The sequence below is a fragment of the Streptomyces sp. M2CJ-2 genome, assembly GCF_016757295.1.
Lineage (GTDB): Bacteria > Actinomycetota > Actinomycetes > Streptomycetales > Streptomycetaceae > Streptomyces.
Window position 1 is genome coordinate 1 of the sequence record NZ_JAESIF010000054.1, and the last position, 47,050, is coordinate 47,050.

General features: G+C 72.5%; 46 protein-coding genes and 5 pseudogenes. 33 read left to right on the plus strand and 18 right to left on the minus strand.

From position 1 onward, the window contains the following. The 5 genes and pseudogenes from JL475_RS40420 to JL475_RS29145 form a co-directional block, all read left to right on the plus strand. Positions 1-118: pseudogene (locus JL475_RS40420) on the plus strand (alpha-glucosidase C-terminal domain-containing protein); the annotation flags it as partial. Between the two features lie 28 nt (positions 119-146). Beyond that, positions 147-1,508, plus strand: a complete 1,362-nt coding sequence (locus tag JL475_RS29130) for a maltokinase (protein WP_202280956.1) — start codon at positions 147-149, stop codon at positions 1,506-1,508. Between the two features lie 4 nt (positions 1,509-1,512). Beyond that, positions 1,513-3,738 carry a 1,4-alpha-glucan branching enzyme gene (glgB, locus tag JL475_RS29135; RefSeq protein ID WP_202280957.1) on the plus strand — a complete coding sequence of 742 codons (2,226 nt, stop codon included), beginning with the start codon at positions 1,513-1,515 and terminating at the stop codon, positions 3,736-3,738. Between the two features lie 379 nt (positions 3,739-4,117). Beyond that, a complete protein-coding gene (locus tag JL475_RS29140) occupies positions 4,118-6,022 on the plus strand; it encodes a long-chain fatty acid--CoA ligase (RefSeq protein WP_202280958.1) in 1,905 nt (634 codons plus the stop codon). 164 nt (positions 6,023-6,186) lie between these two features. Further along, positions 6,187-6,621, plus strand: a complete 435-nt coding sequence (locus JL475_RS29145) for an ATP-binding protein (RefSeq protein WP_202280959.1) — start codon at positions 6,187-6,189, stop codon at positions 6,619-6,621. A gap of 54 nt (positions 6,622-6,675) precedes the next feature. Here JL475_RS29145 and JL475_RS29150 read toward each other — a convergent pair whose 3' ends face one another. Next, the gene (locus tag JL475_RS29150; RefSeq protein WP_202280960.1) at positions 6,676-7,044 is read right to left on the minus strand and encodes a PRC-barrel domain-containing protein; all 369 of its coding nucleotides are present in this window, start codon (positions 7,042-7,044) and stop codon (positions 6,676-6,678) included. 241 nt (positions 7,045-7,285) lie between these two features. On the opposite strand from JL475_RS29150, the gene JL475_RS29155 reads away from it, so the two are divergent. The 8 genes from JL475_RS29155 (at position 7,286) to JL475_RS29190 (ending at position 16,323) form a co-directional block, all read left to right on the plus strand. Further along, complete coding sequence (locus JL475_RS29155) at positions 7,286-7,678, plus strand: STAS domain-containing protein (RefSeq protein ID WP_202280961.1); 393 nt, start codon at positions 7,286-7,288, stop codon at positions 7,676-7,678. Between the two features lie 99 nt (positions 7,679-7,777). Continuing rightward, the gene (locus JL475_RS29160; protein WP_202280962.1) at positions 7,778-8,677 is read left to right on the plus strand and encodes an STAS domain-containing protein; all 900 of its coding nucleotides are present in this window, start codon (positions 7,778-7,780) and stop codon (positions 8,675-8,677) included. Further along, complete coding sequence (locus JL475_RS29165) at positions 8,674-9,093, plus strand: STAS domain-containing protein (protein ID WP_109380966.1); 420 nt, start codon at positions 8,674-8,676, stop codon at positions 9,091-9,093. Before JL475_RS29160 ends, JL475_RS29165 begins: the two co-directional genes overlap by 4 nt. Next, positions 9,090-9,533 carry an anti-sigma regulatory factor gene (locus JL475_RS29170; protein WP_202280963.1) on the plus strand — a complete coding sequence of 148 codons (444 nt, stop codon included), beginning with the start codon at positions 9,090-9,092 and terminating at the stop codon, positions 9,531-9,533. The genes JL475_RS29165 and JL475_RS29170 overlap by 4 nt, the downstream gene beginning before the upstream one ends. Continuing rightward, entirely contained in the window at positions 9,533-10,615 is a 1,083-nt protein-coding gene (locus JL475_RS29175) for an ATP-binding SpoIIE family protein phosphatase (RefSeq protein WP_202280964.1), read from the plus strand. Before JL475_RS29170 ends, JL475_RS29175 begins: the two co-directional genes overlap by 1 nt. Next, positions 10,612-12,327 (plus strand): PP2C family protein-serine/threonine phosphatase, encoded by a 1,716-nt coding sequence (locus tag JL475_RS29180; protein ID WP_202280965.1) that lies wholly within the window; start codon positions 10,612-10,614, stop codon positions 12,325-12,327. Before JL475_RS29175 ends, JL475_RS29180 begins: the two co-directional genes overlap by 4 nt. Before the next feature lie 229 nt (positions 12,328-12,556). Next, a complete protein-coding gene (locus JL475_RS29185; protein WP_202280966.1) occupies positions 12,557-13,930 on the plus strand; it encodes an NAD(P)/FAD-dependent oxidoreductase in 1,374 nt (457 codons plus the stop codon). Between the two features lie 143 nt (positions 13,931-14,073). Continuing rightward, positions 14,074-16,323, plus strand: a complete 2,250-nt coding sequence (locus JL475_RS29190) for an FUSC family protein (RefSeq protein WP_202280967.1) — start codon at positions 14,074-14,076, stop codon at positions 16,321-16,323. 61 nt (positions 16,324-16,384) lie between these two features. On the opposite strand, the gene JL475_RS29195 is transcribed toward JL475_RS29190, so the two are convergent. From JL475_RS29195 to JL475_RS29205, 3 genes are all read right to left on the minus strand, one after another. Then, positions 16,385-16,813: a hypothetical protein gene (locus JL475_RS29195; protein ID WP_202280968.1), complete on the minus strand. Its 429-nt coding sequence runs from the start codon at positions 16,811-16,813 to the stop codon at positions 16,385-16,387. Positions 16,814-16,929: 116 nt separating this feature from the next. Next, positions 16,930-17,847 carry a SigB/SigF/SigG family RNA polymerase sigma factor gene (locus JL475_RS29200; protein ID WP_202280969.1) on the minus strand — a complete coding sequence of 306 codons (918 nt, stop codon included), beginning with the start codon at positions 17,845-17,847 and terminating at the stop codon, positions 16,930-16,932. Positions 17,848-18,049: 202 nt separating this feature from the next. Further along, on the minus strand, positions 18,050-18,499 hold the full coding sequence (locus JL475_RS29205; RefSeq protein ID WP_202280970.1) for an ATP-binding protein: 450 nt from the start codon (positions 18,497-18,499) through the stop codon (positions 18,050-18,052). 125 nt (positions 18,500-18,624) lie between these two features. Here JL475_RS29205 and JL475_RS29210 point away from each other — a divergent pair, with 125 nt between their 5' ends. Beyond that, positions 18,625-18,846: a hypothetical protein gene (locus JL475_RS29210; protein ID WP_202280971.1), complete on the plus strand. Its 222-nt coding sequence runs from the start codon at positions 18,625-18,627 to the stop codon at positions 18,844-18,846. A gap of 289 nt (positions 18,847-19,135) precedes the next feature. Beyond that, the gene (locus tag JL475_RS29215) at positions 19,136-19,591 is read left to right on the plus strand and encodes a cyclic nucleotide-binding domain-containing protein (protein WP_202280972.1); all 456 of its coding nucleotides are present in this window, start codon (positions 19,136-19,138) and stop codon (positions 19,589-19,591) included. 30 nt (positions 19,592-19,621) lie between these two features. Here the strand turns inward: JL475_RS29215 and JL475_RS29220 are convergent, their stop codons facing one another. Then, positions 19,622-20,980, minus strand: coding sequence for an MFS transporter (locus tag JL475_RS29220; RefSeq protein ID WP_202280973.1), 1,359 nt, complete (start codon positions 20,978-20,980; stop codon positions 19,622-19,624). Between the two features lie 77 nt (positions 20,981-21,057). After that, entirely contained in the window at positions 21,058-21,675 is a 618-nt protein-coding gene (locus JL475_RS29225; protein WP_202280974.1) for a LysE/ArgO family amino acid transporter, read from the minus strand. Positions 21,676-21,744: 69 nt separating this feature from the next. Here JL475_RS29225 and JL475_RS29230 point away from each other — a divergent pair, with 69 nt between their 5' ends. From JL475_RS29230 to JL475_RS29240, 3 genes are all read left to right on the plus strand, one after another. Continuing rightward, a complete protein-coding gene (locus JL475_RS29230; RefSeq protein ID WP_202280998.1) occupies positions 21,745-22,641 on the plus strand; it encodes a LysR family transcriptional regulator ArgP in 897 nt (298 codons plus the stop codon). A gap of 154 nt (positions 22,642-22,795) precedes the next feature. Beyond that, positions 22,796-23,041, plus strand: a complete 246-nt coding sequence (locus tag JL475_RS29235; RefSeq protein WP_202280975.1) for a WhiB family transcriptional regulator — start codon at positions 22,796-22,798, stop codon at positions 23,039-23,041. Between the two features lie 106 nt (positions 23,042-23,147). Beyond that, positions 23,148-23,498: a DUF488 domain-containing protein gene (locus JL475_RS29240; RefSeq protein ID WP_202280976.1), complete on the plus strand. Its 351-nt coding sequence runs from the start codon at positions 23,148-23,150 to the stop codon at positions 23,496-23,498. A 29-nt stretch (positions 23,499-23,527) separates the two neighbouring features. Here the strand turns inward: JL475_RS29240 and JL475_RS29245 are convergent, their stop codons facing one another. Both JL475_RS29245 and JL475_RS29250 read right to left on the minus strand, forming a co-directional pair. Continuing rightward, positions 23,528-25,201 carry an FAD-binding dehydrogenase gene (locus JL475_RS29245; protein ID WP_202280977.1) on the minus strand — a complete coding sequence of 558 codons (1,674 nt, stop codon included), beginning with the start codon at positions 25,199-25,201 and terminating at the stop codon, positions 23,528-23,530. Positions 25,202-25,218: 17 nt separating this feature from the next. Further along, positions 25,219-25,878, minus strand: a complete 660-nt coding sequence (locus JL475_RS29250) for a TetR/AcrR family transcriptional regulator (RefSeq protein WP_202280978.1) — start codon at positions 25,876-25,878, stop codon at positions 25,219-25,221. 174 nt (positions 25,879-26,052) lie between these two features. Here JL475_RS29250 and JL475_RS29255 point away from each other — a divergent pair. Further along, positions 26,053-26,244: pseudogene (locus JL475_RS29255) on the plus strand (RNA-guided endonuclease TnpB family protein); the annotation flags it as partial. Between the two features lie 38 nt (positions 26,245-26,282). Next, positions 26,283-26,417: pseudogene (locus tag JL475_RS29260) on the plus strand (DUF4032 domain-containing protein); the annotation flags it as partial. A 1-nt stretch (position 26,418) separates the two neighbouring features. Here JL475_RS29260 and JL475_RS29265 read toward each other — a convergent pair. After that, on the minus strand, positions 26,419-27,291 hold the full coding sequence (locus JL475_RS29265; RefSeq protein ID WP_202280979.1) for a universal stress protein: 873 nt from the start codon (positions 27,289-27,291) through the stop codon (positions 26,419-26,421). Positions 27,292-27,559: 268 nt separating this feature from the next. On the opposite strand from JL475_RS29265, the gene JL475_RS29270 reads away from it, so the two are divergent. From JL475_RS29270 to JL475_RS29280, 3 genes are read left to right on the plus strand one after another with little or no spacing between them, the layout of a single operon-like run. Beyond that, a complete protein-coding gene (locus tag JL475_RS29270; RefSeq protein ID WP_202280980.1) occupies positions 27,560-28,351 on the plus strand; it encodes a VOC family protein in 792 nt (263 codons plus the stop codon). A 37-nt stretch (positions 28,352-28,388) separates the two neighbouring features. Further along, positions 28,389-29,099 carry a ribonuclease H gene (locus JL475_RS29275; RefSeq protein WP_202280981.1) on the plus strand — a complete coding sequence of 237 codons (711 nt, stop codon included), beginning with the start codon at positions 28,389-28,391 and terminating at the stop codon, positions 29,097-29,099. 57 nt (positions 29,100-29,156) lie between these two features. Beyond that, on the plus strand, positions 29,157-30,140 hold the full coding sequence (locus tag JL475_RS29280) for an aldo/keto reductase (protein WP_109380933.1): 984 nt from the start codon (positions 29,157-29,159) through the stop codon (positions 30,138-30,140). Positions 30,141-30,191: 51 nt separating this feature from the next. Here JL475_RS29280 and JL475_RS29285 read toward each other — a convergent pair whose 3' ends face one another. Further along, the gene (locus JL475_RS29285) at positions 30,192-30,524 is read right to left on the minus strand and encodes a hypothetical protein (RefSeq protein WP_202280982.1); all 333 of its coding nucleotides are present in this window, start codon (positions 30,522-30,524) and stop codon (positions 30,192-30,194) included. A gap of 148 nt (positions 30,525-30,672) precedes the next feature. On the opposite strand from JL475_RS29285, the gene JL475_RS29290 reads away from it, so the two are divergent. Continuing rightward, positions 30,673-31,170: a DUF6328 family protein gene (locus JL475_RS29290; protein ID WP_202280983.1), complete on the plus strand. Its 498-nt coding sequence runs from the start codon at positions 30,673-30,675 to the stop codon at positions 31,168-31,170. A 57-nt stretch (positions 31,171-31,227) separates the two neighbouring features. Here JL475_RS29290 and JL475_RS29295 read toward each other — a convergent pair whose 3' ends face one another. From JL475_RS29295 to JL475_RS29305, 3 genes and pseudogenes are all read right to left on the minus strand, one after another. Continuing rightward, on the minus strand, positions 31,228-31,653 hold the full coding sequence (locus JL475_RS29295; protein ID WP_202280984.1) for an SsgA family sporulation/cell division regulator: 426 nt from the start codon (positions 31,651-31,653) through the stop codon (positions 31,228-31,230). Positions 31,654-31,773: 120 nt separating this feature from the next. After that, a pseudogene (locus JL475_RS29300) lies at positions 31,774-32,756 on the minus strand (LLM class F420-dependent oxidoreductase). A 119-nt stretch (positions 32,757-32,875) separates the two neighbouring features. Further along, on the minus strand, positions 32,876-33,529 hold the full coding sequence (locus JL475_RS29305; RefSeq protein ID WP_202280985.1) for a GntR family transcriptional regulator: 654 nt from the start codon (positions 33,527-33,529) through the stop codon (positions 32,876-32,878). A 649-nt stretch (positions 33,530-34,178) separates the two neighbouring features. On the opposite strand from JL475_RS29305, the gene JL475_RS29310 reads away from it, so the two are divergent. From JL475_RS29310 to ssuE, 6 genes are all read left to right on the plus strand, one after another. Then, on the plus strand, positions 34,179-35,084 hold the full coding sequence (locus JL475_RS29310) for an ABC transporter permease (protein WP_202280986.1): 906 nt from the start codon (positions 34,179-34,181) through the stop codon (positions 35,082-35,084). Further along, positions 35,081-35,824, plus strand: coding sequence for an ABC transporter ATP-binding protein (locus tag JL475_RS29315; protein ID WP_202280987.1), 744 nt, complete (start codon positions 35,081-35,083; stop codon positions 35,822-35,824). The genes JL475_RS29310 and JL475_RS29315 overlap by 4 nt, the downstream gene beginning before the upstream one ends. Positions 35,825-35,905: 81 nt before the next feature. Beyond that, on the plus strand, positions 35,906-37,027 hold the full coding sequence (locus JL475_RS29320) for an NrtA/SsuA/CpmA family ABC transporter substrate-binding protein (RefSeq protein WP_202280988.1): 1,122 nt from the start codon (positions 35,906-35,908) through the stop codon (positions 37,025-37,027). Between the two features lie 64 nt (positions 37,028-37,091). After that, positions 37,092-38,459, plus strand: a complete 1,368-nt coding sequence (locus JL475_RS29325; RefSeq protein ID WP_307825191.1) for an LLM class flavin-dependent oxidoreductase — start codon at positions 37,092-37,094, stop codon at positions 38,457-38,459. Positions 38,460-38,515: 56 nt separating this feature from the next. Then, positions 38,516-38,950 carry an OsmC family protein gene (locus tag JL475_RS29330; RefSeq protein WP_202280989.1) on the plus strand — a complete coding sequence of 145 codons (435 nt, stop codon included), beginning with the start codon at positions 38,516-38,518 and terminating at the stop codon, positions 38,948-38,950. A gap of 147 nt (positions 38,951-39,097) precedes the next feature. After that, the gene (ssuE, locus tag JL475_RS29335) at positions 39,098-39,649 is read left to right on the plus strand and encodes an NADPH-dependent FMN reductase (protein WP_202280990.1); all 552 of its coding nucleotides are present in this window, start codon (positions 39,098-39,100) and stop codon (positions 39,647-39,649) included. 35 nt (positions 39,650-39,684) lie between these two features. On the opposite strand, the gene JL475_RS29340 is transcribed toward ssuE, so the two are convergent. The 3 genes from JL475_RS29340 to JL475_RS29350 all read right to left on the minus strand — a co-directional run bounded on the left by JL475_RS29340 (position 39,685) and on the right by JL475_RS29350 (position 43,155). After that, on the minus strand, positions 39,685-41,298 hold the full coding sequence (locus tag JL475_RS29340; protein ID WP_202280991.1) for a serine/threonine protein kinase: 1,614 nt from the start codon (positions 41,296-41,298) through the stop codon (positions 39,685-39,687). A gap of 122 nt (positions 41,299-41,420) precedes the next feature. Further along, a complete protein-coding gene (locus JL475_RS29345) occupies positions 41,421-42,380 on the minus strand; it encodes a threonine/serine dehydratase (RefSeq protein ID WP_202280992.1) in 960 nt (319 codons plus the stop codon). A 97-nt stretch (positions 42,381-42,477) separates the two neighbouring features. Further along, positions 42,478-43,155 carry an AIM24 family protein gene (locus tag JL475_RS29350; RefSeq protein ID WP_202280993.1) on the minus strand — a complete coding sequence of 226 codons (678 nt, stop codon included), beginning with the start codon at positions 43,153-43,155 and terminating at the stop codon, positions 42,478-42,480. A gap of 298 nt (positions 43,156-43,453) precedes the next feature. On the opposite strand from JL475_RS29350, the gene JL475_RS29355 reads away from it, so the two are divergent. Next, positions 43,454-44,410, plus strand: coding sequence for an SGNH/GDSL hydrolase family protein (locus JL475_RS29355; protein WP_202280994.1), 957 nt, complete (start codon positions 43,454-43,456; stop codon positions 44,408-44,410). Positions 44,411-44,613: 203 nt separating this feature from the next. Here JL475_RS29355 and JL475_RS29360 read toward each other — a convergent pair whose 3' ends face one another. Next, on the minus strand, positions 44,614-45,096 hold the full coding sequence (locus tag JL475_RS29360; RefSeq protein WP_202280995.1) for a VOC family protein: 483 nt from the start codon (positions 45,094-45,096) through the stop codon (positions 44,614-44,616). 225 nt (positions 45,097-45,321) lie between these two features. Between JL475_RS29360 and JL475_RS29365 the strand changes: the two genes are divergently transcribed. After that, a complete protein-coding gene (locus JL475_RS29365) occupies positions 45,322-45,975 on the plus strand; it encodes an ATP-dependent Clp protease proteolytic subunit (RefSeq protein ID WP_202280996.1) in 654 nt (217 codons plus the stop codon). A 2-nt stretch (positions 45,976-45,977) separates the two neighbouring features. Continuing rightward, entirely contained in the window at positions 45,978-46,580 is a 603-nt protein-coding gene (locus JL475_RS29370; protein ID WP_202280997.1) for a ClpP family protease, read from the plus strand. Between the two features lie 24 nt (positions 46,581-46,604). Here JL475_RS29370 and JL475_RS29375 read toward each other — a convergent pair. After that, a pseudogene (locus tag JL475_RS29375) lies at positions 46,605-46,931 on the minus strand (helix-turn-helix domain-containing protein); the annotation flags it as partial. Positions 46,932-47,050 lie beyond the last annotated feature (119 nt).

Consider the following 47,050-nt stretch of genomic DNA (forward strand, 5'->3'; position numbering starts at 1 on the left):
GGTGCGCTTCCCCGCCATCGGCGAACTGCCGTATCTGCTGACCCTGGGGGGCCACGGCTTCTACTGGTTCCGGCTCGCCCGGACCGCATCCCGAGCCCGCATCGGCCGACGACAGTGAGCGTGCGCCGACGAGAGGAGGCGTCACCATGACGAAGACCGCATTCCTGCGCCCGCGCAGCACACCCGCCGAGTCCATGGAGTCGTTCACCGGGCTGCTGCGCGAGTGGCTGCCGGGGCAGCGCTGGTTCGCCGGCAAGGACCGCCCCGTCACCGACCTCCATGTGTTGTCGATGACGGAGCTGTTCCCGGGTTGTCTGCACCTGCTGGTCCACGCAGGCCACGGCGGCGTGCCCTCCCCCGGCAACACTCCCCCGGCCGGTGACTGCTACCAGCTCCTCCTCGGCGTGCGGGAGCACCCGGCGCCACGCCTCGGCCGGGCACTCATCGGCAGGGTGCAGAACGGGCCACTGGCCGGACGGACGGTCTACGACGCCCTCCACGACCCCCGTTCGGCCCGGCTGCTCCTGGAACGGCTGCGTTATCCCGGCACGACCGGCCCCCTGCACTTCGAGCGCGACGCGGGCCGGCCGGGGCCCGGCGCCGGGCTGGTACCGCGCCTGCTGGACGCCGAGCAGTCCAACTCCTCGCTGGTGTACGGCGAGGAGTTCATCCTGAAGGTCTTCCGGCGGATCCAGCCCGGAGTCAACCCGGATCTGGAGGTACCGGGCGCGCTGTCCCGGCAGGGCTGCCACCGGGTCCCCGCTCCGGTGGCCTGGTTGCGTACCACGCATCCGTTCAAGGCGACGCTCGGTGTCCTCCAGCCGTTCCTGCGGAACGCCTCCGACGGCTGGACGCTGGCCCTGGACGCATTGGCCGCCGGGGACGACTTCACCTCCCAGTCGCACGCCCTCGGCCGGGCCACGGCGGACGTGCACCTGGCGCTGGCCTCGGCCTTCCCCGTCGGTGGACCCGAGGAGAACGGACTGACGGCGGCGGCGATGACCGAGCGGCTGACGGCCGCCGCGCACTCCGTTCCCGTCCTCCAGCCGTTCGTGCCCGGCCTGAAGGCCGCGTTCGCCGCGCTCGCGGTCTGCGACCCCGGCCCGGCCGCCCAGCGCATCCATGGTGACCTGCACCTCGGGCAGGTGCTGCGGGCCGGACGCGACTGGTTCGTCATCGACTTCGAGGGCGAGCCGTCCCGGCCGCTCTCCGAACGGCGCAGCGCCCACTCCCCCCTGCGGGACATCGCCGGGATGCTGCGTTCCTTCGACTACGCCGCCCGCCAGCGGCGCCCCTGGCGCCCGGAGTGGGCGCGCCGCTGCCGCGAGGCCTACTGCGCGGGCTACGCGGCGCGCTCCGGCTGGGACCCGCGAAAGAAGCACGGCCTGCTCCGCGCCTACGAGACGGACCGTGCCGTGTACGAGGTGCTGTACGAGGCCCGGCACCGACCCGACTGGCTGCCCGTACCCATGGCGGCGATCGAGCGCCTCGCCGTGAGAGGAGACTGAAGCCGTGGCCCTGCATGACACCCCGCTTCCCGAGTCGGCCGGGCCCACCCCGTCCGCTCCGGCGGCGTACGGGACCGCTCCCGCCCTCGATCCCACCGACCGGGGGCGCCTGCTGGCGGGCGCCCACCACGATCCGCACGCGCTGCTCGGCGCGCACCCGGTGCCGGGCGGCATCGCCTTCCGGGCGCTGCGCCCCTTCGCGCGGGCGGTGAGCGTGGTCACCGGCGGCGAGTGCGTCCCGCTCACCTCGGAGGGCGACGGCCTGTTCTCCGTGGTCCTGCCGCTGGACGCGATCCCCGCGTACACCCTGGCGGTGGCGTACGGGGACGAGGACGCCGTGGAGGTGCACGACCCGTACCGGATGCCACCCGCGCTGGGCGAGTTCGACCTGCATCTGATCGGCGAGGGGCGGCACGAGGAGCTGTGGACCGCGCTCGGCGCGCACCCCATGACCCACCAGGGCGTGAGCGGCACCCGCTTCACCGTGTGGGCGCCGAACGCCCAGGGGGTGCGGGTCACCGGGGACTTCACCTGCTGGGACGGCACGGCGTTCCCGATGCGCTCGCTCGGTGCCTCCGGGGTGTGGGAGCTGTTCCTGCCGGGGATCGGTGAGGGCACCCGCTACAAGTTCGAGGTGCACTCCCGGTACGGTCACCTGGCCCTCAAGGCGGACCCGATGGCGCGCCTCGCGGAGGAACCGCCGAACACGGCGTCGATCGTGACGTCCTCGCACCACGCGTGGGGCGACGCCGAGTGGCTGGAGCGGCGGGCCGACGTGCCCGTGCACGAGGCGCCGTTCTCGGTGTACGAGGTGCATCTGCCGTCCTGGAGACCTGGCCTGACGTACCGTCAACTGGCCGATCAGCTCCCCGCGTACGTGAAGGACCTCGGGTTCACCCATGTCGAGCTGATGCCGGTCGCCGAGCATCCCTACGGTCCGTCCTGGGGCTACCAGGTCACCGGGTTCTACGCGCCGACCTCGCGGCTCGGCTCGCCCGACGACTTCAAGTACCTGATCGACGCCCTGCACCGGGCCGGGATCGGCGTGATCATGGACTGGGTGCCGGCCCACTTCCCGAAGGACGACTGGGCGCTGGCCCGGTTCGACGGGGACCCGCTGTACGAGCCGGGGGACGCCCGGCGGGCTGAGCACCCGGACTGGGGGACGTACACGTTCGACTTCGCCCGGACCGAGGTGCGCAACTTCCTGGTCGCCAACGCCGTGTACTGGTGTCAGGAGTTCCACATCGACGGGCTGCGCGTGGACGCCGTCGCCTCCATGCTCTACCTGGACTACTCACGGGACTCCGGTCAGTGGGAGGCCAATGTGCACGGCGGCCGGGAGGACCTGGCCGCGGTGGCGTTCCTGCAGGAGATGAACGCGACCGTGTACCGGCGCTGCCCCGGCGTGGTGACGATCGCGGAGGAGTCGACCGCCTGGGGCGGGGTGACCCGGTCCACCGACACCGGCGGGCTGGGGTTCGGCCTGAAGTGGAACATGGGCTGGATGCACGACTCACTCGAGTACGTCTCCCACGAGCCGGTCCACCGCAAGTACCACCACCACGAGATGACGTTCTCGATGGTGTACGCCTACAGCGAGAACTACATCCTGCCGATCTCGCACGACGAGGTCGTGCACGGCAAGCAGGCCCTGGTGTCGAAGATGCCCGGCGACTGGTGGCAGCGCCGGGCGAACACCCGGGCCTATCTCGGCTTCATGTGGGCCCACCCGGGCAAGCAACTGCTGTTCATGGGACAGGAGTTCGCGCAGGGCGCCGAATGGTCCGAGCGGCACGGCCCCGAGTGGTGGCTGCTGGACGACGCGTACCACTCGGCGGGCGACCACCGCGGGGTACAGGACCTGGTGCGTGACCTCAACACCCTTTACCGCGCGACGAGGGCACTGTGGCAGCGGGACACCGACCCGGCGGGCTTCCACTGGGTCTCGGTGGACGCGGCCGAGGACAACGTGTTCGCGTTCCTGCGGTTCGACGCCGAGGGGCGTCCGCTGCTCTCGGTGTCGAACTTCTCCCCGGTCGTCCGGCACGGGTACCGGCTCGGCGTGCCCGACGACGTGAGCGCCTGGCAGGAGGTCCTCAACACGGACGCGGCCCGGTACGGCGGCGGTGACGTCACCCATCCGGACCCGGTCAAGCCCGAGGACGGCTGCCTCCGGATCACGCTCCCGCCCCTCGCGACGGTGTGGCTGGCGCCCGACGTCCCGTGAAGCCCGGCGGCACCCCGCCCTGTACCCACGCCGGACGGCAACCGGCGTGGGTACAGCGCGTCCTGACGAGCCGTAAGAGAGGGCCCGGGGATGCCCCGACCGGCCGTGTGCGGTATACACGGGCGTGGTGATCATCACCATCGGCTCCGCCCGGGGTCACGTGTGCGCCCTGTCCGGAGCCATGCGTACGCCCCGGTCCGGGGCCGCCGAACCGTGCGGCTCACGTCCGGTCCGGGGGCACGGGAAGCTCCGAGATCATCGGTGTGGCCACACTTCCCGCGATCCCGGCCCCGGAACGCCCCGGCTCGGCTACATTCAGGCACCGCCGATGACTCTGCCCGTCGGCCGAGTCACAGCCCGTACATGTCAGGAGCAGTGCATGCGCGACCCCGCTCTCGCTCCCTGGGCCGCCTCGCCCCTGACGGGCGGCCTCGCGGACAGTCTCTTCGAGACGGCCGCCGAGAGCCCCACCCTGCCGATGCTCGCCCGCCGCACCGGCCCGGCCTCCACGACCTGGGAGGAGGTCACCGCGCTGGAGTTCCGCGACCAGGTCGTCGACCTGGCCAAGGGGCTGGTCGCCTCGGGGCTGTCCCCGGGCGACCGCGTGGCGATCATGGCGCGCACCCGCTACGAGTGGACGGTCCTGTGCTACGCGCTGTGGACCGTGGGCGCCGAGGTCGTCCCCGTCTATCCGTCCTCCTCACGCGACCAGGTGGAGTGGATCCTCCGGGAATCCGGCTGCGTGGCCGTGATGGTCGAGGACGAGCAGGGGGTGATGACCGTCGGGTCCGTGTGCGCCGCGCTGCCGCTGCTGCGGCACGTCTGGCAGCTGGACTCGGGGGCGCTGGACCAGTTGGTGGCGCGCGGCGAGTACATACCGGCGGCCATGGTCGACTCGCTGCGCCGGATCGTGCTGCCGGACTCCACGGCCGTGGTCGCCTACACCTCCGGCGCCTCGGGGCACGCGATGGGGTGCGCCCTGAGCCACCGCAACCTGGCCGCCTCCTGCGACACCCTGCTGGAGGGCTGGGTCCACACGGCGGCCCCGCCGGGAGAGCAGCCCGTGCTCCTCGCCTACCTGCCGTTCTCCCATGTGTACGGGCTGATGGTCCAGGGCCTGTGCGTGCGCGGCGGCCTGTTGATGGGGCACGAACCCGACATCAGCACGGAGTCCCTCTCCTCGGCCCTGCGCACTCTGCGGCCCACCTATCTGCACGCGGTCCCCTCCCTGCTGGAGAAGATCTACAAGAACTTCCTGCGCGCCTCCCAACAGGCCGGGCGCGGAGCGCTGTTCGAGCGGGCCGCCGGCACGGCCCGCGACTTCGCCGCCGCCGTGGAGCGGCAGCGGCTGGACCGGGGCCCGGGACCCGGCCTCGACCTGCGACTGCAGCACTCCCTGTACGAGCGCACGGTCTACCGCAAGCTGCGGGCCGCACTGGGCGGACGAGTACGCAGGACCGCCTCGGGCGGCTCGACCCTCAGCCGCGATCTGTCCCTCTTCTACGAGGGCATCGGCATCTCCGTCCACGACGGCTACGGTCTCACCGAGACCGGGGGCGGTGTGACCATGCAGCCGCTCGGCAGGGAGAAGTCCGGCACCGTCGGACGGGCGCTGCCGGGCAGCGAGATCAGGGTGGCCGACGACGGGGAGATCCTGGTGCGCGGGCCGTCGGTGTTCCAGGGCTACCTGGGCGACGAGGCCGCCACCCTGACCGCGCTGGCGGGCGGCTGGCTGGCCACGGGTGACCTCGGCCGGGTGGACTCGGAGGGCTATCTGACGATCACCGGCCGCAAGAAGGACATCATCATCACCAGCAGCGGCAAGAGTGTCGCGCCGGCGGCCCTGGAGCAGCGGCTGCGGATGCACCCTCTCGTCCACCAGGCCGTCGTCGTGGGCGACGACCGGCCCTGTGTGGGGGCGCTGATCACCCTGGACCCGGAGTTCCTGACGCACTGGCGGGCGGCTCTCTCCCTGCCGGGCGACGCGCCGACCCGGGAGGCCAGGGAGGAGAACGCGCTGCATGAGGAGATCGCGCGGGCGGTCGCCGCGGCGAACAGCAGTGTGTCGCGTTCGGAGTCGATCCGGGTGTTCCGGGTGCTTGCGGAGCCCTTCGACGTGACCAACGGACTGCTGACGCCGTCGATGAAGCTGCGCCGGGACGAGATCGTGCGACGCCACGCGCTGGAGATCGACGCGATGTACCACTCGCGTTCGCGTCCGAAACGGGCCCCGGCACCGGAGGAGCCGTCGGTCTGGGACGACTCGGACAACGTCTTCCGCTGACCGCGCGGCACGTGCCGCCGAAGTGACGCGGGGGTCACCCACCGCGCACGGACATACGGGCGCGTAGGCTTCGCCGGCCCGGGAACCCACAGATCAGGGAGACGAAGGAAAAGGAACGAGTCATATGAACGGCTGCCCGTCGAATCCGGGGCAGGGAAGGCGACATGGCATCCGAGCCGCGTAGGGACAAGTCACTGGCCGCCGAGGAGATCACGGACCGCGTCGCCGGCTTCCACGGGGAGCTGCACGACGTCACCGACGCACGCCTGGTGGCGGAGGAGTTCCTCTTCGACCTGGCCCGCGTGTCCGCGCCGACGGCTCCGGAGCACTGGGACGACATCCTTCTGGTGGTCACGGAACTGGCCGCCAACGCGGTCCAGTACGCGCCGGGCCCCTTCGAGATGCGGTTGCGCCGGACGTTCGACGGGGTGCACGTGGTGATGCACGACACGAGCACCACCGCGCCCGCGCCCCGGCCCTTCCGGCCCAGCCACGGCGGGGGCGGGATCGGCTGGCACCTGATCCACACGCTGTGCGACCAGGTCAGCGTGGTCGGCACCGACCACGGCAAGGACATCCATGTGTTCCTGCCCTGGTGACGGCCGCGGACGGCGACCGACGGGCGGCCGCCGCGCGGGTTCGCCCGGCGGCGGTCAGCAGACCGGGTCGATCAGCCCCCGGTAGTACTCGCCGACCTCCGTGAGGTACTCGGGGTCCATGGTCTCGCTGTCGGTCCTGAACCGGGGCGCCGCCTTCACCTCCGCCCTCGTGCAGGACACCGTTATCCTCCGCTCGCCGGTGTCGACGGCGGTGATGACGCCGACCGGCACGAGAAGGCTCCGGCCGAACACCCAGACGCCGGTGTCGACGACCAGGTGCCGCATGGAGTGGTGGTCGGCCTGCCGGTCCACATGGCCGATGGTGCCGTCGCTCGCGACGACGGTGTATCCCGTCAGGTCCAGATCCTGCCCCTGGGCTGGACCCAGCTCCGGCGCGTATGACCAGATGCTGTCGATGGACACGCTGCTCCTTGCCTCCCCGGTGGACGACGCTCCCGGAGCGGGCGGGTCCGTCGTCGGCCCGACCGTCTCCACAGCAGCCCACTACCCGGCTGGAGCCGGTGCATTCGGCGGGCGCCGCCGCAAAACCGGCCCCGGGCGGCGGCCGGGCCGGTATGCGGAGCACCGCATGACACGGCGATGTGGGGGTAGGCGGCCGCACGTGCGGCCGTCCCCGGTCGCCGGCTCGTCTGGGAGGTAATTCGTGTCCATGGTTCCGAACCCGCTGTCCGTCGAGGTGACCGTGCCCCGGGAGGACACCGTCCTGCTGACGGTTCAGGGGTACCTGGACGCCGACACCGCGAAGGAGTTCCAGCATCATCTGGCCAACCAGTTCCACCACGGGCGCCGGCACTTCCTGCTGGACCTGTCGGCGGTCCCCTTCATGGACTCGTCCGGCATGAACATCGTCCTGCGTGTCTATCAGGAGGCCCGTGACCTGCCGGGAAGCGTGCACATCGTCTCCCCTCTCCCCGCGGTGCGCCGCGTCCTGGACCTGACCGGCGTGAGCATCACGGTCCCGTTGTCCGAGAGCGTCGAGGAGGCGCTGGAGCGCGTCGACTCCCTGTCCGGCGCACCGCGGGAGCCCGGTTCCTGAGAGGCCCGGGGCGTCGTTAGAGTGGTCGCCCGGCAAGGTCACAGCACCGTCTCGGCACCTTCCCGGGCTCGGTGCGGCAACGACGACGAGGAGACACAGGTGCCTGAGCGCGAAGCGGGCGAACCGCTCGGAACGCCGACGCTCGAGGTCAGGGACTTCCTGCGGCAAAGGCGTGAGCAGATCGCCCAGCGGTGGGCGGACGAGCCCCTGTTCCGCGCGGTGTTCACCCTCTCGCGCGACGAGGCGGTGGAAGCAGGCAAGGCAGTCGTCGACGCCCTGGCCCAGGTCGCCGACGCGCGGCGGGTCGAGGACTCCGACGCCGCCGGGTTCACCGGTGTCCGTGAGCAGCTGGCGCGGATGACCGAGGCCCGCAGCCGCGCGGGGCTGTCCGCCACGCAGGTGTCGAACGAGCTGGCCGCCCTGTGGCCGCCGATCGAGAATCTCCTCGCCGCCGACCTGGACCAGGCCGCGCCCGAGGAGCTGCGGGCGTGCACGACCACGTTGAGCGTGCTCATGGGCACCCTGCGCGTGGTGGCCATGCAGACGGCCCTGAGCGAGGTGCAGGCGCTCATCGACCGGCAGCGTCTGCAGCTGCTGGAGGTGGCGACGCCGGTCATCAGGCTCTGGGACGGGATCGTCGCGGTCCCGCTGATCGGGACGCTCGACAGTGCCCGCAGCCAGGTCGTGATGGAGACGCTGCTGAACGCGGTGGTCGACCAGCACGCCCGGTTCGCGATCCTCGACATCACCGGAGTGCCGACGGTCGACTCGCTGGTGGCGCAGCATCTGATGAAGACGGTCGCGGCGGCCCGGCTGATGGGCGCGGAGTGCATCGTCTCCGGTATCCGTCCGGCGATCGCGCAGACCATGGTCCACCTGGGTCTCGACCTCGGCTCGGTGCTCACCCGGGCGAGCCTCGCCGACGCGCTGGGCTACTGCATGCACGAGCTGGGGGTCGACGTCGTGAGCACGACGGCCGGCAGCGCGGTCCGCCGGTGAGCGAGGCGTTCTCCCGCCCGGTCGCGGGACATGTGCCGGTACTGAGACTCGGCGACGTGCTTCTGGTGACTCTCCAGGGAGACCTGCACGACAGCACGGCCCAGCAGCTCCAGCAGGACCTGTCGGAGACCATCGCGAGCAGCGGGGTCACGGGGGTGGTGATCGACATCTCCGGCGTGGAGATCGTCGACTCCTTCCTGGGACGGGTGCTCGCCGAGATCGCGGCACAGTCGTCGCTGCTGGCCGCGCGGACCGTCGTGGCCGGGATGCGACCGGCGGTCGCCATCACCCTGGTGGAGCTGGGGCTGACGCTGCCGGGGCTGCGCACCGCGCTCGACACCCAGGCGGCGATGGCACTGCTCGAGCAGCCCGTCGTGCTGTCCCGCGCGGGTGGTGCGCGCCGGGAGCACCGATGACGCCCACCGCCTCGGGGGTCGAGGCCTGCCTGCCCATCCGGTCGGACATGGACTTGATGTGGGTGCGCCAGCATGTGCGTCAGGCCGCCGCCGTGCTCGGCTTCGGACTGGTGGACCAGACGAAGCTGGTCACCGCCGCCAGCGAGCTGGCACGCAACACCCTGGTGCACGGCGGGGGCGGGCAGATGGACGTCTCCCGGGTGTCCGCCGGGTGCGGTGGCGGGCTGCGGCTGACGTTCACCGACTCCGGGCCGGGCATCCCCGACCTCGAGCGGGCGCTCAGTGACGGTTACACCTCCGGCGGCGGGCTGGGGATGGGGCTGGGCGGCGCGCGGCGCCTGGTGCACGATTTCGAGGTCGAGAGCACAGTGGGATCGGGAACCACGGTGCGGGTGACCTCGTGGGTGAACCGGCCGCCCCATGCGCGGGAGGAGAGCTGATGCCACGCCTCTGGGACGTACCGGTGCGGGACTCCACCCGGGTACGGGACGCCCGGGTCGCCGCCGAGGAAGCGGCGGCCCTGGCCGGTCTCGACGAGCGGAGCACCGCCGCCGTGTCGCTGGTCGCGACGGAGCTCGCCACCAATCTCCTCAAGCACGCGCGGGACGGCGAGGTGCTCATCGACGTCGTGCAGCCGTCCGTGCTCCGCGAGGGCGACCGGGCGCGGGCCGTGCAGATCGCCGCGGTCGACCACGGGCCGGGCATCGCCGATGTGGCCGACGCGCTGCGGGACGGGTTCAGCACGACCCGCTCACTGGGAGCGGGCCTCGGCACCTGCCGGCGGCTCTCGGACGAGTTCGGTCTGCACAGCGTGCTCGGTCGGGGCACGGTCGCGGTGGCCCGTGTCGGTGGCGGCGTCCCTCCGTCGCCCGGCGGAGACGGCCCGCGCGGGGACGGTGGGCCGTCGGTGCCCGTGATCCGGGCCGGCGGGGTCAATGTCCCCTACGCCAGGGCCGACCACTCGGGGGACGCCTGGGTCTGGGTCAGGTCCGGGGACCGGTACACCCTGATGCTGGCCGACGGGCTGGGCCACGGCCCCGAGGCGGCACGCGCCTCCACCGCCGCCGTGGAGGCGGTGCTCCACCGGCCCCATCTCACCCCCGCCGAGGCACTGCGCCGGCTGCACGAGGAGCTGGGCGCCACCCGGGGCGCGGCCGTGGTGGTGGCCCAGCTCGACACCCGGACCGAGCGGCTGCGGTTCGCTGGGATCGGCAACATCGGGGCCCGGCTGCGCGAGGGCGACCGGTGGCGTGCCCTGCTCTCCCGGCCCGGCATCGTCGGTCACCACCGGCCCGGCACCGTGCGCGAGGACGATCTCGCGTGGTCCGCCGGGAGTGTGCTCATCCTGCACACCGACGGTCTGCCCAGCTCCTGGGCCCCGCCGTCGGACCCCTGTCTCACGGCGGCCGACCCGGCCGTGACGGCCGCGGTGACGATCCGCGACGCGGGCAGTGCCGCCCGCCCCGTGCGGGACGACACCGCGGTGGCCGTCCTGACCTCCGCACCACCGGGCCGGCCATGACGCGCGTATGGCAGATCAGCGGCGTGAGCGACGCGGCACGCGCGCGTGTCTCGCTGGTGCGGCTGGCCGCCCGCCACGGGGTGCCAGCCGTCGAGCGGGCCCGGCTGGCGGCGGCGTTCGGCATCCGGTTGCGGCAGTGCCTGACCAAGGGCGGTACCTGGCGGCTCACCGTGGGCACACCCGGCTCGGACGACGGGGAGGGCGTGCTGCACGCCGTGCTGTTCCCCCCGCCGGACGCGAGCGCCGCCGGGGAGACTCCGTGGGAGGTGACGGTCCCCTGCCCGGAGGCGGGCCGGCCGGACGGCGGAGGCACGGTGACGGACGATCCGGCCGATCTGGCCCAGGCGCTGCTGAGCACCGACGAGGACACGGCCCAGGTGCTGGACCGGCTCGCCGAGCAGGAGGCGCTGGTCGCCTTTCACCGGGAGGAGCTGCACCAGACCAACCAGGGCGTCCTGGCCCTGCACGCCGAGCTGGACGCGGCGGGACGCGCCCAGCGGGAGGCGTTCGCCGCCGAGCACCGGGCGCGCAACGAGGCGGAGAACGCCCGCCGCAGACTGACCTTCCTGGCGGACGCCAGCGCGGTGCTCAACGCCTCGCTGAACCACGGCGAGATCGTGCGCAGGCTGCCCGAACTGCTGGTGCCGCGGTACGCGGCCCGGGTCGACATATGGCTGTTCGACGAGGACGACGATCCGCACCACCCCCCGACCCGTCCGGCCGCCGCGGTGCGCGCGGCCCGCACCGGGCGGCCGCAGTACGCCGCCGACCACCCCGGTGGGCTGCGCGGCGTGGACGACCGGCCGCCCTCCCTGCTCGATCCCGACAGGCCGCTGCTGTGCGTGCCGCTGCTGACGCGCCAGGCGCCGCTGGGCGTACTCACCCTGTCGCCGCCCGGTGAGCGCTGGGATCCGGACGACGCGGTGATGCTGCTCGAGCTCGCCCGCAGGGCCAGTATCGCCATCGGCAACGCCCGCCGCTTCGAGCACAACCGGGACATCGCCGAGACGCTGCAGCGCGCCCTGCTCACCGAACTGCCCACGACCCCGGGGCTGAGCCTGGCCGCCCGGTATCTGCCGGCCACGCACGGCATGAACATCGGCGGCGACTGGTACGACGCCTTCCACCGGCCGGACGGGAGTCTGATCACGGTCATCGGCGACGTGACCGGGCACGGGCTGCACGCGGCGGTCATGATGAGCCAGTTGCGCACCGCGCTGCGCGCCTACGCCGTCGACGTCGGCAGTCCGGGCCGGCTGCTGACCCGGCTGCACAGGTTCCTGCACCAGCTCCAGCCGCATCTGTACGCCACTGCCGTCATCGCCCGGTTCCACCCGGACGGATCCACACTGACGTGGGCCGCCGCAGGGCATCCGCCGCCGGTGCTGCGGCTGCCCGACGGGCGGGTGCGCGCCCTGGACGCCAAGCCGGGCGCGATGCTCGGGATCCCGCTGGAGCAGAAGATCGCCGACCACACCGAACAGGTGGCGCCGGGTTCGACGCTGGCGCTCTACACGGACGGGCTGGTCGAGCGGCGCGCCCAGGGCATCGATCCGGGCATCGGGCGGCTCGCGGCGGCGCTCGGCTCGTTCGCCCCCGCGGAGCTGGACACGGACCTGGAGGGCTCGGCGGACCGCCTGCTGCAGCCGATGCTCAGCGATTCCGAGCGCGACGACGACGTCTGTCTGCTGCTCTGCCACCTGCACGGCTGAGCCCCGCGCCCGCCGGGCGGCGGACGGCCGGCCCGCACGTGTCCCGGGCTTCCCGGTGCGTTCCGCCGCCGGTGCGGGCATCGTGGTGCTGAAGGTTCTCGCGTGCCGGGCCCCCTCGAAGTCGATGTGACGCGTCGCGCGCCGCGATCGAGGAGGTGCAGGGCGGCGTTCCCTGGGAACGCGAAGGGCGTCGACGTTCGAGTCAGACCGTGTGGAGCCGCAGGAAGGGATGAGCACCGTGACACGACCCAGGATCCTGGTGGTGGGCGGAGGCTTCGCCGGCGTGGCGTGCGTTCGCCGGCTGGAGCGGAAGCTCTCCCCGTGGGCAGCAGACATCACCCTGGTGACACCGACCTCCTATCAGCTCTACATGCCGCTGCTCCCCCACGTCGCCTCCGGTGTGCTGTCACCGCAGTCGGTCGCCCTCTCCCTGCGCCGCAGTACGAAGTACCGCACCCGGATCATCCCGGGCGGGGCCGTCGGAGTGGACCTGAGGTCCAAGGTCTGCGTCATCCGCATGATCACGGGCCGGACCGTCGCCGAACCCTACGACTACATCGTGCTGGCCCCCGGCAGCATCACCCGCACCTTCGACATCCCCGGACTCACCGATCACGCCTACGGCATGAAGACGCTGGCCGAGGCCGCCTACATCCGCGACCACGTGATCGCCCAGCTCGACCTCGCCGACGCCAGCGAGGACCCGGCCGAACGGGCCGCGCGGCTGCAGTTCGTGGTGGTCGGCGGCGGCTACGCGGGCACCGAGACCGCCGCCTGTCTGCAGCGGCTGACCCACGCCGCCGTCGAGCGCTACCCGCGTCTGGACCCGGGCCTGATCAAGTGGCACCTGATCGACATCGCGCCGAAGCTCATGCCCGAGCTGGGCGAGAAGCTCGGGCGCAGCGCGCAGGAGATCCTCACCCGGCGCGGCATCGAGATCTCGCTCGGTGTCTCCATCGCGAAGGCGGGCCCCGAGGAGGTCACCTTCACCGACGGCCGGGTGGTCCCCACCCACACCCTCATCTGGACGGCCGGCGTCGTCGCCAGCCCGCTGATCGCCACGCTCGGCGCGGAGACGGTCCGGGGGCGGCTCGCCGTCAACGCGGACATGTGTCTGCCCGGCCACGACGGGGTGTTCGCCCTGGGGGACTCCGCCGCGGTGCCCGACCTCGCCAAGGGCGAGGGCGCGGTGTGCCCGCCGACCGCGCAGCACGCCCTGCGGCAGGGCAAGCAGGTCGCCGACAACGTCATCGCGACGCTGACCGGCCGGCCGTTGCAGCCGTACCACCACAAGGACCTCGGGCTGGTCGTGGACCTGGGCGGCACCGACGCCGTGTCCAAGCCGCTCGGTGTGGAACTGCGGGGCCTGCCCGCCCAGGTGGCGGCCCGCGGGTACCACTGGTCGGCGCTGCGTACCAACGTCGCCAAGACACGGGTCATGACGAGCTGGCTGCTCAACTCGATCGCCGGGGACGATTTCGTGCGTACCGGCTTCCAGTCCCGCCAGCGCGCCAAGCTGGGGGACTTCGAGTACACACACGCCTACCTGACGCCTGAACAGGTGCGGGCGCACGTCGAGGAGGCGGGCCGACGGGTGCGGTGACCCCGTCCCTGCGGCTTCTCCGCCCGTTCGGTGCCCCGCCGTCCCGGTGATCCTGCCGGTGGGGGGCCCTTGGCGGGTGCTGTCCGGGCACATGCCATGCTGGCATTCCGATCAACGCGAGCGACAGGAGCGTGTGCGGCGGCGTGAAAGCGGCGGGGCACTCGGTGCGGACACGACTGCGGGACCGCCTGGCGGCGTCGGATCCCGGGCTGCTGCGGCTGACGGCCGGACTGCGGACGGTGGGCGCCATCGCGCTGACGCTGGCCGTGCTCGCCCTCGTGGGGGCGGGCGTCACCCAGCTGGTGGCGGGCGCGATGACCGCGACGGTCGCCACCTTCGCCGTCCGGGAGAAGCAGCGCGGTGCCCAGGCCGTCACGCTCGCCCTCGGTCTGCCGGTGGCGCTCGTGGCCGTGTCGCTCGGCGCGGTGCTGAGTGAGCGGGTCGTCGTCGGTGACGTCTTCTTCACCGTCCTCATCTTCTGCGCGGTCTACGCCCGCCGGTTCGGCGACCGCGGGACCGCCCTGGGGCTGATCGGTTTCCAGGTCTACTTCGTGTCCCTGTTCATCGGCGCCTCCCCCGGGAAGCTGCCCGGGATGTGGGCCGCCCTGGCCGCCGCGTTCGTGTGCAGTGCCGTCATGCGGTTCGCCGTCGTCCCCGTGACCCCGGCCGGGCTCCTCGCGCGGCTCCGGGAGGCCTTCCGCGCCCGGCTGGCCCAGCTCGTGACGGCGCAACTGGCGCTGCTCGACGCCGCGCCGGACGAGGTCGACAAGGCACTGGAGGACGTCCGCGCGGGTACCGCCCGGCTGCACGAGACGGCCCTGATGATCCAGACGCGGTTGGAGCAGGGAACCCCCGACGAGTCGTCGGCGCGGCTGGTGCAGCGCCGGATCGCGGACGCCGAGATCGCCGCCGAGCGGCTGGGCCTGCTGCTGCTGTCCGCCCGCAGCGCCGAACGCGCGGACACACTGACCCTGCACCTTCCGGGCGCGCCCGCCCCCGAGGCGGGCCGGACGGCGGCACCGGACGAGGCCACCGCCGGACTGCGCCGCGACCTGCTCGCGCTGCGTACGCTGGTCCTGCTCGCCGGGCCCGGGGTGCCGGGGACGGCGCTCGCGCACGTGCGCAACCGCCTGCTCGCCTACCGGGACGAGGAGAACCTGCCGGCGTGTTCTCCGGCCCTCCAGGACGTGTTCCGGGCCGTCGGCGAGTCGGCCCGTGCGGTGATGGGCCTGCGGATCGCCCTGGACGGTCCGCAGGACGAGTCGGACGACACCCCTGCCACGGCCCGCTCCCGGGAGGAGCTGGACGCCGAGGACGCCTCCATCGACGCCGGGAAGGAGGAGCGGGCGGCCGAGGAGGACACGGGGCTGCGACGGCCCACCACCCGGGCCGCCGTACAGGTCACCGTGGGCTCGTCGCTGGCCATCGCCGGCGGTGAGCTGCTGTCCTCCGAGCGCTGGTACTGGGCGGTCCTGACGTGCTGGATCGTCTTCATCAACACCTCGTCGACGGGCGAGATCCTGGTCAAGGGCTACCGGCGGCTGCTGGGCACGGTCCTCGGCGTGGTCGCCGGCATCGCGCTGGCCGCGGTGGTGGGCGGGCACACCTGGACGACGTTCGGCCTGATCCTGGTGCTGATCTTCGCGATGTCCTACACGGCGCCGCTCTCGTACACGCTGATGTCGTTCTTCGTGACGGCGATGGTGGGACTGCTGTACACGCTGCTGCACACCTACAGCTGGGAGGTGCTGCTGCTGCGTGTGGAGGAGACCGCGCTGGGTGCCGCCTGCGGGGTGGTCGCCGCGGCCCTGGTCCTGCCGGTGCGCACGGACCGGCGCACGAACGAGCTGCTGGGCACCGTGCTGGAGCGGCTCACCGAGGTCACCGAGGCCGCCGTCGACCAGCTCAGCGGCGGACCCGCCGTCGATCTGCTGGACCGGGCGCGGGAGCTGGACCAGGCGCTGGGCGATCTGCGCTCCGCCACCCAGCCGCTCACCCATCCGGTCACTCCGCTGCGGGGCCGACGGGACACCGCGCGGTACGTCGTGGCGCTCCTGGAGACCTGTGCGTACCACGCTCGCTCGCTGGCGGCGACGGCCGAACTGCTGCAGACCCACCCCTCGATCGCGGCGGATCCACGGCTGCGCGGGGCGACGGGGCGCACGGTGCGCAACATCGCGGCGATCGCGGCCCGGGTCGCGGACGAGGACGTCACGTCCAGGATCGAGACGGGGCCGAGCTTCGCCTCGTTGCTGGGCGGTTCCGGTGAGGGCGGCGCCTCGCGCTACGGCCGGATCACCGGCCGGGTGCTGCGGCATCTGGAGCGGTTGGACGAAGCGGTGGTGGGTCTCGCGCGCCCGCTGGGCGTACCGCTGGCGACGCGCGAGCGGTGACGGACCTTCCGTGGCGGGCGGCCGGGCCCGCGACCTCGTGCGGTCCGGTGGGCAGGTCCGCTCAGAAGTCGGTGGGCAGGCCGCTGGCCTCGGCGATGCCGCGCAGTTCGTCGTTCTGCCGGTGCCGTTCCCTGATGTAGCCGGCGATCTCGTCGAGCCGGGACGGGTCGGCGGCCGTGGTCGCGTCGGTGACCACGCGGACCGGCCCGCTCTCGTCGACGTCCAGCTCGACCACCTCGTTGTCCATGCGGCCGGTGACGGCTGTGGCGATGACGAGGGCGGCCTCGTCGCGGACCTCCTGGGGCAGTTCGTCGTCCCCTCCGTCCAGAGCGACGTCGAGACCGGACAGGCGGTGTTCCTCGATCGCCCGGAGCACCGGCTCCACCACACGGAGCAGCAGGCGGTAGTCCTCGGTGTCCATCCGGATGCGCAGCAGGTCGAGGTAGACGTCCACGGGTCGGCCGTCCGGCGGGATCTCGGATTCACTCATCTGCACCGTGTTCCCTTCTTGCGGTCGCTTCTTGCGGTCGCTTCTTGCCGTCGCTTCTTGCCGTCGCTCATACGACAGGGATGACTGACGACCGGCGACTGGCGGCGGTACGACGCTCAGGCATGCCCTCGACGGGTGGTCGTCGTCCGTCGGCCCATCACGTCGGCGCGCACGCGGGCGCAGCTGCGGCTGATGAGCCGGGAGACGTGCATCTGGGAGATCCCCAGCTGGTCGGCTATGCGGCTCTGGGTCATGTCCTCGAAGAAGCGCATGTACAGGATGGTGCGCTCGCGCTCGGGCAGGCGGCGCAGTCCTTCCTTGGCGGACTCGCGGTCGACCACGACGTCGTAGGCCGCGTCCGAGGCGCCCAGGGTGTCGGCCAGGCTGTAGCCGTCGTCGTCGGGCGACATCTCCGCGTCCAGTGACAGGGTGCTGAAGCTCTCCAGCGCCTCCAGTCCGGCTCCGACCTCTTCCTCGGTCAGCCCCGTGTGCTCGGCCAGGGCGGCGGGCGAGGGCTCGGGGCTGCCGGGCGTCTGAGCGAGGTCCCGCCGGGCGATCCGTACCTTGTTGCGCAGTTCCTGCACCCGGCGGGGCACCCGCAGGGCCCACATCCGGTCCCGGAAGTGCCGCTTGACCTCGCCGGTGATGGTGGGGACGGCGTAGCTCTCGAAGGCTCCGCGGGCCGGGTCGAAGCGGTCCACCGCCTTGACCAGTCCGAGTGCGGCCACCTGACGCAGGTCCTCGACGGATTCGCCGCGGTCGCGGAAGCGGCCGGCGATGCGGTGGGCCATGGGCAGCCACGCGGTGACGAGTTCGTCGCGGACGGCGTCCCGCTCGGGGCCGTCCTCCAGTGAGACCAGCCGGGCGAACAGGGCCGCGGTGTCCGGAGCGTCTTCGTGGCGCCTGCGCGCGTCGTGGGCCGTGGGGGTGGCCGCCGTCGCGGTGGCGGTCGTGGGCGTCGTGGCGGCAGGGGCCTGGGTGGTGGTCGTGGTGGCGGCGGGGTCGGGGCGGTCGGTGGGCGTGTCGATGAGCATGCGATTTCGCTCCCGAACAGTGGATTTCAGGGTGGTCTACCGCGGGACGGCCGCTGCGGGGACGTCCGGAGGGAATTCCTCAGCAGCCATGCCTCTCCCGCTGGTGCGCCTCCGGTCCGAAGCACGACCCTCCGACTGCCCTCCCGCCGGTGGCGCAAACTCCGCTTCCCGGCACAATCTGCCGGACGGGCTCGACGGGCCTTCAGGGCAGGGGGACCACGGCGGTGATGCACTTGCCGCCCGTGGGCAGGTCGGCCACCCGCACGTCGCGGCAGAGCCTGCAGACGATGGGCCAGCCCCGGCCGCCCGGTGTGAAGCGCCCCTGCCGGTCGGTCGTCGGCCGTGCGACGGGCAGTTCCGCGCTGCGGTCGCTCACCGAGACGCGCACTCCGGGACCGGTGACGTCGACCCGGAAGTCGGTGATGCCGCCACCGTGCAGGATCGCGTTGGTGGTGAGTTCGGAGGTGACGAGCAGCGCGTCCGCGAGGGCCTCGGCGTCGCACGGGGTGTGCGTGGTGCGGCAGCGCTCGCACACCGCCTGCCACACGGCCCGGCGCGCTTCGGCCGGCCGTGGCCGATACGGTGGCCGCGTGTCGGCGCGGCGAGCGCCGGGCGGGGCGATGTCGGTTCCGGTCATGCGCTCCTCGCACATTGTTCGGCTCCCTGTCCGATGAGGAATGTCATCTCCTTCGGCTCACCTGCCCCGGCACCGGCAAACCTTCCGAGCTTTTTCCGAACGCCTGCCATTCCCGTGGCTCAACGGGGTAGGCGGACGTCATGACCGGTGTGGTGGACTCGGACGAACTGGTGCGACGGATCCAGCGGGCGCGGGCCCGCGCGGCCCACGAGGAGCGGCTGTGGCGGACGAGGAGCGCCGAACTCGAACGGGCCGATCCCGCGGAGAAGGGAGTCGCCGACATGCACAGGCTGGCGTACGAGGCCGTGCTGCGGGTGCTGGACGAGATCCTGACTCCTGGCAGGTCCGACGTGCGGAACTGACCGGCCGGTTCCGGGAGCGTTCCCGGACTGCGGGAGCGTTCCCGGACTGGTGGAAGTGAAACAGGTCACGTGACCCGTTTCCGGCGGCACACACCCGCACAGATGGTTTATCGTTCACCCATAAGTGGTGACGGAGTCGACGCCCGTCCTCCCTCCACCACCTTTTACCGCCCTGGCTGGCTTCCCCCGTCCAGCCAGGGCTTTTACCTGCCGAAGTGCCCCGGACGGCGGCAGCGGCTCCAATGGACGTAGGCACCGGTACCGAACGCCCGGCGAGGAGCCCTGCCTCATGACCAACGCGATCAAACTCCTGACGGCCCTCCCCCCACCGCAGCGCCGACGTCTGATGGAACTCGCGCGGGAGGTGGTCTTCCCGGAGGACACCCGGATCTTCGAGGCCGGGGGCACCGCCGACCGTTTCTGGGTCGTCCGCTCCGGTGCGGTCTCCCTCGACCAGCGGGTGAACGACCTGCGCCGGGTGACGGTCGCCACCCTCGGCGCGGGCGACCTGCTGGGCTGGTCCTGGCTGTTCCCGCCCCACCGGTGGGACTTCGGCGCCGAGGCGTTCAGTCCGGTCCGCGCCTACGAGTTCGACGCGGCGGCCGTGCTCCGGCTGTGCGAGGAGGACCCGGCGCTCGGGCTGACGCTGGTGCGCTGCGTCGCCGAGATCCTCGCGCACCGGCTGGAGGCGACACGGGTCCGGCTGATGGAGCCGCACACGACGCGCGGGCACCGCGCACTGTAGACCCGCCGCCCCGTACGGCCCGGCCGTGCCTCACACCCGGTAGCGGCGCAGCGCCGGCATCGCGGCGGCCAGGGCGAGCATCACCACGACGACCAGGAGCCCGCCGCCCGCCACCGCCGTACGGGAGCCGAAGGCGGATCCGGCGGTGCCGTGCAGGACGTCGGCGAGCCGGGGGCCGCCCGCGACGACGACGGTGAAGACGCCCTGCATCCGGCCGCGCATCTCGTCGGTCGCGGCGGAGAGCAGGATCGCCCCGCGGAAGACCATCGAGACCATGTCCGCGATCCCGGCGACGGCGAGGAAGGCCACGGCGATCCAGAGGCTGTCGCTGAGCCCGAACCCCGTGACGGCGACACCCCACACCACCACGGATCCGATGACCATCCAGCCGTGCCGGCGGGCCCGGGAGAACGTGCCGGAGAACAGTCCGCCCGCCACCGCGCCGATCGGGATGGCGGCGAACAGCAGCCCCAGCGCGAACCCCTCTCCGTAGGGTGCGTAGGTCTCGGCGGCGAGCTGCGGGAACAGGGCCCGGGGCATGCCGAGGACCATGGCGACGATGTCCGCCACGAACGACAGCAGCAGCACCGCGTGCCCGGAGATGTAGCGGAATCCGTCCAGGATCTCCCGGAGGCCCGCGCGCCGCGCCACCGTCGCGTCGAGCGGCGGCAGGGCGGGCAGACGGTGGACCGCCCACACCGTGGCGCACAGCGCCAGCGCGTCGATCAGGTAGAGCTCCGCCAGCCCGACGACCGGGATGAGCGCACCCGCGAGCAGCGGTCCGGCGATCTGGCCGGTCTGCATGACGGTGGAGCCCAGGGCGTTGGCGGCGGGCAGTTCCTCCTCGGGGACCAGGCGGGCGATGGAGGCGCTGCGGGCCGGGGCGTTCAGTCCCCAGAACGCCTGCTGCACCGCCAGCAGGACCATGAGCGCGGCGACGGAGTCCAGGCCGGTGACGGCCTGCGCCCAGAACAGGACCGAGGTGACGGCGATCCCGGTGTTGGTGATCAGCAGGAGCTTGCGACGGTCCATGGCGTCGGCGATCGCGCCGCCCCACAGGGCGAACACGATCAGCGGCAGCAGACCCGCCAGACTCGCGGCGCCGACCCAGGCGGAGGAGCCGGTGATGTCGTAGATCTGTTTGGGCACGGCCACGGCGGTGAGCTGGCTGCCGACCGCCGTGACGGCGGTGGACGCCCACAGCCGGCGGTAGGCCGGGCGGCGCAGGGGCCGGGTGTCCATGGCCCACCGGCGCAGGCCGCGCGGCCGGGGCCGTCCGGAAGGGCCTGCCGTGCGCGACGGATCTGATGGGCCTGACGGCCCCGGCACGGCCCGCTCGGGGGCGGGCTCCTCGGCCTGGGGTTCGGTGCTGCTCTCGCTGGTGTCCACGACCGTCCCGGTTGGTGACTACATCTTTTTGCCGGGGTTCACTATGGCAGGACCGGTGCCGGCGCCCGCCCGCCGTATCAGCTGCCGGCGATGAGCGTGCCGCCGAGGACGATCATGGTGGTCGCGACCAGGCCGTCCAGGATCCGCCAGGCGGTGGGCCGGGCCAGGAAACGGCTCAGCAGCCTGGCCCCGAAACCGAGGGCGGCGAACCAGCAGAGGCTGGCCAGCACGGCGCCGAGGCCGAACGTCCAGCGCAGCGGCCCGTGGTCGGCGGCGACCGAGCCCAGCAGGAACACGGTGTCGAGGTAGACGTGCGGGTTGAGCCAGGTCATCGCCAGACAGGTGAGCACGGCGCGACGGCGCGAACGCACGGCCTCGCCCTCCGCCCGCAGCCCGGCCTCGCCCGGCCGGACCACCCGGCGCGCGGCCAGCAGGCCGTAGCCGAGCAGGAACAGGCCGCCGATCCAGCCGACCGCCGTCAGCGCGCCGGGCCATGCCACGACCAGCGCGCCGACCCCGCCGACGCCGAGGGCGATGAGGGCCGCGTCGGACACGGCGCAGATGCCGACGACGGCGAGAACCGCCTCCCGGCGGACGCCCTGGCGCAGGACGAAGGCGTTCTGGGCGCCGATGGCGACGATCAGGGAGAGGCCGGTGCCGAATCCGGCGGCGGCCGTGGTCAGGGCGCTGTTCATGCCGAGGACGCTAGAGGGACCACCCGGCGCAGTACAGCTAATGATTCTTACGTACCCTTAGCCGATGTGATGGAGGACCTCCCGCTCGACCAGGTACGGACCCTGCTCGCCGTGGTGGACGAGGGCACGTTCGACGCGGCCGCGGCAGCCCTGCACGTGACGCCCTCCGCGGTCAGCCAGCGGGTGAAGGCGCTGGAGCAGCGCACCGGACGGGTGCTGCTGCTGCGCACGAGGCCGGTGCGGCCGACCGAGTCGGGAGAGGTGCTGGTGCGGCTCGCCCGCCAGGTGGCCCGGCTGGAGCGGGACGCGTACGCGGAGCTGGGGCTGGGCCCCGGCGGGGAGCCGACCCGGGTGTCGGTGGCGGTGAACGCGGACTCCCTGGCGACCTGGTTCCTCGGGGCCCTCACCCGGGTACCGGGCGAACCGCGCCTCTCCTTCGAGTTGCGCCGCGAGGACGAGTCCCACACTGCGGCCCTGCTGCGCGAGGGAACGGTGATGGCCGCGGTGACCTCGTCGCCGGAGGCGGTGCCGGGCTGCTCCGTGCGGCCCCTGGGGCGGATGCGCTATCTCCCCGCGGCCAACCCGGAGTTCGCCGCGCGGTACCTCGCCGGGCCGTTGGAGGAGACGCTGCCGCGGGCCCCCGTGGTGACCTTCGACCGGCGGGACGACTTCCAGGACGCCTTCGTGCGCCGGCTCACCCGCGGCCGCACCGGGGCGAGCACGAGCCGGCACCTCATTCCGACCTCGGAGGGGTTCGCCGAGGCGGTCGCCGCGGGCCTGGGCTGGGGCATGGTGCCCGAGACGCAGGCCGAGCCCCTGTTGCGGGCCGGCCGGCTCGTCGTCTTCGCCCCGGACCACGTGGCCGAAGCACCCCTGTACTGGCAGCAGTGGAAGCTGGACTCCCCGGCCCTCGCGGCGGTGGCCGACGCGGTGACGGCAACTGCGGCGGCGACGCTGCGGAGTTGAGGGCGCGTCACACCCGTCCGTCGCCGGCCGGGCGGGCGTGTCCGCGGTGACGGACAGCGCCGGCGCCACTGTTTCATCGCGCTCCGACAGGTGACCCGTAACGGAACAGGGCACCCGAAGGGTGCGTATCCACTCCGATCACAGGTGGTTTTCCATGGACGACTGGCGGACCCGCGCGGCCTGCCGGGACGAGGATCCCGACCTCTTCTTCCCGATCGGGACCTCCGGCCCGGCCCTTCTTCAGACGGAGCAGGCGAAGGCGGTGTGCCGACGCTGTCCCGTCCGGGAGCAGTGCCTCGACTGGGCCTTGGAATCGGGCCAGTCCCTCGGGGTGTGGGGCGGCACGAGCGAGACGGAGCGGCGCGCACTGAAGCGCCGCCTGAAGGCGCGGCGCGCCTGAGCCGGGCGGGGCCCCGTTCCGGCCCGCCCGTCCGTCGTTCTCTCCGCCGAGCCCGGCCCGGCGGGCGGCAGTAGGCTCGCGGGAGACCACGGGAAAGGGGCCGACCATGAGCGTACGCGTGCGCCGTGTCTACGAACCGCCTGAGCCGGACGACGGTGTCCGCGTCCTGGTCGACCGGTTGTGGCCGCGCGGCCTGGCGAAGGACATGGCACGCGTGGACGAATGGCCCAAGGGGCTGACCCCGTCGACGGAACTGCGCCGCTGGTACCACACGGGCGAGCGTCCGTACGAGGAGTTCCGCGGGCGCTACGAGGCAGAGCTCACCGCTCCCGAGGCGGTCGAACTCCTGCTCCATGTGCGGGAGTTGGCGGAGAAGGGTCAGGTGACCCTGCTGACCGCGGCCAGGGAGCCGGCGACCAGCCACGCCGAGGTGCTGGCCCGCCTCCTCGACGACTGACGCGCCCCCTGCCCCGTCGGCCGCGCCGGCTACGCCGTCTGCCGCGCCGCCGCCCGTCCCGCCGCGCGCCCCGAGAAGAGGCAGCCGCCGAGGAAGGTGCCCTCCAGGGCGTTGTAGCCGTGGACGCCGCCGCCGCCGAAGCCCGCGACCTCGCCCGCCGCGTACAGCCCCTCGATCGGCTGCCCCGCGCCGTCCAGCGCGCGGGAGTCGAGGTCGGTCTGGATGCCGCCGAGGGTCTTGCGGGTGAGGATGTGCAGCTTGACGCCGATCAACGGGCCGGCCGCGGGGTCGAGGATGCGGTGCGGGGTGGCCACACGCCCGAGGCGGTCGCCGATGTAGCGGCGGGCGTTGCGGATGCCCTGCACCTGGGCGTCCTTGGCGTAGGGGTTGACGATCTGCAGGTCGCGGGCCTCGATCTGGCGGCGGACGACGGCCGCGTCGAGCAGGGGCTCGTCGGTGAGGGCGTTCATCCTCTCGACGAGTTGCTCCAGCGTCGGGGCGGTCACGAAGTCCGCGCCCCGGCGCAGGAACGCGTCGACCGGGCCGGGGGCGCCCTTGCCCAGCACGCGTTCGCGCAGGAATCCGGCCCGGTCCTTGGCGGTGATGTCGGGGTTCTGTTCGGAGCCCGACAGCGCGAACTCCTTCTCGATGATCTTCTGGGTGAGGATGAACCAGGAGTGGTCGTGGGCGGCGATGTCCTCGGTGGTGCGCAGGTGTTCGAGTGTGCCCAGGGTGTCGTAACCGGGCAGGCAGGGCTCGGGCAGCCGGCGGCCGAGGGCGTCGAACCACATCGAGGACGGTCCGGGCAGGATGCGGATGCCGTGACCGGGCCAGGTCGGGTCCCAGTTCCGTACGCCCTCGGTGTAGTGCCACATGCGGTCCCGGTTGACCAGACGCGCGCCCGCGCGGGCGCTGATGTCGAGCATCCGTCCGTCCACGTGGGCCGGGACTCCGGTGATCATCTTCCGGGGCGGGGTACCGAGTCGCTCGGGCCAGTGGCGGCGGACGATGTCGTGGTCGGCGCCCATGCCGCCGCTGGTGACGATCACGGCCTGGGCGGTGAGTTCGAAGTCGCCGACCGCCTCGCGGCTGGAGGCGACACCGCGCGGCGCGTCGTCCCGGGCCAGCAGGGTGCCCCGCACTCCGCGCGCGGTGCCGTCCTGGACGACCAGTTCGTCGACCCGGTGACGGTGGTGGAAGGTGAGCAGTCCGTCGCGCGCGGCCTGCCGGGCGTGGCGCACGAAGGGTTCGACGACGCCGGTGCCGGTGCCCCAGGCGATGTGGAAGCGGGGCACGGTGTTGCCGTGGCCGTCCGCGCGGAGGTCGCCGCGCTCGGCCCAGCCGACGGTGGGCAGGAACGAGATGCCGTGCCCGTCCAGCCAGGACCGCTTCTCCCCCGCCGCCCACTCGACGTAGGCACGGGCCCAGCGCACCGCCCAGGAGTCCTCGTCCTGGAGCCGGTCGAATCCCGCGCTGCCCTGCCAGTCGTTCCAGGCGAGCTCGAAGGAGTCCTTGATGCCGAGACGCCGCTGCTCCGGGGAGCCGACGAGGAACAGCCCGCCGAAGGACCAGAAGGCCTGCCCTCCGAGATTGGCGGCGTTCTCCTGGTCGACGAGGGCGACCCTGCGGCCTCGGCTGGTCAGTTCGTGGGCCGCGACCAGGCCCGCGAGACCCGCTCCGACGACGATGACGTCGGCGTCCATGGCGAGAAGTCCCTTCCTCATCCGCGTCGGTGCGCGGCCGGTTCGGTGCTGCCGTCGATGAGCAGCGCGGTCAGCAGTTGTTTCAGCCAGGCGCGGGCGCCTGCGACGTCCCGGTCCAGCAGCAGTCGGACGGTGACTCCGTCGTAGGCGGCGACCACGGCGTGCGCGGCGTCCTCGGCGGTGCCGAGGACGGCGGGCAGTTCGGTGTGGCCGCGGGCCCGCGCCAGCCGGTCCGCGACGGCCCGGCGCAGCCGCGCGCGGTGCTCCAACAGGCTGCGGGACACCTCGGGGTCGCGGGCGGCGTGCACCAGGAAGTCGGTCTTCACCAGCAGCCAGTCCCGGTCGAGCAGCAGCACCTCGGTGACGCGGTCCACGGCGGCGGGCACGTCGAGGTCGGGGCCGCCCAGGGCGAGGGCCGAGGAGACCTGCTCCGCGATGAGCTCGGCTCGCTCCGCGTACAGGGCGAAGAAGAGCTCGTCCAGACCGTCGAAGTTCGAGTAGAAGGCGCCCCTGGTGTAGCCGGCGGCCTCGCAGACCTCCTCGATCGAGACGTGTCCGAAGCCCTTGGCGGCGAACACGGAGAACGCCGCCTTCAGGAGGTTCGCGCGCGTGCGGGCCCGGCGTCCGGTCACCCGTCGCCCGGTCGCCGCCCGCCCGGACACGCCGTCCACGGTCATGCCGCCCCCTCCGTGCGATACGCGAACGTATCCGATACACCGGCGTATCCAGAAGGGTCTCGCCGGAATCGGAGCACTCATGTGGACATCGGCGCCCTGCCGGGAGCCTGCCGTCCCCCGCCCCGCTCCCCGCACACTGGACGGCACACCGGCGGGGAAGGCGGATGGTCTCGGACACCGGGCGGCCGCCAGGACCAGGCCACGTTCGTGTGCAAGAACCCCGACTGCGGCTGGTCCGGCAACGCCGACCACAACGCGGCCCGGAACGTCCTGCACCTGTACCGGACGGGCCACGCGCTCGTCCCGGCTGCCGGGAGGGCAGTCGTCAGGCGTCCCCGTGGCGTCAAGCCCGCCACCGCGAGGTAGGCAGGAATCTCCCGGCTACAGCCGGGAGAGCACTTCAACACGAACTCCTCGAGCACCGCTGGTACCTGACCGAGCGGGCCCAGCACGACATCGGTCTCGACACGGCGGTCGAGGACTACGTCAGGAACGGCCTGCCCGGGGCCCGGGAAGCACCGCGGCCCCCGGCCGGCTGAGTCAGGCCGGCGGTACCACCGCCACCGGGCAGTCGGCGTGGTGCAGGACGCCGTGGGCGACCGAGCCGATCCGGGCGCCGACGGCGGTGCGGCGCGCGCGACGGCCGACGACCATCAGCTGGGCGGTGCCGGCCACCGACAGCAGCACCTGCCCGGCGCTGCCCATCTCCACGTGCTCGACGACGGGCACGTGCGGGTGACGCTCGCGGAACGGCGCGAGGGCCGTGGACAGAGCCTTCTGCTCGTACTGCTCCAGGCCCCCGGCCTCGTCGACCTGGCGCAGCACTTCGGGGCTGTAGGCGAACATCGGCGGCAGGGTCCAGGCCCGTACGGCGCGCACGGTGGCGCCCCGCGCCGCGGCCGCCTCGAAGGCGAAGTCCAGCGCGGCGGCACTGTCCTCCGGGTCGCCCTGCTGGCCGACGACGATCTCCCGTCCGGCGACCTCGCCCGACGCCCGGTCCCCGGCCCGCACGAAGACCACCGGCCGCGTGGCGTCGACGATCACCTGCTGGCCGACCGAGCCGACCAGGAAGCCGATGATCCGCCCGTGCCCGCGCGAGCCGAGCACCAGCATCTCCGCATCCGCCGCGGCGCCGGCCAGGGTCTGCACGGCGTCCCCCTCCAGGACGTCGGTGGTCACCGCGAGGTCCGGGTGCCGTTCGGTGATCCGGCGGACCGACTCGCCCACCGCGTCGCGCACCCACCGCCCCTGGGTGGCGGCGTCACCGGCGTCGATCCCCTCGTGTGTCTGGAAGCGCCAGGCGTGCACCACCCGCAGCGGCCGCCCTCGGCGGACCGCCTCCCTCGCCGCCCAGGCCAGTCCGGCGAGGCTCTCCTCGGTTCCGTCGACCCCTGCCGTGATCGGGCGCGTCATGCGGTTCCTCCTGTGTCGTGTCCATCAGACGCGGTCCAGTCTTCCCCAACCTGTCTCCGGTGCTCTCCTTGCATCCCGCCTGAAGCGGCCCGTACCCGAGCGAACGGTCGCGATCCCACCCGCGCCGGACCGACTGCCGGTGGAGTGCGGAACGCACCTCGGCAGCAATCGCCCTAAAAGACCTGGGCGGCACCCGGCGCGCGGGGCCGGGCAGCGGTGACTAGCGTGACGCGAAGGACCGACCGGCCTGCGGAGAGGGCACGTCACCATGGCCGTACAACTCGAGGGAACACCCTGCTGGGCCGACGCGGTGTTCGACGACGTCGAGGCCGCCAAGGCTTTCTACGGAGACGTCCTGGGCTGGACCTTCGGCGCGTCGTCGGAGTTCGGCGACTACACCCAGGCGTACGCCGACGGCAAGGCGGTGGCGGCCGTCGTGCCGACCGCGCCGGGCCAGGAGGGCCCGTCGCAGTGGTGCCTCTACTTCGCGGTCCGGGACGCCGTCGCCACCGCCGTCCGGATCGGGGACAACGGCGGCGAACTGCTGATGGAACCGATGCGGGTCGGCGACTTCGGCACGATGTGCCTGGCCCGTGAACCCGGCGGGGCCGTCTTCGGCCTCTGGCAGGCCGGCACCCATGAAGGCTTCGAGGCGACGGCCGTACCCGGCGCGTACTGCTGGGCGGAGGTCTTCACCCGGGATCCGGAGAAGACCGACGCGTTCTTCCCCACCGTCTTCTCCTACCGGTCGAAGCAGCTCGAGGACGAGACCGACTTCCGGATCTACGACCTGGGCGAACGCTCCGTGCTCGGCCGGATGAGGATGACGGAGGACTTCCCGCCCGAGGTGCCGCCGTACGTCAACATCTACTTCGCCGTCCGGGACTGCGACGAGGCGGTGACCCTGGCCACCGAGCGCGGCGGCATCCTGCGCTTCGGGCCGACGGACACCCCCTTCGGGCGCTTCGCGGCGCTCAGCGACCCGCAGGGCGCGAACTTCTCGGTGATCGACATCACGACCACGACGGGCGGGACGCCCGGGACGACGGACATCGCCTGAGGATCCCGACCGGACCGGCGCACCGCCCGGCCATGGCATGATCGGGCGCATGCGTGAACGTGTTGTGGCCGCGTGCGACGGGGCCTCCAAGGGCAACCCCGGACCCGCCGCCTGGGCCTGGGTGATCGCCGACGCCTCCGAGACCCCGGTCCGCTGGCAGGCGGGCGCACTCGGCAGAGCCACCAACAACGTCGCCGAACTCACCGCGCTGGAGCGGCTGCTGGCGGCGACCGACCCCGATGTGCCGCTCGAGGTCCGGATGGACTCGCAGTACGCCATGAAGGCGGTCACCACCTGGCTGCCCGGCTGGAAGCGCAACGGCTGGCGCACTGCGGCCGGCAAACCGGTCGCCAACCAGGAACTCGTCGTCGGCATCGACGAACTCCTGCAGGGCCGCTCCGTCGAGTTCCGCTACGTCCCCGCCCACCAGGTCGACGGCGACCGGCTCAACGACTTCGCCGACCGGGCCGCCAGCCAGGCGGCCGCCGCCCAGCAGGACGCGGGCAGCGACGCGGGCTCGCCCGAGCCGCCGCCCTCCCCGGACACCCCGCCGGCCGGCGCCGCGAAACGCCGCTCCTCCGCGGCCAAGGCGTCCTCCCGGCCGCGCGGTGGTTCCTCGGCCCGCACGATCAAGGCGAAGTTCCCCGGCCGCTGCCTCTGCGGCCGCTCCTACGCGGCAGGCGAGCCCATCGCCAAGAACGACAGCGGCTGGGGCCACCCCGAATGCCGCACGACCGCGAGCGTCTGAGCAGGACCGCCTCGTCTCGCCGGCCCACCGGGCCGCGACGGATGACAGACTGACGCCATGGACGAGCGCACATTCGACAGGTCGGGTCAGCACGCCTCCGTGATCGGTCTCGGCACCTGGCAACTCGGGGCGGACTGGGGGGAGGTCGACGACAAGCAGGCCCTCACGGTCCTGGAGGCCGCCGCCGAGTCCGGGGTCACCTTCTTCGACACCGCCGACGTGTACGGCGACGGGCGCAGCGAGCAGACCATCGCGTCGTTCCTGAGCGGCCGACCCGATCTGCACGTCCTGGTCGCGACCAAGATGGGCCGCCGGGCCGAACAGCTCCCGGAGAACTACGTGCTGGACAACTTCCGCGCGTGGAACGACCGTTCGCGGCGCAACCTCGGCGTCGACCGCATCGACCTGGTGCAGTTGCACTGCCCGCCGACGCCCGTCTACTCCTCCGACGAGGTCTTCGACGCCCTCGACACCCTGGTGGCGGAGGAGCGCGTCGCCGCCTACGGGGTCAGCGTGGAGACCTGCGCCCAGGCGCTGACCGCGATCAGCCGGCCGAACGTGGCGAGCGTGCAGATCATCCTCAACCCGTTCCGCATGAAGCCCCTGCTCGAGGTGCTCCCGGCGGCCCGGGCGGCGGGCGTCGGCGTCATCGCCCGCGTCCCACTGGCCTCGGGGCTGCTGTCGGGCAGGTACACCAAGGACACCGTCTTCCCGGAGAACGACCACCGCACCTTCAACCGGCACGGTGAGTCCTTCGACCAGGGCGAGACCTTCTCCGGTGTGGACTACGCGACCGGCGTCGAGGCCGCCGCCGAGTTCGCCGCGCTCGCCCCCGAGGGCTACACCCCGGCCCAGCTGGCCCTGCGCTGGATCGTCCGGCAGCCCGGCGTCACCACCGTCATCCCCGGCGCCCGCTCGCCCGAGCAGGCCCGCGCCAACGCGCACGCCGCCCGGCTCCCGGAGCTGTCCGAGCGGACGCTCACCGCGATCGACGACCTCTACGCACGGCGGATCAAGGACCAGGTGGAGTCCCGCTGGTAGGAGTCCCCGGCAGTGCCGTCCGCGGAGTCCGTCGGCAGCGGCCCGGAACCGTCACGGCTCCAGGAGCAGCTGCCTCTCCTGGTCGCCGGAGGCTGCTCCCGCGTCACGCGTGGTGAAGGCCCGGGCGAGCGTGTCGCTCGCCCGCCGCACCGCACCCGGGGCGCCCTGCACGGTGACGGCCACCGGCGCGGACAGACGTCCGGGATCCATGGGAGGGCCGTCGGCGCGGGCCTCCCCGGTGAAGGTCGCCATGTGGACCGCCGCCTTCTCGTCGGAGGGAAGCCCGTCCGGTGCCCCGAACGCCCGCTCGAGGGCCCGCACGACCACCCGTGCGTCGTCGACGCCCTCGCCGCTGAGTGTCACGGTGAGCCGGGTATCGGGCATACGTCCCGCAACCTCCCGGTCTCGATGTCGTCGGCGTCCGTGCAACCGGCCGTCCGGCGCCCGAACCGGGCCCGGAACCGGGGAGAACGGCCGCGAACGGGGAAGACGCGGGAAGGAGGGATCGAGGCCGTTCATCCCAGGAGGCATCGTGCCGGACCCGGAGCAGGGCGAGAGCAGGCGCAGGGGGCGCAACGAGACCGAAGAGGAGCGGGCGGACCGGATGTGGCAGGAGCTCATCCAGGAGGTCCGCGTCGCGCAGACGGGTGTCCAGATCCTCTTCGGCTTCCTGCTGACCGTGGTGTTCACCCCGAAGTACGCGCAACTGTCCGACATGGACCAGACCATCTACATCATCACGGTCGTCCTCGGCGCCTGCGCCACCGGGGCGCTCATCGGCCCCGTCTCGCTGCACCGGCTCGTCTCCGGGCGGCGCGTCAAACCGCAGGCGGTGCGGTGGGCGTCCCGGCTGACCCTGCTCGGCCTCGTCCTGCTGCTCGCCACCACCAGCGCCGCACTGCTGCTGATCCTGCGCGTGGCGACCCACGACGGCTTCGTCCCGTACCTGGTCGCCGGGGTGGTCACCTGGTACCTGGTGTGCTGGTTCGGGCTCCCGATGTGGGCCCGGCACCGGCACACGACACGGTGACGCCGTCGCCTGCTGTGCGTCGGCTGTTCTGCGTCGGCTGTCGTCCGAGGTCGTCCCTCAGCTGCCGGCGAGGACGTCCGCGAGGAAGCCGTCGAGGTGGACCTCCTCGTGTCCCGGCGCGACCGTCCGGTACGTCTCGCGCAGGAAGTCCCCGACGCTCTCGGCCCAGGCGAACACCACCGCGCGGTGCCGGCCGCCGTCGGCGTGGGCCGCACCGAAGAACTCCATCCGCAGTTCCCGCTCCACGCCCAGGGACTCCGGACGCAACCGCACGTCACCGGTCCCGGTCGGGCGGGCGAGGCCGTCGAAGAGCATGTCCCGGTCCAGCTGCCAGCGTGCGAGGACCCGGCCCTCGTGGCTGAACACGACGGTGACGGCGAAGGGGTCCGCGGGGTCGTAACTCAGGTGGGCGAGCCCGGGAATGCGGTCCGCGACGCCCGCCTGGATCTCCACCACCAGGGTCTTGTGCACGAACGAGTTCACGAAAGGGCCTCCGGGAAGTACCGACGTAGAGCCTTCTGGTACCCCGCAACCGGACCGTATGCTCATCCCTTCGGATGTTCCCTCGGTGCCGCGCCCGGCTCGTCCCGGGCGGGGTCCCGTTCAGCCGAAGGCGCTCCGCAGCGCCGGCAGCAGGGTTTCCTCCGACCGGTCGAGGTACTCCGGCTGTGTGTCGCCGCCGATCCGCACGAGGGCGATCTCGGTGAAACCGGCCTCCACGTAGGCGCGGACGGCCTCGACGAAGTCCGCCGGGTCGCTGCCGCAGGGGATCGAGCCGGCGACGTCCCCGGGCCGTACGAACCGGGTGGCCGACGCGAAGTAATCCGGGTGCGGCAGCTCGGAGTTGGCCTTCCGGCCGTTGCCGAACCGGCGGAACTGGCGATGAGCGCGTTCGACGGCCGTGTCGCGGTCGGGGTCGTAGCACACGGGCAGCTGTCCCACCCGCGGCTCGCCCGCGCCGCCGTGCCGGTCGAACGACTCGAGCAGCCCGGCTTCCGGCCCCGTGGCGATCACCAGATCCGCGAGCCGGCCCGCAAGGGCGCAGGACCGCTCCCCGGAGACCGCGACACCGATCGGCGGCGGCTGGTCCGGCAGGTCCCACAGCCGGGCCGACTCGACGTCGAAGTGGGTGCCGCGGTGGTTCACGTGCCCGCCCTCGAACAGCGCACGGATGATCTCCACCGCCTCCTCGAGCATCTCGTGCCGCACATCCACCGGCGGCCAGCCGCCGCCCGCCACATGCTCGTTGAGGTTCTCTCCCGAGCCGAGCCCCAACCGGAACCGGCCCTCGGACAGCAGCTGCATCGTCGCGGCCTTCTGCGCCACCACCGCCGGGTGACAGCGGAACGTCGGACACGTCACACGTACGTCATCAGCGGAATCCGAGAGGTGGCCCGGGCCGCCGCGCCCAGCACGCTCCACGCGTACGGCGCGTGACCCTGCGACCGCAGCCACGGGAAACAGTGGTCCTAGGTCTTTGAGGTCACGGAGAAGTCGAAGCCCGCCTCCTCGGCCCGCACCACATGGTCGACCAACTCACGGGGCCCGCTCTGCTCGGTCGTCATCGTGTATCCGATATGTGCCATGACCACCGGGCCCCCGGCCGGAGGGAGCGATAACGGTGGACCGTGCACCGGTGAGCGGCGACCGGGGCGGAGACACGGAGGGTCGGGGACGGTCCCGGGCCGGATGGGGAGGGACGGGCTCAGGACCGCGCGAGGGCGGCGATGCGCAGGTCGCGGGTGCGGCTCTGATGCTCGATGACGTGCTGCCGGGCGGCCGCCGCGTCGCCGCGGCGGATCGCGTCCAGGATCCGGGTGTGCTCCTCGAGGATCAGGGTGAGGTTGTCCGGACGGGTGGTGGTGCCGGAGTCGTAGACCTTCAGCTGGGCGTCCAGACGGTCCATCAGCTCGATGATCGTCTCATTGTGCCCGGCCTCGCGCAGCGCCCGGTGCCACTGCTGGTTGAGCTCCCGCAGCTCCGCGGGGTCCGTCGACGCCGCGGCGGACTCGTGGACGTGGACGAGCCGGGCCAGGTCGAGCTCGGTCCGACGGGTCGCGGCCGCCTGCGCGGCCGAAGACTCCAGTGCGATGCGCGCCTCGCAGATCTCCAGGATCTCCTGGGGGGTACGGGTGCGCACCACGTAGCCACGAGTGGCCCGGGTCACCAGGCCCTCCTGCTCGAGCCGGATCAGCGCCTCCCGGACAGGAGTGCGTGAGACGTTGAACTGCGTACTGAGACCGGTCGGGATCAGGACGGTACCGGGGGGTGACTGGCCGTCGAGGATGCCCTGCCGGATCCGGGCGTAGTGGCTGCCCGCGCCCGTGTCGGCGCCCCGGTCTCCCCGTGCGGTGCTCAAACTGGTCGCTCCCCTTCCGTGCCGAGGGCCGGTCCGTCGTCGGCGCACGCGAAGCGGTGCTCTCGGCGGACAGATGTTCTCGCGATTCGAGACGGCCATAGTCTGCCACTGTCTACATGTGTATACAGTTGCCTGCAGCTGAATCCGGACATGAGGGCCGTCGAGTCCTCCGGTCCGGGTCCACGTTCGAGTGCATGACCCATGTACGCCTGACGGGATTTCGGGAGCTTCTGATGCATCGTGGCGCGCAGCCGGGGCGATACGCCGCCCACCCGGCGCACCCGGTAGCCGGGCCGACCTCCCGCTTCTGCAACAGCCTGACGAGCCGTCGGCACATCGACCTCATGCGCGTCGTCAGCACGGGCTGTTGTTGATCACACACGCACTTCGCCTGCCGCGTTCCGGCCGCTGAAACAGCGGCGGGCGCGGCCGTGTCAGGCCCGACCGCAGGCGCGCCTCGTCTCCCGCCCCAGCTCGCCCCGCCCAGTCCACTGTTCGGCATGGCTCCGGGCGCCGGCTCCGGGCGCCGGCTCCGGGCGCCGCCCCCAAGGCCTCACCGCCACACGGCCCCGAAGTCCTTCCCGGCTGCCGCCCCACACCGGCCAAGCGGTCGGACGGGCGGCCGAAACACTCCTGAAGGGGATCTCCCATGCCCGAGCAGACGCTGCTCGCCAAGGACCGACCACCGCATCCCGGTCCTGCCGGTCCTGCCGGACGACCCGGCGCACCGAGGAAGGGGGCGGCCGGACCGTCCTCCGCCGGACGCAACCGCCGGACGCTGCTGCGCACCGCCCGCGCGGCCGGCCCCTGGGCCGTCCCCCTGCTGGTCCTGGTGGTGTGGCAGTGGACCGCCGCGGCCGGAATCCTGTCGCCGTCCGTCCTCCCCGCCCCCGGAGCGGTTCTGCGGGCGGGAAGCGATCTGGCCGCCACCGGAGAACTCCAGTTCCACATCCTCACCAGCCTGCGGCGCATCCTGCAGGGCTTCGCCCTGGGCGCGGCCACCGGCCTGATCCTGGGCTTCCTGGTCGGCATGTCGAAGGTGACGGAGATCCTCCTCGACCGGTCCCTGCAGATGGTGCGCACCATCCCGCACCTGGCTCTGGTGCCCCTGATGATCGCCTGGTTCGGCATCGGGGAGGAGCCCAAGATCCTCCTCGTGGCGCTGGGCACCTTCTTCCCCATCTACCTGAACACCGTGACCGGCATCCGCGGGGTCGACCCCAAGCTGCTGCAGCTCGGCCGCTCCTACGGACTGGGACGGTGGCGCCTGGTGCGCGACATCGCCGTCCCCGGGGCCATGCCCACCATCCTGTCCGGCATCCGGTACTCCCTCGGCGTCGCCTGGATGACCCTCGTGGTCGCCGAGACCATCTCGGCCAGCGACGGGATCGGCTACCTCGCCCAGAACGCCCGCGAGTTGCTGCGCACCGACCAGATCGTCCTCGCCATCGTGCTGTACGCACTGGCCGGCCTGCTCGCCGACCTCCTGACCAGGCTCATCGAAAGGAGGGTGCTCCGGTGGCACCCGAACTACCGTCCCAAGGCGAACCAGTGACCCCGGCGCGGGCGGGTGCCCGGCTCGCTCTGGACGGCCTGGGCCGGCAGTACGACGGCCGGTGGGTGCTGGAGAACCTCGACCTGGAGATCGAAGCCGGCTCCTTCGTCTCCTTCCTCGGCCCCAGCGGCGCGGGCAAGAGCACCCTGCTGCGGATCGTCGCCGGGCTGGAGGAGCCGAGCGCGGGAACCGTCCAGCTCCACGGAGCCGGTCCACAACCGCCCATGGTGCGGATGATGTTCCAGGAGGACCGGATGCTGCCCTGGCGCACGGTCGAGGACAACGTGCTGCTGGGCGTCAGGGGCCGCAGGGACGAGGCGCGCGCCCTGCTGGAGGCCGTGGGACTGGCCGACCGCGGGGGCGCCTGGCCGGCCGAGCTCTCCGGCGGGCAGAGGCAGCGCGTCGCCCTGGCCCGCGCCCTGCTCCACCACCCCGAACTGCTGCTTCTGGACGAGCCGTTCGGCGCTCTGGACGCGATCACCCGGATCGCCATGCAGCAACTCCTGGAACGCCTGTGGCTGGAGCAGCCGCGCACCGTCCTGCTGGTGACCCATGACGTGGAGGAGGCGCTCGTGCTCTCCGACCGCGTCCTGGTGCTGGCCGACGGCGCCGTCGGCCGCGACCTGCGCATCGACCTGCCCCGCGGGGAGCGGCGCGGGCACCCCCGCCTCGTCGCCTGGAAGGAGGAACTGCTCCAGGGACTCCTCGAACCGCACTCCTCCGTCCCGGCCGACGTCTGACCCCGCGCACCACCCCACCTCCGCCACCCGCACCCCAGCTTCCGCCCGCCCGAGCAACGCGCACCGAGAAAGAACCCGACCGTGACCGTAAACCGCCCGTTCTCCCGTTCGACCACAGGAGCCTCCCCGCTCCTGTCCGGAAACGTCTCGCGCCGCCGCATCCTGGCCGTCGGCGGTGCCGCCGCCCTCGCCCCGGCGCTGGCCGCCTGCGGCGGCGGATCGCGGCCGGGCAACGCGGCGCTGGCCGACGGCGTGCCGCAGAAGCTCCGCTACGCGGTCATCGGCAGCGGCAGGACCGGCACCCCGGCGGCCCTGCGCTACAAGTTCGACGGCGTGGACCTGGGCAAGGAACTCGGCGGCACCACCGTCACCTGGCCGTCCGGATTCACCGCCTCGCTGCCGGTGATGGAGGCGCTCAAGGCCGGCAGCGTCGACCTCACCTTCGCCACCGCCACCGCCGTGGCCTACGCGATCGGCGGAGGCGTGCCCATCGTGCCGCTCGCCGCCTACCCGCTGCCCGCCAACGAGGTCGAGATCCTCGTCCCCCAGAACTCGCCCATCCGCGGCGCCGCCGACCTCAAGGGCAAGCGGGTCGCCGACCAGCAGGGCACCACCGGCACCTACAGCCTCATCAAGTACCTGCAGACCGCCGGTCTGCGGCTGGACGACGTCGAGTACGTCAACCTGCCGGCCGCCGACGCCGAGTCGGCCTTCGCCAACGGCAAGGTGGACGCCTGGATCAGCTGGACGCCGGCCATCAGCCTGGGCCGGGCCCGGCACAAGGCCCGCAGGCTGCCGAACGTCAAGACCTACGACTACTCCTTCTACGTGGCCAGTGAGTCCTTCGCCGAGGAGTACCCCGAGGCCGCGGCGAAGGTGGTGCGTGTCGTCCGGGACACCCAGCGCCGCGTCAACGCCCGTCCCGAGGCGAGCGTCGAGTTCTTCGACAAGATCGGCGGATTCGGCTCGGAGGACCTCGAGCGCGAGGTGTTCCTCGAGCTGACCAAGGAGAAGAGGCTCTCGGACTCCAACGCCGACCGGCTCGCGCCGGTGGACCGCAAGGCGATCGAGAACACCCAGGACCTCGCCGACAGCTTCCACGCCCTGGGCGTCTACCCCTCGAAGATCGACGTGACCGGGTTCCTGCAGGACTCCCGGTTCGACACGGTCAAGAAGGCGGTGGCCGCCGAACTGGCCGAGTGACCGGCAGGGCGCACCACAGGACACACAGCGCTACAGCACTACAGCACGGAAGAGAGAACACGCAGTGAGCACCCCCGAGAACCAGATGCACCTCGCGGCCTTCGTGACCGCGGGCCCCGGCCGGCCCGGCGGCTGGCGCCACCCCGGGTCCGAGCCCGGCTGGCTGTCCGCCTCCTACTACCAGCACATCGGCCGCGTGCTCGAGCAGGGCAAGTTCGACCTGATGTTCCTCCCGGACATCCTGTCCGTGCCCGACCGCCTCGGCGGCAGCATGGACAGCCAGCTGCGCTACGGCGCGCTCGGCTCCCTGCGGCTCGATCCGACGCCGGTGCTGTCGGCGGTCGCCGCCGCCACCACCCGGCTCGGCGTGGCCGCCACGATCTCCACCAGCTACTTCGAGCCCTTCCCCGTGGCGCGCTCCTTCGCCACGCTCGACCACCTCAGTGACGGCCGCGCCGCCTGGAACGTGGTGACCTCCTTCCAGGACTCCGAGGCCCGCAACTTCGGCGAGGACCGGCACATCGACCGCGACCAGCGCTACGAGCGGGCCGACGAGTTCCTCGAGGTGACCTGCAAGCTGTGGGACAGCTGGGAGGACGACGCCCTCGTGGCGGACCCGGAAGCCCCCCTCTTCGCCGACCCCGAGCGCGTGCACGCCATCGACCACAAGGGGGAGTGGTTCAACGTCCGCGGCCCGCTGAACACGCCCCGGCCGCCCCAGGGCTACCCGGTGATCATCCAGGCCGGGGCGTCCCCCAAGGGCCGCGACTTCGCGGCGCGCTGGTCCGACGTCATCTTCTGCAGCCACGCCTCCCTGGAATCGGCCAAGGACTTCTACCAGGACATCAAGGCCCGGGCGGTCCGCCACGGCCGCCGTGCCGAGGACGTCAAGATCCTCCCCATGGCCACCCCCATCATCGGTCCCACCACCGAGGCCGCGCGCGAGGCCGAGCAGCGCCTTGCGGACCTGGTCCCGCCGCTGGCCGGCCTGTCGACCCTCGCCTACCACCTGGACGTGGACCTCTCGGAGCTGCCGCTCGACGAGCCGCTGCCCGACGTCGACGTCCCCGGTGTCCAGGGGCACTACAAGGAGGTCGTGGAGATGACCCGGCGCGAGGGGCTGACCCTGCGTGAGCTGGGCAAGCGCTACGGCGGCCGCACCGAGGGCTCCTTCGTCGGCACGGCGGCCGAGGTCGCCGACGGCATGGCGCAGTGGTTCACCGAGGGCGCCTGCGACGGCTTCACCGTGGGCGCCGTCCACACGCCGGGCGCCTTCGAGGACTTCGTCCGCCAGGTGGTGCCCGACCTGCAGCGCCGCGGCCTGTTCCGCACCGAGTACGAGGGCACCACCCTGCGCGACCACCTGGGCCTGGAGCGCCCCGAGACCGGGCAGTGGCGCAACCGCCGGAACGGGAACGGCGACAACGGCTGACCCGCACCGCACCCCACACACCGGATCCCGCACAGCGACGCCAAGGACCTCACGGCATGACAGCAGCAGGCGACATCACGAGCATCACCGGCCGCACCACCGACACCCAGGGGCGCTTCCTGGTGACCGCCCGGACGAACCACTTCGTCTCCGACGCCCGCACAGGGCCGGGGGAGGCCGTCGGGGCGGGAGAGCTGCTGCTGTCCGCCCTGGCCTCCTGCTCCCTGAGCAACATCCAGCTCCATGCCGAGGAACGCGGCTCCGGCCTGACCGGTGGCCGGGCCGAGATCAGCTACCAGCGGGACCCGCAGGATCCCACCCGCTACACCTACCTGCGGATCGAGCTGCTGCTCGAGGGAGTGGACCAGGGCGAGGCCGACGTCCTGGTCGGGCTCTTCACCGGCAGCTGTCCCATCTACAACACCCTGCGCCGGGGCGGCCACGTCGAGGTGGCCGCCCGGGTGCAGGAACCGCTCGCCGGCGCCGCCTGAGGAACCGGCCGACCCGGAGCCGGGTCACGCCGAAACCCCGCACTCGGCCCGCCGCACGGCAGGCATGCGGGCCCGGGGCCGCTCCCGGCCCCGGGCCCGCTCCACCGCATCCCGCACCCCCCGCACGCACACCTGAAGGTGATCACCGTGGCCACCGTCCTGTCCGTCTCCGGCAGTCCCTCCGCCGCATCCCGCACCGCCCGCCTGCTGCGCCACCTGGACGCGCGACTGACCGCCAGGGGACACGAGGTGATCCCGCTGGACGTACGCACCCTGCCCGCCGAGGCGCTGCTCGGCGGCGACTTCGGCCACCCCGCGGTCCGCGAGGCCACCGCCCTGTTCGAACGCGCCGACGGCGTCGTGATCGGCACCCCCGTCTACAAGGCCGCCTACTCCGGCCTGCTCAAGTCCCTGCTGGATCTGCTCCCGCAGTACGCCCTGGCCGGCCGGACCGTACTGCCGCTGGCCACCGGCGGCTCCACCGCCCATGTTCTGGCCGTCGACTACGCACTGCGCCCGGTCCTCTCCTCGATGGGCGCCGAGCACATCACCCCCGGCTGGTTCGTCCTCGACAAGCACCTGGCCACCGCCCCCGACGGCACCCTGGACATCGAACCGGAGACCGCCCGTCACCTCGAGCGCGTCGTCGACGGCTTCGCCACCGCCCTCGAACGCAGCACCCTGCTGGCCGTCGGCTGACCAGGAGCGGGCACGTTCCCCCGCGGAGGAGACCCTCAGCCGGAGCCCGGCCGGAACGTGCGCAGGAACGTCCGTAGCGCCTCCTGGTTCTCCGCCCTCTCCCAGTCGGCGGCCGGGGTCGTCCAGCGCAGCGAGAAGCCGCGCCCGCCGCCCAGGAGGAACCCGCGGCCGAAGGTGCGCACCCGGGGGCCGTCGGCCGCCGACAGCCACTCCATGTCGGCGGCCTCGCGCCCCTGGTACGTGGTCGCGCGGATCGCGCCGATCCGCTCGTAGGCGTCCGTCCGCTCCAGGGGCGGCTCCACGTCGTCCCGCCACACGGCCACCGGGTCCGGACCGACCCGCTCGCTGTAGGTGACCGCGAGGGTGCGGGTGTTCCCGTCCACGCCGAAGGTGACGCGGTAGGCGAGGTCGGACACGCGGGAGGTGTCCAGCCGTTCGAAGCCCTCGGGGAGCGCGAGGGAGAAGCCCTCCGGCGCACGGTAGAGGCGGTAGCCGGCCGGGAGGCCCGCCGGGTCCGAGGGGGCCGGGGTGGGTGCGGCGGACGGCGGGGAACCGCCCCGGTCGCCCGGCTCGCCGGGTTCGGCCGCCCCGGACGGGGCCGAGGGAGCCGGCGCGGAGACGGAGGCCGGCGGCGTGTCCGGCGCTTCGGCGGCGGAGCCGGTGCCGGTTCCGGGCAGCCCCGAGGCCGCGGCGAGTGCGACGGCCGCCACGATGACGACGGCCAGGACCGTGCCGAGGACCGTCGTCCGTCTGCTCCACTCCCGGCCCATGGCCCTGAGGGCGGCGGTGCGGGGGCCGCGCAGCCGGGGGCCCGGCGCCGCGCCCAGGACAGCGCCGGGGTCCTCGCTGAGAGCACGGGTGAGCGCCTCGCGGACCACCTGCCGGGTCAGCCGCTCCCGCGTGTCCTTGCGGAGCAGGCCCTGAACGACCTGGGTCAGGGGTCCCGCGCGCACGGGCGTGCGCAGCGGCAGCCGGTCCACTGCCTTCAGCGTGGACTCGGGCCGCCCCCGGTCGCGGAACGGGGGACGTCCCTCGACCATCGTGTAGAGGATGGCGCCCAGCGTCCACAGGTCCGCGGCGGGACCGACGCGCTCGTCGCGGGCCTGCTCGGGGGAGGCGTACGACGGTGCCGTGAGGCGGGGTGCCGGGGTCGAGCCGGCCAGGCCGAACCCGGCGACCACGACCGGTCCGGTCTCCCGCACGAACACCTGGCCGGGGCTGAGTTCGCCGTGCGTGATGCCCGCCGCGTGTGCGGCATCCAGCACGTCGAGCAGCTCCAGCCCGATCCGCGCGGCCCGCACATGGTTGAACATGCCCTCCTCGCTGAGGAGTTCGCCGAGCGGTGTGCCGTCGATCCAGGCGGTGACGGTCCACAGGAAGCCGGCCTCGTCGACGGCGTCGACGGCGGTGGCGATCCGTCCGGGACACAACCGCGCCATGCCCTCGGTCGTGCGCAGGACACGGGAGGAGACGCGACGCACGGGCTCGGACGGATTCTCCGGGAGCGCGATCTGCGTGACCAGACAGGGACGTCCCGTCCCGAGGTCGTCGGCGTACCAGCGGATGTGATGGGGCTCGCGATGGATGACCTCGGCCAGCCGGTACCTCCCGGCGACCGGCTGGTGTGTGAAGACGTGCGCCCTGCCCATGGCCATCCCTCGTCCGAGCCGCTGCTTCCGCCTTTGCCGGAAGTACGTGCGACCGGGCGCCTTTTGTTCAACTCGAAGAAAGGAGCGAGCGGATGCGGACCTCCAGGGCCCGAGGGGAGGGCTCAGCGCAGCCCGAAACGGGACGCCCAGGCGATCATGTCGCCGGTGGTCGCGTTGCCCCCGCACACCACCAGCCCGATCCGGGCCCCCTCGCCGACCCGCTCCAGCACCCGGCGCGCCGCCGGCAGCAGACAGCCCGCGGCCGGCTCCGTCCACACCTTGGCGTGGTCCGCGAGGTCCAGCGAGCCCTGTACGGCCTCCCGGTCCGGCACCACCAGCACCTCGGTGACCAGCGCCGACACATGCTCGTAGGTCAGCTGCGACACGGCCGGGGCGCTGAGCGTGGAGACGATCGACGACAGCGCGACCGGCACCGGACCGCCCGCCGCGAGCGCCTCGGACATGGCCTGGGCACCCTCCGTCTCCACACCCCAGATCCTGATTCCGGGCCGCCGGGCCCTGAGCGCCGCCGCCACACCGGAGATCAGTCCGCCGCCACCGATGCTCACCAGTACGTCGGTGAGGTCACCGGCGTCGTCGGCGAACTCCAGTCCCACGGTGCCCTGCCCGGCGATCACCACCGGGTCGTCGAAGGGGTGGACCAGGGTCAGCCCTTCCTGCTGAAGCCGCGTCATCAGGGCGAAGGCACCGTCCATGTCGTCGGCCAGCCGCACCGACGCGCCGGCCGTCTCCGCGACCTCGACCGCCCGCGCGGGGGCCGACCGGGGCATCACCACCGTGGCCTTGACGTCGAGTGCGGAGGCCATGACCGCGACGGCGATCCCGTGATTGCCGCCGCTCACGGCCACGACCCCGGCGGCCCGCTCCGCCTCGTCCAACGACAACAGCTTCGCCACCGCGCCGCGCGCCTTGAACGACCCGGTGCGCTGCAGCAGTTCCAGCTTCGCCGTGACCGGGGCGCCGAGCAGTGCCGACAACCCGGGACTCGGCACCGTCGGCGTCCGTACCACGTGTCCGGCGATCCGCTCCGCCGCGGCCTCGATCTCCGGCATCCCGATCATGACAACCGCCTTCCGGCGCGGGGCGTGATCCGCGCCGTGACGAACCCTGACCCGATCGGCCGCCAAGGTCAACAGGGGTCGTCCGGCGGTACGTGCCTCAGTGCTGCTGCGGCTTCTGCGGCGTGGCCTCGCTGGGCCGCACGATGACGTGCCCCTCGCCCTGCAACATCAGTTGCACCGCCTCGCCCGAGCCGCCGCGCAGCATCGAACCGAGCGACTGCGAGCGGTGCAGGGAGGTGGCCAGGCCCGCCGTCCAGCCGACGATCGCGTCCGTGTCGACGTAGACCGGGTACTGCGGCGACACCGGGAGGACCAGCGGATCGCCCTCGCAGACCAGGCCCAGCAGGCCGTGCCCGGTGAAGACACTGTTGAACAGGCCGCCGCCGGTGATGCCGGCGCCCTTCACGGTCGAGATGCGGTACGACAGCGTGGAGTCGAAGCACAGGACGTTGCGGCCGTTGACGGTGAACTCGTCGCCCGGCTCGAGCTGGACGATGAAACAGTTCTGCGCCTCCTGCGCGAACCATGCCTCGCCCTGTCCCCGCACCGCCATCAGCGGCAGCCCTTCGCCCGTCACCGCGCGTTTGAGCATGCCGCCCACGCCCTGGCCCTTGCGCTCGAACTGGAGTCCGCCGCGGTAGGCGATCATCGCACCCTGCCGGGCGTGCATCTCGCCGTTGACGACGTACCGGATGCACTTGGCGTTCTCGACGGTCATGCCCGGAGCCGAGGCGGGCTGCACCATGTGCCGGCTGGAAAACAGATCACCCTTCATGGGGGCATCCTCGCCCGGAGGATCCGCCTCCGCCAAGATCCCGCCCGGAATCGAACGTGAGGACGTCGGCGCGGTGGCCGGGCCCGGGGACGGCTGGTCCGCCGGATGGCTCGAGGGCGGGGCCGGGTCGGGCCCGACTCGTCCATCTCGTCGGTGGCGTAGTTCCAGAACCGGGCCTCGCCGGGTTCGTGGCCGCGGAGCACGGGATGCCCAAAGATCCTGAACCGTGTCTTCCCCCCTGGGCTCTGCTGTGCTTGCCTGGGGAGCCGTTTTCGCCGGGCGGGGCGGGAGTCGCCGTATGCGCAAGCCGTGGGTCGTGGGGGTGGCGCTGGCCGCCGTGCTGCTCGGCGCGTGCGGGGACCCGTCGTCCGGGCCCGGGTCCGAGCCGCCACCGCCCGCCGCGCCCGAGGCGTCGGCCACCACGCACCAACGGCCCGCGGCCACGCCCGGTGCCGCTTCGCCCGGTGCGGGCGGCTCCCGGGACGTCTCCCCCGGCGCCGCGTCCGGCGAACCGCCCACCGTGCTGTACCTCGGCGACTCACTCGCGATGGAGAACCAGAAGGTCCTCGGGCGGGAACTGCGCGAGGACCTGCGCGCGCGGTACACGAGCGCGCCCTACTCGGGCACCACCCTGTGCGACTACCTGGAGGGTTCCGCGCAGCGGTCCCTGGTCCCGGCGGCGGACAAGGCGGCGGCGCTGGTGCGCTCGCTGCGGCCGGACTACGTGGTGCTGCAGTTCTGGGGCAACGCCTGGGACTACACCCCCTGCATGGACGGAATCACCTACGCCGCCTCGCCGGAGAGGTACTTCGAGCGGTACGCGGCCGCCGCGCGCCGACTCACCGAGCAGATCCGCGCGGCCGGTGCGGCCCGACCGCCCCGGATCGTCTGGGTGTTGCAGGGACCCGACCCGATCACCCCCGACCGGATCCGCCGGGTGAACACGCTCTACGAGGAACACGCCGCCGCCTCCGGCGGCCTGGTGGCCGACGCGGGCGGCACGGTGAGTCCGGCCGGGGCGCGCTACACCTGGTCGCAGTACCTGCCGTGCGACGCCTACGAGCGGGCCCACCCCGAGTACTGCACCCAGCAGGGCCGAGGCCGCACCGCCCTGCACCTGGACGACGACTACCTGCACTTCTGCCTGGCGCCCACGACCTCGACGCCGAAACCCTGCCCGGTCCGCTCCCCCGGCATCCTGCGCATCGCGCGGGAGATCACCCGGGTGCTCGGGGAGCATGTCCGCTCCCGCTGACGAAACGCGTCAAAACCGTTCGACAACAGGCGCGTTCACCGCTGGGACGGGCGGTGTGTGGGCCACGGGGACGCGTCCCGCCGAGGTGCGGGGCCCCTTCCGCGAGGCCGTGGCCGCCGACGAGGCCCAGTGGGCCCGCGGGCGGACCCGGCCGCCGTCGGCCGGGCGGGGCCCGTCCGTGGCCCCGCCCGCCCACGCCGGCGTCACTCGCCCGCGTACGCCTTCTCCAGGGCGGCGATGTCGAGCTTGCCCATCGACAGCATGGCCTTCATGGCGCGGTCCGCCTTCTCCTGGTCCGGGTCGCTGATCAGCTCGGTCAGCCGCACCGGGGTGACCTGCCAGGACACGCCGAACCGGTCCTTGAGCCAGCCGCAGGGGCCGTGCTCCCCACCGCCCTCGACGAGCTTGTCCCAGTAGTGGTCGACCTCCGCCTGGTCGGCGCAGTCGATCTGGAAGGAGATCGCCTCGCTGAACTTGAACTCGGGTCCGCCGTTCAGCGCGACGAACTTCTGTCCGTGGGCCGTGAACTCCACGGTGAGGACGGAGCCCGTCGTGCCGTACCCGGACTCGGTGTACCGGAGGATCCGGCCGACACTCGAGTTCTTGAACACGGAGACGTAGAAGTCCGCGGCCTCTTCGGCCTGGCCGTCGAACCAGAGACACGTGGTGAATCCGTCGGTGGTCATGGATGCCTCCCGGGGTGTGGAAAGGGTGTGGAACACGGTCTGTCGGTGTCGACCGGCCCGCCCCTCGAAACTCATCGGTCGGCGGCGCTCTGCCCCTGGCGAATCTGCCGCGGGCAGAGAAAGCCCCGCGGGCCACCGCGGCCGGTCGAGAGTGAGGACACACGGTCGCACCGGCCGTGCGCCGAAGAGCAACACGGCTATGACACCGACAACACGGGAGCGCCGATGTCTCCACTCACCGCCGGCCGGCCGCCGGCTCCGCTGCCCCGGGCCGAGGAGGGCGACACCCCTTCGACCCGGTTCGACGACCATCTGGCCGCGCAGCTCCTCGCGCAGCGGATCGTGCTGCTCGGGACCCAGGTCGACGAGGTCTCCGCCAACCGGGTGTGCGCGCAGCTGCTGATCCTGTCCGCCGAGGACCCGCGCACCGACATCAGCCTGTACGTCAACAGCCCCGGCGGCTCCGTGCACGCGGGCCTGGCGATCTACGACACGATGCGGCTGATCCCCAACGACGTCTCGACGCTCGCCATGGGATTCGCGGCCAGCATGGGCCAGTTCCTGCTGAGCGTCGGCGCACCGGGCAAGCGGTACGCCCTGCCCAACGCGCGGATCATGATGCACCAGCCGTCCGCCGGGATCGGCGGCACCACCGCCGACATCGAGATCCAGGCGGAGAACCTGGAGTTCACCAAGCGGACCATCGAGCGGATCACCGCCGAGCACACCGGCCAGTCGGCGGAGACGATCTCCCGGGACGGCGATCGTGACCGCTGGTTCACGGCCGAGGAGGCCAGGGAGTACGGAATGGTGGACCGGGTGGTGGAGTCGCTGGACGATGTCCGGCCTGCCGCGACGCGACGCCGGATGGGGCTGTGACGATGGGTACGTACACGATTCCGAACGTCGTCGAGCGCACCCCGCAGGGCGAGCGGTCCTACGACGTGTTCAGCCGGCTGCTGTCCGAGCGGATCATCTTCCTGGGCACCGAGATCGACGACGGGGTGGCCAACGTGGTCATCGCCCAGCTCCTCCATCTGGAGTCGTCGGCGCCGGAGAGCGAGATCGCGGTCTACATCAACTCCCCGGGCGGCTCGTTCACCTCGCTCATGGCGATCTACGACACCATGGCGTTCGTCCAGGCGCCGATCTCGACGTACTGCGTCGGTCAGGCGGCGTCCACGGCGGCGGTGCTGCTGGCCGGCGGGGACCCGGGGCGCCGGTTCGTGCTGGAGCACGCGCGGGTACTGCTGGGCCAGCCGGCCACGGGCGGGCAGCGGGGCACGGTCTCCGATCTGTCGCTGCGGGCCAAGGAGATGCTGCGGATCCGTTCGCAGGTGGAGGAGGTGCTGTCCCGGCACACGCACCACGACGTGGCGGCGCTGCGCGCGGACATGGACCGCGACAAGGTGTTCACCGCGCAGGAGGCCGTGTCCTACGGCCTGGCCGACGAGGTGCTGAGCCGGCGCCTCGCGGGTGGGTGAGGCGCCGGGCCCGGCACGGTCGCGTCAGGCGGCCAGGCACAGCCCGTCGTACGAGGCGCGGGGGGTGCCCCGGTTCGCGCCCCGTCCGGCGGGAGCCCGCAGGACGGTGACGCGGACGAGTTCTCCCTGCACTCGCGACAGCAGGTCGCCCAGGCCCAGACCGAGGGCCTGGGCGGCGGCCGCGAGGACCTCCGACGAGGCCTCCTTGCGGCCCCGCTCCACCTCCGACAGGTACGGCATGGAGATCCGGGCCGTGTCGGCGACGTCCTTCAGCGTCCGTTCCTGGGCGAGCCGCTCACGCCGCAGCACGTCACCGACCAGGTCGCGCCACAGCGGCTCCCTGGGGGCCGGAACGGGGCTGGGAGCGGGGACGGGGCTGGGGGCGGGGGCGGCGGGGGCCGGGCCCGGGACGAGGCGCGACGACGACGTGTGTCCGGACTACCGTGGGGAATGCGCTGGTTAACTTGTGC

Coding starts and splice junctions, on each gene's coding strand:
- JL475_RS29130 (WP_202280956.1), top strand. CDS start 147: ATGACGAAGACCGCATTCCTGCGCCCGCGCAGCACACCCGCCGAGTCC.
- JL475_RS29140 (WP_202280958.1), top strand. CDS start 4,118: ATGCGCGACCCCGCTCTCGCTCCCTGGGCCGCCTCGCCCCTGACGGGC.
- JL475_RS29145 (WP_202280959.1), top strand. CDS start 6,187: ATGGCATCCGAGCCGCGTAGGGACAAGTCACTGGCCGCCGAGGAGATC.
- JL475_RS29170 (WP_202280963.1), top strand. CDS start 9,090: ATGACGCCCACCGCCTCGGGGGTCGAGGCCTGCCTGCCCATCCGGTCG.
- JL475_RS29175 (WP_202280964.1), top strand. CDS start 9,533: ATGCCACGCCTCTGGGACGTACCGGTGCGGGACTCCACCCGGGTACGG.
- JL475_RS29180 (WP_202280965.1), top strand. CDS start 10,612: ATGACGCGCGTATGGCAGATCAGCGGCGTGAGCGACGCGGCACGCGCG.
- JL475_RS29185 (WP_202280966.1), top strand. CDS start 12,557: ATGAGCACCGTGACACGACCCAGGATCCTGGTGGTGGGCGGAGGCTTC.
- JL475_RS29195 (WP_202280968.1), bottom strand. CDS start 16,813: ATGAGTGAATCCGAGATCCCGCCGGACGGCCGACCCGTGGACGTCTAC.
- JL475_RS29200 (WP_202280969.1), bottom strand. CDS start 17,847: ATGCTCATCGACACGCCCACCGACCGCCCCGACCCCGCCGCCACCACG.
- JL475_RS29205 (WP_202280970.1), bottom strand. CDS start 18,499: ATGTGCGAGGAGCGCATGACCGGAACCGACATCGCCCCGCCCGGCGCT.
- JL475_RS29210 (WP_202280971.1), top strand. CDS start 18,625: ATGACCGGTGTGGTGGACTCGGACGAACTGGTGCGACGGATCCAGCGG.
- JL475_RS29215 (WP_202280972.1), top strand. CDS start 19,136: ATGACCAACGCGATCAAACTCCTGACGGCCCTCCCCCCACCGCAGCGC.
- JL475_RS29225 (WP_202280974.1), bottom strand. CDS start 21,675: ATGAACAGCGCCCTGACCACGGCCGCCGCCGGATTCGGCACCGGCCTC.
- JL475_RS29230 (WP_202280998.1), top strand. CDS start 21,745: ATGGAGGACCTCCCGCTCGACCAGGTACGGACCCTGCTCGCCGTGGTG.
- JL475_RS29235 (WP_202280975.1), top strand. CDS start 22,796: ATGGACGACTGGCGGACCCGCGCGGCCTGCCGGGACGAGGATCCCGAC.
- JL475_RS29240 (WP_202280976.1), top strand. CDS start 23,148: ATGAGCGTACGCGTGCGCCGTGTCTACGAACCGCCTGAGCCGGACGAC.
- JL475_RS29245 (WP_202280977.1), bottom strand. CDS start 25,201: ATGGACGCCGACGTCATCGTCGTCGGAGCGGGTCTCGCGGGCCTGGTC.
- JL475_RS29250 (WP_202280978.1), bottom strand. CDS start 25,878: ATGACCGTGGACGGCGTGTCCGGGCGGGCGGCGACCGGGCGACGGGTG.
- JL475_RS29265 (WP_202280979.1), bottom strand. CDS start 27,291: ATGACGCGCCCGATCACGGCAGGGGTCGACGGAACCGAGGAGAGCCTC.
- JL475_RS29270 (WP_202280980.1), top strand. CDS start 27,560: ATGGCCGTACAACTCGAGGGAACACCCTGCTGGGCCGACGCGGTGTTC.
- JL475_RS29275 (WP_202280981.1), top strand. CDS start 28,389: ATGATCGGGCGCATGCGTGAACGTGTTGTGGCCGCGTGCGACGGGGCC.
- JL475_RS29280 (WP_109380933.1), top strand. CDS start 29,157: ATGGACGAGCGCACATTCGACAGGTCGGGTCAGCACGCCTCCGTGATC.
- JL475_RS29285 (WP_202280982.1), bottom strand. CDS start 30,524: ATGCCCGATACCCGGCTCACCGTGACACTCAGCGGCGAGGGCGTCGAC.
- JL475_RS29310 (WP_202280986.1), top strand. CDS start 34,179: ATGCCCGAGCAGACGCTGCTCGCCAAGGACCGACCACCGCATCCCGGT.
- JL475_RS29330 (WP_202280989.1), top strand. CDS start 38,516: ATGACAGCAGCAGGCGACATCACGAGCATCACCGGCCGCACCACCGAC.
- JL475_RS29340 (WP_202280991.1), bottom strand. CDS start 41,298: ATGGGCAGGGCGCACGTCTTCACACACCAGCCGGTCGCCGGGAGGTAC.
- JL475_RS29345 (WP_202280992.1), bottom strand. CDS start 42,380: ATGATCGGGATGCCGGAGATCGAGGCCGCGGCGGAGCGGATCGCCGGA.
- JL475_RS29350 (WP_202280993.1), bottom strand. CDS start 43,155: ATGAAGGGTGATCTGTTTTCCAGCCGGCACATGGTGCAGCCCGCCTCG.
- JL475_RS29355 (WP_202280994.1), top strand. CDS start 43,454: ATGCGCAAGCCGTGGGTCGTGGGGGTGGCGCTGGCCGCCGTGCTGCTC.
- JL475_RS29360 (WP_202280995.1), bottom strand. CDS start 45,096: ATGACCACCGACGGATTCACCACGTGTCTCTGGTTCGACGGCCAGGCC.
- JL475_RS29365 (WP_202280996.1), top strand. CDS start 45,322: ATGTCTCCACTCACCGCCGGCCGGCCGCCGGCTCCGCTGCCCCGGGCC.
- JL475_RS29370 (WP_202280997.1), top strand. CDS start 45,978: ATGGGTACGTACACGATTCCGAACGTCGTCGAGCGCACCCCGCAGGGC.